Below are 57,671 nucleotides of genomic sequence, written 5' to 3'. Positions count from 1 at the left end.
TCGGGAAGTGCCTGCACTTGGTGCACGGTCTCAGTCCCTGCCTCCAACCCCGGTTCCCGGCGCCACTCGCTTATCGCGCGGCCCAGGCCATCGACTTCGGTACGCATGCGTACGCCCTTGACATCGACCAGCGTCTGTTCGGCAGCGCCGTTCAGTTGGGGGGCGAGCCGATATTCATAATGGGTGGTGGCTTCATGCTCGGTGCCCGGGGCGATGATCTCAGTCACCACACGCTGTAGAGCGTCGTAATGACGGCGGATGTTTACATCATGCCCCTGGCTTTCTTTGTGCTGCTCCAAAAGCATCAGCCCGGTCAGGGTCGACTGTTCCGATATCTGCACGCGGCGCGAGCCGTCGAAGCCGGTGGCAGTGGTAGTGGTGCTAAGCACGTCGCCCTGCCCCGTCAGCGCGTAAGCCATTGTCAGGGTGGTAGCGGTATCAACGTCTGCATGCAACGTGGTGACCTGGGTGCAGACCCGGCCGAAGGTTAGCGGGTCGAGTGGGTCCTGAAAGTAGCTGAAACGCGTTTCACTGACGGTGTTGGCCAATGCCATCGAACGCCGCGACTGGGCGTTGTAAACGCGCGGGCCGCTGCCTGCCTGTTCGACGGTTTCCGTCTCTGGGACGATCTGCCCAAGTCGGCCGCTGCCTAAGCGGTCTGGCAATTGAACGTAGCGGGTGGTAGTCGTCAGCTGAGGCGCACCTGACTCCCCGAGGGCACTGGGGTATACCGTCCTGCTCTCTTCATGGCAGGTAAACCCGTAGGGCTGCCTCGGGCAACCGTCGTTATCGCGATCACCCTCGTAGAAGGTCCAGTGTGTGGTTATGCCATTGGGCTTAACCTCGCACTCAAGGTTGCCGTGCACGTCGTATTTGGTCGTATGTTGCTCGGCACGATAATACGGGGTATCGGCAATGGCCCAGCTGCGGGTGACGATGTGCGGCAACTGGCACTGCTCGGGCTGATCGTCGAAACTCTTATCCGGCTCGAAATAGTATTCGGTATGGGTTGCCCGCACATGGGCACGGCGCTCGGTTTCCCCGGAAGGCACCGCCCACTGCGTTGTGACCTCTTCGGCGAGCAGATGCAGCTTGTTGTAGGTGCGTGTGATGAGCCGCGCAGTGACCCCGCCCACGATGTAGCTGGCATCGCTGGAGTAGGTGAACCCACCATTGGCGTTGTACAGGTTATCTACGTCTGGCAACCATTGGCTGACGTCGGGATAGCCCAGGAAGTTGCTGTCGGAATACCGATACTGCACCAGGGTATCGGGCTGTCCGCGCCCTGGGCTGAGCCGGTGAGAAATGACCCTGGGGGCAGCCGGCTGGGTATTGCCTGGCAGCTTCAGGCCCGTGAAGTCATAGCTTATGGTTTCTACTGCACCCAGCGGCGTGACGACTTGGGTGAGGCAGGGGTACGCCGGGTTGGTCTCAGCGTAGGTGAACGCCCATCGGGCCTTTTCCTCAGTGGGGAGTACCACTGACTCCAGCCGCCAGGTACCCGCGATGCCCCTCCGGGCCAGGCCCAGCTCGAATACCGTTGCCGGCTCCCCTTGATGGTTGCTGTAAGTGATCGACAGGGTATTGCCCACCGGCCCGGTGATGATCAGCAAGCTGTCGCCTTCAAGGTTGGCAATACGTGACAGGCGTGCTTGGTCGGCGTAGGGCACATACTCGAGCACGACAGCGTGGCCGGTGGGTACATCGATCCTCACCGGAAGGGCGAGCTGCCCGCCAGCGGGTATACGAAGGTGCTCACGGGTGCCGTCCGGGAATACCAGCAGGTACCGCCCCTGAGCGTCGCCTTGGAACAGCTTGCAGGTAGGGAGCTTGCGTTCGCTCATTAGGTATTCGCCGGTAGCGGGATCGAAGCTGTCGATGACATAGCTTTCCCCCGTGCGCAGCTTGAGCGTACCTTTGCCTTGGGTGTCGACGTAGCTCAGGTTCAATGACCAACCCTGCCCAAAGCCGCTGTCCAACCGGTTCATCGGGTCGAAGCCGAGCTGCAGAGGCAACATCGGGCCTGCCAATTGGTTGGCTTTGACCTCCGGAAGCGCAATCTGCGCGGTGTACTGCCCCGTTCGAGGGTCTACCCCGCCCTGCATGAAACTCAGAAAATTGAATGCATTGGAATGAAGGGAAGCTGCCGGCGCCAGGCTTGAGGTAGCCACTGCCGGCGCTGTTAGCGTCAGGTCATTGCGGCCCGACGATTGATTGCTGGAAAGCCCGAAGCTCACGCTGACGTCATGCAGCGACCCGACTCGGTCACGCAAGCGCAGCCGCACCGGGGTTTCGAGGGCGGCCCGCCACGCCTGGAAGTCTGCAGGCTGGGTGTCAGGCAGGCGCATGCCTCCGCGGCGCTCCAAAGCGATCTGCAGCGTACCCGATGCCGGCCGTTGAGATGCCACCAAGTGGGTGAACACTGGCACGGAGGCTGGCACATAGGGCGAAGGGCCTGCCACTGGTCGCGTAGGAGCTACATCACGCAACAGGCCATCGACATTGAGCAGCGGCGCGCCAAGGCCAAGTGCATCGGGGTCGAGCGAGCCATGGTTGCCGTCGCCATCGTCGAATGCGAGTGCGGTGTAACTGAACATCTCCTCGCCGAGGTAATCACTTTCCCAACGGCCCATGTTCAACGCAGGCGAGCCGATGCCAGGGGCATCATTGACCACGCTATAACTGTAGAAACGCTCACCATTGGTCAGCGCCAGGTTGTACACCGTGGTGGTATCTTCAGCCATCGAGTAGTAGTCGGGGTTACCTTGATCGTCATTGAAGACAGTCCCGGTCCAGAGCCTGGGTATCGGCAATCGGGTCTCATTGGGATCGTAGCGGTCGGCGAACAGGTAGTCCCTGCGTGACCAAGGGCCCACCCTCAACCCTTGTAGCTGAATTTCAGTATTGCCCGTATAGGATGCTTCATTGGAGTCCCACTCGCGGCCTTCAGCGGTGAAGCGTGCACACAGTGTGAGCACCCTGGCACTGCCCGGATGTACCCAGAGGCGCTTGACGCGAGTACGCTGCGCATCGCCTACCGCCTTGGGCTCTGCCGATTGCGCGGTGGCACGGCTGCTGACCATCGGTGCGAATTGGTTGGCCTGGCCCGAAACACGCCAGGTTCCAGGTTCACCACCTTCCTCCCAAGGCTCGAGAAAAGGCAGCTCTTGGCCAGTCGTCTTGTCGAACAGGGTGAGGGTTGCGATCTCATGCAACCCGATGGGCTCATGCACGTCCTCCCCGGTGATTGGGTCGGTGTAGGCAGCGGTCATGATGCTGACCGCGACCTCGATCTGCTGCCCCCCATTGGCGTATGCACGGGGGAGCATGCCCTGCATAATGTCCAGTGAGAACGCTGACAGTACGAGTGGGGTGTTCCGGCGAGTTGCTTGCAACCCCATGGGCAGGGTCCGCACCACCGCATACCCACTGACGATACCCATCACATCCAAGTGGATGATGCTGGTACCGTAGATAGGGTTCTCGGGCGCCGTGTAGACGCCGTCTGCATCGATGCTGCCCTCGCCGATCACCGACCACGTCAGGCTGGAGGTGCGTGCAACCGGCGTTTGCCCATCGCTGCGTAAAAAGGCCCCGTCGCGGCTCATCTGGGCGCGGAACGCAATCTTCGCACCAGGCGCTAGATAATCTACAAATGCCGGCTCCACCATCAGCGGCTGCTCATGCTCGACCACGATCAACCCTGCTCGGCTTGTACCACCGGCGTTGGTTGCCTGGGCCCAACGCAAGGCAACGCCGGCTTTGCCCACTTCTGTAGGTGGTTGATACCGGGCCTGGCGATCATTGCCGGTAATACGGTCGTTAAACATCTCGGGCGCTTCCAACGCCCACTGCAGCGGACCGGTGCTTGCACTGAAGGCGCTCAACGTGCGCTCCAGGTGGTCGGACCACAGCTTGACAACCCTTAGCGGCTCGGCCTGGCTAACACTTGAACGCGTCAGCGTCAGTGTCGTAGAGCCCACCAACTGCCTGCCATCGTCGGAGGCATGAGCGGTGATCAGAACCTGCACGAGCTCGTTGATCAACTGGCCCGGGGGCGTGTAAACGCCGGCCTGCGTGATCTCGCCAGGGTCCTGGCCTGCCACGCGCGAAGATACCGACCAACTGACCCCGACCAACGAACGCTCGTCAGGCAGTATTGCCTGGAATGCCAGGCTCGCTCCGTTTGCCGCAATCAGAGACGGATCGTTGGGATACACGCCAAGCAAAGCTGTTGGAGTGCCCAGGGCAAGCCAGTAGGCGGCATCGGCGGGTGTATCACGGGCAATTAGGGTCCAAGGGGGGGCTTCGGCAAATGAGGTTTGCCTGACACAGGCCGGCAAAGTCTGGTCCTGGTCCAGGTAGGGCACCCACGGCTGGGCCACCAGGAAGGTACAGGGGTACATCAAAAACCCGTTGCTGTCGCGGTCATCGGCCAAGGGCAGTAGGAATGAGTGCTGATCACCTATCTCAGGTAGCGAGCCTTCAGGATCATCTGCGTTCAATCGCATTACCGCGATCACCGCGCCCTTCTCTTCGTTGTCAGGGTCGTCAGGATCCGGGCACGCAAAGGCAGTCACGCTACTGGGGCTGAGAAAATGGCGACGATCAAGGCTGACGCTAAACAACGGCAACTGGGTATTGGACAACGGGCTCGCCTGGATGTGAACGGCCAGCGCATCGGCGATGCGCTGAGCGCCATCTGCATATTCCCAAAGGTCGCAACGGGCCGCCGACATGACTGAAAAGTCGAGAAAGACGTGAAGTTTATTGGCGAAGGCATCCCCCTCGGTTCGGAGGCCAACCAGTGCTTCAAATCGATACGGGCTGAGCTGGTTTAACGTCTGAGTGGCCAACAGTTGGCCTGAAGAGGTGCCTGGGGCGTGCTTGAACACCAGCGAGCCCGCCTCGAAGGCCAGGCTGACTTTGACCTGTGGGCGGCCCAGGCTCACACCCGACAGGCTGATACGCGGTGCGCCGAGCGTTAGCTCGGAGGCCTCGACGAACTCCGTGCCGCTTTGTAGCAAGTTGATCCGGCCGGTGAAAGGCACCAGTTGCAGGCCGTAACTCAACGCATGCGACCACCTCGCCCGAACCTGCTCATTAAGCGCCTCGACGCTCGCGGCCATCATCGCCCCCCAACCCCAGGTGGCGTTACCTTTCTTCAACTCAAGTAGCAACTGATCTCTGGTCATGGCACGTCAATCCTTCGATTAAGGTTTAAGGTCCAAATGGGCGATACGCGTGAGCATGAAATTGCGCATATCGAAGGCCACTGAGGCCCTGATATCCACGCCAGCGCTTAGGGTTAATGTCTCCAGGAAGCTAACCGGCAGGGCCTCAACAATCTCGGAGCTACCAACCGGGCCGTCAAAAAGCACATGCTCAGCGGCTTGGCCGCCACGTACTCCTGTGGCTAGCAACCTCAGGCGTTGGCCGGGTTGGTAATAGGGCCAAGCGCTCACCTGGATGTCTGCCTTACCGTCGAAGCGGCTACTCAACTCACTGAGCGAGAGGGTCACCCCGCCTTGGGCTTGTGGGCACTGCGGCACTGGCATGTATGTCTGGGGCAGCGTCGCGACCCGCAGTTGCAGCATCGGCGACTGGACGCGACCGGCGCCTGGAGAGGTAACGGTGTAATAAATCGGGAAACGCTTGATTTCACCGCCCATGTTTGGCGCCACATAGGGGGGTGGGATGATGTAGTCACGCGTGCCAGCTTCAGGTACCGAGGTCGAATAGCGACCGCCGGCGCTATCACCCTCCATGTGTACTTCGATGACGTCGCCAGGCCCGACGTTAAACGCGGGCACTCGTACACGTAGCCCTGTGAAGCGTACGGCTTCGGCACCGATCGAACCCAGGATATCCCCAGGTTGGCTACCCTGGCCTTCACCCGTCATGCCTACCACCGTAGGCGCGGTCAGCACCCACTTGGAACGAACTGCCAAGAGCAGCCGCTGGCCCGCAAGGTTGCTGGTAACGCCATCGAGCTGCCAGTCGATCACGATATCGCGACGGTCGTGGGCAAGCAGTGTGGCGTAAGGGACGACAAACCTGACATAGCCGGTATGCAAAGTGCTCCAGTCGGCGACCTGCTTGAAAACAACCGGCTCTTCACCCGAAGCGGTCCACACCAGAGACAGCAGGTCGCCAGCTTGGGTCGGCAACCCCTCGGGCAGCAGCAGTTCCAGGCCATCAGGGTAAGCACCGGGGTCAAGCGCAGCGCCCGCCCCTGCTGGCAGGCGGGCCGCACCTGCACGCGGCCCACTGCTCGGTTCGAGCTCGAAGCGTTGCCGCGCATAGGCAAACGCAGTGCCGTCTACAGCCTGTACGTTGAGCTGCATCACGATAACTTTGCGCTGCAGTTGCCAGGCCAGAAGCCGCGAGCGCGGCACCCTCCATTTCACTGGCTCGCCCAGTTGGGCCGGGCTGCCTATCTGTTGCGGCAGGCTTAAACCGGCACTGCCATCTTCGGGCAACACCGTCAGCGTGGCGCGGTCCCCGACCCGCATGGCAGGCCAGGGCCAACCCAGCACTGGCAAGTCGCCCGTGAACTCACTCATGCCAATCTGCAGGTTACTGCTGTACGACACCTGGACCGTAGGGAGCGGCAAACCGACCGTGAACGCCTGGCGTGGTGCCACGGTGATCAAGCCCGCGCTCGTCAATTGCCAGCTGCACAGTACACGCCCGCCTCGCCCGGCCGCTTTCACATGCGCGATCGGCACCCTGATGTACAGGGTCTGAGTATTGGCGTCGTAATCAGGTGTGCCGGAACTTAGATAAATTTGAAAGAGGAAGTTATCGGGCTTTTGATTGACATCAACCCCCCGCCAGAAAAACTCGACGTGATCGCCTAATATGAAATCAGGGTTGTGAATAGTGACAGGTACATACCCTGCTTGCACATGAAGTTCTTCATCCAACCTGCCATGTACTAAACCATTGATCGCCGGCGGCAATAGATCGGCTCGCTTGATTGACATGCCCGCTCTCCCTTCTAGGCCAGTGATGCGGGGCATCGATGGCCGCCGGCAAACACATTCGATAGGGCTATCGTGGGTGAGCGCCTGTGTTCTGGGAGCTAGCAGAAGTATGAGTTTTCACGAAAATAAATGTGCCGCCTGGGCCCGCCCGAAAAACTAAGCAACCTGCAAAGTCTGCCAGCTGCCGAGGCCTGAGGGGTGTGCTTGACTGCTGCCGTATCCGCCAATGACAGGCATGCGAGGAGCGCTCAACCATGGCTCAGCCAGACGTCCATACCAATGCTCAAAACTTTCCATCTTTCGCCGGAGGCGGTGTAGATACCCGCACCGGGCTGTACACCTTCTCGCTTGAGCTCTCCGAGATCCTCAGCGGTTACCTGCAGGGCCCAAAGCTTCTGCTTGCACTGACCTACAACCCCTTGGCCGGGGATAATTGGGGGCTGGGAGAGGGATGGTCGTTCAACCTGAGCCATCTGAGCCTGGAGGGCAATCCAGTCCTGGCCTTGGCCAGTGGTGAGCGCTATCGCGTTTCAAGCGATTTGGGTGAGCCGAACATCCGTGAGCGCAAACTCAGGCATTTCAGGCTAATGCGCGACAGTGCCTCCACCGCTCGGCTGGTGCATACCTCCGGGCTTATCGAACACCTCGCCCGGCCCGGCGCAACGCGCTATCTGATGCCAGTCAAGCTCGAAAGCGCCAATGGCCGATACCTGAGCCTGAACTACGGCGAGGACGCTCAGCGCCCGCGCCTGGCCAGCGTGCAAGATGAGCAGGGGGTAGTACACCTGCGTGTTGAAAAAACCGGTGATACCACACTGCGGTTGCATACTCACACCGGGGAGTTCGTAGTTTCCCTGGCATCGGGGCGGGTTGAGCGGATCACCTTGCCCCCTGATATCGGGGGCGCCTGGTCGTTTCGCTATAACTTCCTCAATGACTACGCCAGCTTGTCACAGATCGCTCATCCACAAGGGGCGCTGGAATACATCGAATACGACGGTACGCATGCCTTTCCCGGCAATCGCCGTTTACCAATGCCCAGGGTCACCCGCCACGAGCTCAGCCCGGGGGCAGGCCAACCCTCGTTGGTCAGCCGCTATAGCTATGGCAGTGACAACCACAACTTTCTGGGCTTCGGTGGCCTTCAAGACTGGTACGCCGACGGGGACGACAACCTGTATCGAGCCAACCCGCAGTATCGATATTCAGTCACGCAGACCCAGGAAAACGGCCTGGCTGAGGTGCGCACCACCCAACGGACCTACAACAGCTTCCACCTATTGATCGAGGAGCTCATTGGCCAGGGCCCTAATCACATCAGGCGCACGTACGACTATCACTACGATCAAGGCACTGCGTACGATGATCTGCCGGCCAACTTCCAGCAGACCCGCCAGGTCACTAGCTTATGGTCTCGTGACGACGATGCTCGAACCCGAACGGAAGTGGAGGTTACCGAATATGACCTGGATGGCCTGCTCAGGCGCCACTTGGCCGTGGACGGGCGCGAAACCACCTATGTTTATTACCCTGCCGAAGGTGAACAGGACGATGCGGGTGAAGCCTGCCCTGAAGACCCCTGGGGCTTTCGCCTTCGTTTGCGCAGCCAGACCGAAAAGCCAGCGAGCGAGGAGGCTGGCGGGAGTGTGAAAGTCACCACTTGGCGCTACGGCTCACTGGCCCGGGATTCGGCAGGGCGGGCCCGCACGCCAGGCGAGCTTATGGGCCAGGCGGCCAACTATCTGATAGTCAATACCCAACAGGTGATCGAGGTAAGCCAAGGCACCGAGCAGTCGAAAATGGTGATGAACCACAGCTACCACCAGGACCCCAATGACCGGGTGAGCTTCAGCCGATTGAAACAGCGCAGGATTACTTATCAGGCGTCCACCGGCGCTGCACCCGTCGACACTTCGCTGGAAACCTTCACTTATACGATCGTGCAGGGCCGGCTGCTCAAGACCGCCGTGGACCACAAGGCCTACGCGCCCGGTGCCAGTGAGGCGATTGAGCATATCGAACGTACCCAATCACTGCTCACTGGGTTGATCGCCAGTGCAACCGATGCCAGCGATGTGACCGTCGACATGACATGGGATGCTGCCGGCCGCCCACTCACTACGCAGGTGGTCGATGCCCAGTATCCCGCTGTGCGTTCGGCGCGATACTCGCTCAAAGGGGAATCGGGCTGGCCCGAAACCTTTACCATCGCCCCGAATGGCGCCGCTCAACGCACCGTATTCGACGGCCTGGGCCGGGAACGCGAGCGGTACCAGGTGAACGGCCAAGCACAGAGCAAGCGCTGGGAATGTCACTATGACGGTTTCGGCAGGCTGATCGAGGAGACCGAATTCGACATCGTTTCAGGGCAGCCGCTGGCACTGACGACACGCTACACCTTCGATGATTGGGGCAACCCTTGCGCGACGACGATGCCTGACGGCACCCGAGAAGTCGCCATGACAGACCCTCTCGGCGCACGCCCCGATGACGATATCTATCCGCGAGGCAATCAGGGTAAAAGGATAGAAAGCTGGAGGGAAAGCGCGCCTGATCAAAATGGCAACCGGCAGGCCTCGGGCAGGCAATGCCAATGGACCAACCGCTTCGGCAAGCCTGAGCGTGTCGAAACCTGGCTTGACGAAAACACCCTCGAGCAACGTATTCAGTACGCCTATGACAGATGGGGCAATTGTATCGAGCAGGCCGACACGTTCCGGGTCGAGGGCAGAATGAGCCAGCCGGCACCCACCACGTTTGAATATGATGGCTGGCACCGCCTCATCCAGACGCGCCTGCCGAACAACGACATCGTTGAGCACCAATACGCCGCCTTCACCCACGAACCGTGGATGATCGAAGTCAAGGCCGGCGCCGACGCCTGGAGCCTTGCCACTATCGTTAGCCGCCAGTTCGATGGGCTAGGGCGAGAGCTGTCGCTGACGCAAGGTGGCCGCACGCATTGGTGGTCCTATGACAAAGGCCTGCGCTCCCCCATCTCCCACCAACGACCGGACGGCACGCTGCGGCAATACACTTACCGACCATCGCTCACTGACGCCCCGCAGGAGGTAGTGGTGCACAGCCGCGCAGATGCGGATGGGCAACGTACGCTCGGAGCACAGATAGCACTGGGATACGACCCAGTCACCGCCAGGCTGCTCAGCGCCCGCTCGAGCAGCGCCCTGGCGCAGGAGGCGAGCATTGGTTGCCGTTACGAATACGGCCTCACCGGCGAGGTCATTTGCGAAACCCGTAGCCATGCCACGGGCGATGCCAGTACCCGGTTCGACTACAGCCCCGGCCAGCGCCGGATCAAACGAACCGATAGCCAGGCGGGCACCCGTACGCTGGGTTATGACCCCGTAGGCCGGGTGATCCATGAGACCCTGGATGACGGCGCGGAGCAGGCGGTGCTGTCGTACGACCGTTGGGGCCGGGTAGCCACTTGCACGGCCGCTGGCGTCAGGACATGTATTGAATACGACAACCTTGGCAGAGAATCGACGCGCAAGATGATCGCCGCCGATACTCTCGAGCTGCTCGAGCATCTGGCCTTTGGCTGGAACGGCAATGGCAACCTGGCGTGGCGCAAGCGCCTGAATGCAGATGGCGAGGCACAGATAACAGAGCGCTACAGCTACGATATGCGTGACCGCGTAGAAGCGTATAGCTGCGAAGGGCCGCAGGGCTCACCACCCGATCCGGATCAGTGCCCATTCGACCGGTTCGGCAAACCGGTGGTGAACCAGATCTATATGCTCGACACATTGGACAACATAACTGGCGAATTCGTGGTCTACGCCGACGGCAGTACCCGCGAAACCCAGGCCGAGTTTGCGCCCCAGGATCCTTGCCAGCTGAGCAAACTTACGCATTTGCGCAACGGTCTTCCCGCAGGAGAAGAAACGTTTGAATACGATGGCAACGGTAACCTGACCAAGCAGACAGGAGGACAGGCCAGAACCATCAACTACGACATTATGGGCCGGCCAGAAGCCATGACCCCGTCAGGTTGCGCCCCGCATCGCTATGGTTACGACACCCTGGGCACCTTGTGCGTGAGCGGCGACAAGGAACGCTTCTACGAAAACTACGCCATGACACATCACGTCCAGGGCAATCGGGTGCAGCGCTATCTTTGCACCGCGGGTATGCCGTTGGCAGTGTTGTCGGACAGCGGCTCCAGTGCCTTGCTCTGCGATTTCGATGGGAGTGTAGTAGGGCAATGGGATACCCAGGAGCGGCGCCTGTGCAGCGCTATTTACGATGCCTACGGCAATGCGAGATTCGACACTGAATTTTCCAGCGAGATGGCCTTCAAAAGCGAAACCAAAGACCTGGAACTGTACCCGCTAGGCCGCGGCGAGAGGTTCTTCGATCCAGCACTGGGGCGCTTCATCGCTCCCGATGCCTCCACCTACTTCGACGGTGCCGGCCTGAACCCCTATGCTTATTGCCAAGGTAACCCGGTGATGCTGCGCGACCCAACCGGGCGCACGCCGCAATGGAACGCGACCAACCTCCCGTTCTACGTGCCACCGTTGGAGCAGCCCGAACAAAGCCAGGGGGGGGGTGGCATACTGGGGGGGGTGTTCAAGATGATTGGGATCGGGTTTGCAGCCTTGGATTTGATGATGGTGCTCAAAGGCATCGGCTTGGTAGCCACTGCCGTTGCACTGCCAGGTGCCGGGACAGCCGCCGTGATCGCGGCACTCACCTCGCTCGCCGTGTCGACGGCTGCTCTGGGCACGGCGGTCTGGAGCATCGCTGATGAGGACAACGAGGTAGCCACGTACCTCGCCATCGGCACGGGGATATTTGCTCGGGCGGCGCGCAGCTTGGCGAAGTCGGTAATTGCTGGGGCGGCAAGCAAGTTGGCGCAGTCGGTACCTGCCGCCAGCAACTTGGCGCAGTCGGCAACGGCTAGCGCCGCGGCGGAGCCTACATTGATCGCATCGGCACTATCGGGTACCGATTCTGGCATTCGAGGTCCGGGTATCCTGACCAGGTCTAACAGCCTCGTGGATGAGTCGAATATAGGCTTGTTTACCCCCAAGCAAAGTGTAAAGAGTGTAAGGCATGCCGCAACCTCCACTTCGTCGATACCCAGCCCACTCGCTACAGCAGTCCCCAGTCCCAACAGTAGCGTCCGTGAACCGATAGCCAGCTCATCCAGAGCATCGACAGCACCGGCCTCGAACGCACCGGCAGCAAAGGTCGAACTCTTCTCCTATGATCGCCACAACAACACAAAGTCTAAGTATTTTAAGGATTTAACTCTGCTATGACTTGAGAACTCATCAAGGAAACGGTATCGCCAGCCGGGCACAATCTCCGGTGCCGATTGATCGCCAATGAGGTGATCCAATCTAACGCCCCTTTGGCTGATGCTCAAAGGGGCGCAACTCGTGCTGCCATCCAACCCACTGGCCACCCTGATTTAGGACTTGCACCAATACCCAGAAATGCCCCTCCCCACTAACCTCCCGCCCCACGCCAGCGCGGTCTTCCCTACGACCGCGCTGGCGTATTTCCCAGGCCCCCACGGCCAGTATTCCTACAGGAGGTTCCATGAAAAAAACCCTGCTCGCCCTGCCCCTGCTTGCCTTCGGCCTGCCGGCATTTGCCAACACCGGCCTTATCCAATTCACCGGCCAGGTCGTGGCCGGCAGCTGCCCGATCGAGATCCGCGACCCGGCGGGTGCCACCGGTGGTGCCGTGGACATGGGTCAAGCACTGGTCGGTGACTTCAACGCAGCCGGCATCAAGAAAAACCACACGCCATTCACCATCAGCGTCACCGACGCAAGCCAGTGCCCAGGCTGGGACGGCAACGGTGGCGCCAGCAACGTCGGTGTGATCACCCTCACCGGCACCAGCGGCTCAGCCAGCAATGGTGACCTCTTTGCTCTCAAGCCCGGCGCCGGCACCGCAAGCAACCTGGCGCTGGGCATCACCGACTACACGGGCGCAGTAGTCAAACACGGTGATGATTCCGCGCCTTACCCACTCAACGACGGTATGCCGACCGATATGGCCTTTACCGCTTATTACGAGTCCCTCGCCGCCAACGTTACGGCGGGCGACGCCAATGTCGATGTGGCACTGAAACTAACCATCAACTGAGTGGGCAGCGGGCCGCGCAATGCGGCCCGCTTTCGTTCGAGGCACTTTTCATGGCTTTAACTCTATCCCGCCGCAATTGGCTGGCGGGCACAATCGCCTGTGCCTGCGTGGCAAGTACCGGCACCACCCAAGCGGCCCTTACACTCAATGCCACCCGCCTGGTGATCAGTACCGACCAGCGCAGCAGCGCACTCATGGTGCGCAACCCCAGCAAACAGACCTGGGCGGCCCAAGCTTGGGTGAACACCGAAGCGGACGACACCACCACCGCGGTACCGCTGATGGCCTCACCGGCGTTGTTCCGGCTCGAGCCTGGGCAAGAACAGCGTGTCACCCTGAACCGCTTGCCGGCTGAATTGCCGGAAGATCGAGAGTCAGTGTTCTATTTCAACGTTCAAGAGATCCCGCAAAAAACCGACTCGGCGGCCAACCAGCTACGCGTCGCCCTGCGCACGCGTATCAAGGTGTTCCTGCGGCCCGCCCGCTTTACCGGTGACCCTGCGCACCGGCTCGCTGAGCTGCGCTGGTCACGTGGCCAGGCCGAGGGCAAGCACTACATCGAAGTGGATAACCCGCTGCCGTTTCACTACTCCTTCGTAACGCTCAACGTCAAAAGCGGCAGCCAACAGCAGGCACTCACCAGCGCCCCGATGGTGGCGCCTTTCTCGCGCCAGCGCTACCCGGTGAACATCCCGCTGGCCGAAGGCGCCCGGCTCAAGGTCGCGGCCATCAACGACTACGGCGGCTTCACGGCAGTGCTGGACGTTCCCTTGGCCACTGCCCGCTAACGCTCAGACGACGCTCGGAGCTTTCATATGACATGGACATTTCTACGCAGGCGCGTACCTGCGTTGCGTGTCGCATTGCTGCTGCCCGCCAGTGGGTTGGCATTAGCCGAAACAACCGGCGAATTCGACTCAGGCTTTTTGCATGGCGTTGGTGGCGTCAGCACGCAGATGCTTGACCAGCTGCAGCCACAAGCCAACTTGCCTGCGGGCACTTACGACTTTGCATTGGCAATCAATGGCGAGAAGCTTGGCAATCGCCCGCTTCCTATATGGCGAGATACCCAGCAACGCTGGAGAGCCTGCCTGCCCACGGCCACGCTCGAAGAAGCGGGGATCAACCTGCAGGCGCTGCAGGGCGAACCAGAGGCATCCTGCCTTGACCCACATCAGGCCATCCCCGACAGCCGCCTGGCCATCGACACCCAAACCTTCAAAGCCGACCTGTCGGTACCCCAGGCCCTGTTGCAACGCAGGCGCCTCGGCGCCACACGCCCGGAACAATGGGACCACGGGATCTCGGCAGCCTTCGTGACCTACAATGCGTCCACCCGGCAAGCCCAAGGTGCGCGAGGTGCTGGCAGCCAGCACGACCTGTACCTGAACACCGGCCTGAACCTGGGGGCGTGGCGCCTGCGCAGCACCCAGTCGTACAGCGACGGTGCCAATGGGCGGGCCTGGCAGCACCTTAATACCTACGCACAACGGCCACTGCCCGCGATAAAAGGCAGCCTTACCTTGGGCGAGTTCTTCAGCCAGGGCGAGCTGTTTCGCAGCGTGCCCATTCAAGGGGTGCAGGTCAGCAGCGACGTCGACATGCTGCCCGACGTGTTGCAAAGCTATTCGCCGGTCATCCGAGGCGTTGCGCAAAATCGCGCCAAAGTCGACATTCGCCGGGATGGCTACCTGCTGTACACCACCTGGGTCGCTCCTGGGCCCTTCGAGCTCGATGACCTGTCAGTCGCCGGCAGCGGCGAGCTTGAAGTCACCGTTACCGAAGAGGATGGCCAGGTCACTCGATTCACCCAGCCCTACTCCACCTTGGGTAACCTGCTGCGTGAGGGCGTATGGCGCTATAACGGCGCAATAGGCCGCTACAACCCCAGCAGCAAGGCTACCGAGCAACCCTTGCTCGCCCAAGCCACACTCGCTCGCGGCCTGCCTGGCAACTGGACAGCCTATGGCGGCCTGCTCGGCACCGGCTTCTATCGCGCAGGCCAGGTGGGCGCGTCACGCGACTTGGGCCACTGGGGCGCACTGTCAGTGGACACCACGCGCTCCGAGACCGATTCGGGCAACACTGGGATGAGCTATGCGTTGCGCTACGGCAAAGCCTTCGGCACAGGCACCCAACTGCGCTTTGCCGGCTATCGCTACTCCACACAAGGGTACCGAGACCTGGATGAGGCGGTGGCCGAACGAGGCGCTCAGGGCTTACGCCACGGCTCCCGACGCAGCCGGCTGGAGGCAACGGCCTACCAGCAGCTGGCTGCGCGGACCAGCGTGAATTTGAGCTGGTCCCAAGAGGATTATTGGGGCAGCAACTACCAGCGCCAGCAGTTTCAGGCCTCGCTGAACCACCTGTGGCGCGACCTGAGCATCAACTTCTATGTGGCACAGACCCTCAGCGCAGACGAGAACCGGGAGCAGCAACTGGGCTTGAGCCTGAGCCTGCCTCTGGGCGGCTCCCATCGCAACAGTGCGACCTATGACGTGCAACGCAGCGGCGAGCAACTCAGCCAGCGTACCTCGCTCAGCGGCCGTGTGGCCGACCATGCGGTGAGCTACCGAGCTTCGGTGGCCCAGAACCCTGGCCGAGGTAATACAACTGCATTCTCTGGCAGCTGGCAAGGCCAGTCGATGAGCCTGGGTGCAGGGCTTAGCCATTCGCCCCACACCCGCAGCCTGTCGCTGAACGCCAGTGGCTCGATGCTGATGCATTCCGGCGGCGTGACGTTCACCCCCTGGCTAGGGGAAACCACGGCATTGGTCGACCTCAATGGCATACCTGACGTAGGCCTGCAACAGACCGCCAACCGAACCGACCACGCCGGTTACGCCGTGCTACCGAGCATCCGTGCCTACCGCAACAATGGCATCACTCTGGATACTCGCCACTTGGGCCCTGAATTTGAAATCGACAATGGCATTCGCAACGTGATCCCGAGCCGAGGCGCAGTGGTACTGGCGAGATTCGACGCCCGCCAGGTAGTGAGGCTGCTGCTGGATGTGCGTGACCCGCAGGGTAATGGGCTGCCCTTTGGCACCGAGCTGCTCGATCAGGAAGGCAACACCGTAGCGGTGGTTGGGCAAGGGGGCCGCGCCCTGCTGGAGAGCGCTGGCGAGCCCCAACGTTTGCTGGCGCGCTGGGGTAGCACCGCCGACACGCGCTGCTGGTTATGGCTCGACCCCGAGACCGCCACCGAGGCAGAAGGCTATCAACTGCAAACAGTGAGCTGCACATCATGATCGATAAAGTTCACCGCCATTCACTGTCGCCAGCCATAGTGCTGGTGGCGCTGTTAGGCGGCCTCCCCCACACGGCCCTGGCCGTTGAAGAATACCCCACAGGCAATTACTGCATCTGGCGCCCAGGGTATGAAGGCCCCGCAATAAGGGAAATGGATATAGGGCCCGCAGCCTACGTTGCGCAGGATGCACGCCCGGGAACGTTGATCGCCGAACGTCTGGGGGTCTATCTAGACGGACCTTACGTAGCGTTCAGGTGCAAAAACCACGCTACCACACCGCTGGCCAAGTTTGATTACGTTACCGAACCCTTGGTACAGATGGCGCCCGCCGTTCCGGTGGTCGGCCCAGGTTTTTTGGGCGACCCTAATCGTATCCTGCAAACCAATGTACCTGGTGTGGGTGCGGTGATCATCATGCGCGACGAGTTCGACGGCACCACCAACCAGGCCCGTTTTGTACCCGACACCGATACCCAGGTGCCGTTCATGTCTCGCTGGTACCACTCGCACGAAGCCATTAGCGAATTCGGGGGCTCGCGCTTTGATGTGCAGTTGGTCAAAACCGGCCGCATTCCAGCAGGCGCTCACCAGCTCGACCCCAGTTACACCTTGTTCAGGGGCCGGCTGAGCACCCCGGCACTCAGCGGCGAGACCCTTCGTTTCGGCCTTGCAGGCACCATTATTTCCACAGGCTGCGAGCTTCCCAACGACCCGGTCACGCCCCACCCGGTAGACCTGGGCGAGTTCGAAGCCGCGGACCTGGCCGGGCCTGGGGCCAGCACTACTCCAGTGCCCTTCAAAATCAACATCAGCCAGTGCGACGCGCCACCAGGCGGGGCTATACCTCAAGTGCACCTGCGGCTGTCGACCACCAATGGCTCGCTTCCGATAGCACCGGACCAAGGCACCTTCACCGCGGGCGCAGGCAGTACTGCTTCCGGCGTGGGCTTTCAAGTGCTGCGCCAGGATGGGGTGACACCCATACCGCTGGGCATGGACGTGCCGATGATGGCACTGCCCTCGGGTGACAGTTTCCTTGCGCTTAATGCCCGGCTGATTAACAACGGCCCGACGGTGACACCCGGCGAGTTGAAGGGAGCGTTGAATTTCGTGCTGTCATACCAGTGACCCCTCTGTGCCGGGCAAAGGACGGCCTGGCACGTTATGTACCCTAAGTATTCATGAGGAGAAGATCGGGGGATTTGGGTGGCAACCCTACCAGCCACACCCCGGCACACGATGTTCCCGCTGTGGCTGCTCCCTTCCGGGCCTGACCAGGTTAACGGGTAATCATTGCGAGGGGACCGGCAGGGTCACCATGACTAGGCTCACCGCGTTGCGCGGTGACGGTCGATATTCTACAGATATTTTTCAATCAAGCAAGTTTTCGGTGATCTTCTTGTCCAGCCAGCGAGGTACGCTTCCCATCCCTGACCAACATCACGGCGCCCTAGAAACTCTGCCAGCTTTAAAATCGTGGTGTTCGATATAGCATGAAGCTCCACTTCTCACACTGCGAACTCGCCATGAAACGGATATATCAAACCCTTATCATGCTCATCGCTGCGTCACTAAGTGCATATGCACTTGCCATTGAACCGGGAGCGCCACTTGAAACGACGAAGATCACTTCGCCAATACCTTCCGGCCAGATCATGTTAACTAATGGTGAACAAAATGAAAAATCCTGCCCGATCTCCGTCACTGACGATGGTAACATCGCGATTCAGCCTCAGTGTAATAATAGTAGAATACTGCTTCGCGTCTTAAACCTACCCGCCAACTCGCTTATCACACTATCCTCCGGCGGTTGTCAAAAAACAACGGACCAAACGACCGACTGGACAATCACGTTGCGAACCACCGCCTTGGTCACTAGTAGCGATAACATAGGCATACGGAACGCAGTAGTACTGGCTGAGCAATGGATACAAAATCCCAGCTCCGCCTATATAGCCCCCAACATCAAGGTTGTAGCTGCAAATATAAAAAAGATGCCAGGAGACGATCCGCACCTCTCCTGCGCAATGCTTCAACTTCCTAGGCGCGTCGATAGCACTGCTTTACGCATGGAGCTTAAGCCTAGACACAGAGCCAACTGGGCTGACCAACCTCCAAGCTTCGGTTCCCAGACAGCCTGTTACAACGGGCCCCTGGCCGTAGTATGGAACATTACACAACGTGAGTTCTGGGGGCAGTGTGCAGAAATAAGGAACGCTTCTGGACGGCTATACCAAGTCGTGGACGTGGATTCCTATTCATTTAATACAAAAGATTCGCCTGTTCAGTGCGCTTCTGATAAGGTCGTTGTCGGCATCGGCTCGAACGCCTATGCGAGAGGATACTATCAGCTGTATTGCGCAAGGCTGAAAGATCCTGATTCTCCGAGCTTTCTAAAAGTAATACATGACGACTGGCAACAGCCTTCACACTCCAGTGAGAATAGTTTCTTCCTGTGCGAGGACCGACAAACCGCATCTACAAATCAGCGCAGAGGCGTATTGCCTCACGTCATGGTAGGATTTGATTCGTTCGACGATCAAGACCGGGTTTTTCAACATCGATATAAATGCGGCACCCTATCTGAGTGATCCGAACACCGCTTAGAAGGCATTTATGCTCGTGGCGGCTTATCCTTCCGACCCCACGTAAGGTGCATGACGTATTCGCGAAAATAACGGATTCTCCTGCGACCTGCGAGGGTCGCCGTCAGGTCCTTGAGCTCAATATTTCTACCAAGTCTCTCTCTGTTTTCACTACCACCCCCAACTGCTGCGCCTTGGCCAGCTTCGACCCCGCGCCGGGGCCGGCCACGACGCAGTGGGTTTTTGAAGACACCGAGCCTGATACCTTGGCCCCCAGCGCCTCGAGCTTCTCCTTGGCCTCATCGCGCGTCATGGTCTCCAAGGTGCCAGTGAGCACCCAGGTTTGCCCGGCCAACGGCAGGGCGTTGTCAGTGTTGCGCCGCGCGCTGGTCCAGTGCATGCCGAAGTCGCGCAGTTGCTGCTCGACGGCCAGCGCCTCGTCGCGCCGGCCAGCCTCATTGAAGTAATCCTGCACAGCCTTCGCGGCACGCTCGGGCAGCACTTGGCGCAGGTCCAGCCAATCACCCTGGGCGAGCGCTTCCAGGCTGCCGAACTTCTCCGCCAGTTTCTGCGCCGCGCCTGGCCCCACGTAAGGGATCTCGAGCTTGGCGACCAAGCCATCGAACGTAGCACTGGCGGCGAACTCAGGGTGCAGCTCACCCTCCCCCTGCAGCGTTACGCCCCGTTCGAGCAATTGGGCGATCACGTTGCGGTTATGCTCTTCCTCGAAGAAGTGGCCTATCTCATAAGCCACCTCGTTGCCGATGTCGGGCAGGTAGGTCAGCACCAGCGGCCGCGCGGCCTGAATGCGCTCCAGGCTACCCAGCGAGCGGGCGAGCACCTTGGCGGTTTCCTCCCCCACATCCGGGATGCCCAACGCGAAGACGAAGCGCGCCAGGGTCGGCTGGCGGCTGGCGTCGATGGCGCCGATGAGGTTGCGGCTGGATACCTCGGCAAAGCCTTCCAACCCCAGCACCTGCTCTTGCGTGAGGGTGTAAAGGTCGGCCGGCGATTTCACCAGGCCGGTGTCTACCAATTGCTCGACGATCTTGTCGCCCAGCCCATCCACGTCCATGGCCCTGCGGGAAACGAAATGGATGATCGCCTGTTTGAGCTGCGCCGCGCAGGCCAGGCGGCCGACGCAGCGGTACACCGCCCCTTCACTGACCGTTTGCTTGCCTTTGCTGCGTTTGACCAGTTGCGTACGCTCGACCTCCGAGCCGCACACCGGGCAGTGGCTAGGCACCTGCACGGGCGTTGCGCCCTCGGGCCTGCGCTCGGTGACCACCTGCATCACCTGCGGGATCACGTCACCGGCACGGCGGATGATCACGGTGTCGCCGATCATCACGCCCAGGCGGGCAACTTCGTCCATGTTGTGCAGCGTGGCATTGGCGACCGTTACCCCGGCGACCTTCACCGGCTGCAGGCGCGCCACCGGAGTCACGGCACCGGTGCGGCCCACCTGAAAGTCCACACCCAGCACCTGGGTCAGCTCCTCGGAGGCCGGAAACTTGTGGGCAATGGCCCAACGCGGCTCACGGGCGCGGAACCCCAGCTCGCGCTGGCCGGCGATGCGGTTGACCTTGAACACCACGCCGTCGATTTCATAAGCCAAGGCCTGGCGCCGCTCGCCGATGTCACGGTAGTAATCCAGGCACGCCTGCACATCCGCCGCCACCTTCAGCTCACGGCTGATGGGCAGGCCCCAGGTGCGCAGTTGCTGAAGGTTACCGATGTGCGTGTCGCTGATGTCTTCGCTTACCTGGCCGATGCCATAGCAGCAAAACTCCAGCGGGCGGCTTGCAGTGATTTTCGAATCGAGCTGGCGCAGGCTACCCGCCGCTGCGTTTCGGGGGTTGGCGAAGGTCTTGCCGCCGGCTTCGGCCTGAGCGGCGTTGAGCCGTTCGAAGCCTGCCTTGCTCATGTACACCTCGCCGCGGACCTCCAGCGTGGCGGGCCAGCCCTGCCCCTTGAGCTTGAGCGGCACATTACGAATGGTGCGCACGTTCACCGAGATGTCTTCGCCGGTGCTGCCGTCGCCCCGGGTCGCACCGCGTACCAATTGCCCGTCCTGATACAGCAGGCTCACCGCCAGGCCATCGAGCTTGGGCTCGCAACTGTACTGCACAGCCTCGTCTTCGAGCCCCTCGCGCACCCGCCGGTCGAAATCGAGCAGGTCCTGTTCCTCGAAGGCATTGCCCAGGCTGAGCATCGGCACCTCGTGCCGCACCGTGGCGAAGGCCGACAACGCTGTACCACCGACCCGCTGGGTGGGTGAATCCGGGGTGATCAGGTTGGGGTTGGCGTCTTCCAGCGCCTGGAGCTCGCGAAACAAGCGGTCGTACTCAGCGTCAGGGATGCTGGGTTCGTCGAGCACGTAATAGCGGTAGTTGTGCTCGTCCAGTTGCTGGCGCAGTTCGAGGATGCGGGTTTGTTCGGCGTTCATGGCGATGGTTTCACAGGTTCTCAATGAAAATCGCCCGGCACCTCCGGGCCTCGTGGGAGGCTGGCTGTGCCGGGCGACGGGCGCTAGGAGAGCTTAGCGCTTCTGAGTCAATGCCCGGCGCTCGAACTCGACGATACGCTGGCGGTAATGTTCGATGGTCTGGGCGGTCAGCACACTGCGTTGGTCGTCCTTGAGCTCGCCATCGAGTTCATGGGCGAGCTTGCGGGCGGCGGCCACCATCACGTCGAAGGCCTGCTTGGGATGACGCGGGCCAGGCAAGCCCAGGAAGAAAGTCACTGCACGGGTGCTGAAGTGGTCGATATCATCCAGGTCAAACACGCCCGGGTGCAGCGCGTTGGCCATGGAGAACAGCACTTCGCCGTTGCCGGCCATGCTCTCGTGGCGGTGGAAGATGTCCATTTCGCCAAAGCGTAGGCCGCTTTCCAGAATGTTCTGCAGAAGCGCCGGGCCTTTGAAGCCTGCTTCGCTGCGCGACACCACCAGGATCACCAGCACTTCTTCCGGTTCGCCAACCAGGCCAGGGCCACTACCATGCGAAGGCGCCGGCGCGTCTTCGTCGGGGAAATCGTTCAGACGCTCACGCGACTTCACACGTGGCTCGTCCACCGCCAGCGCGACATCCAGCTCCGGCTCTACAGGGCGCGGCGCCTCTGCCGCCACCGCCTTCTTGCGCTTGGGCTCGCGTGGCTCCCGGGCGGGTGCGCTCATCGACGGCAGGTCGGCCTCATCGAGCTCGGGCTCTTTCTGGGTTTCCAGAACCCGCGGCGGGCCCAATACCTCAGCGCCGCCTTCTTCATCGGGCAGGTTGCTGTAGTTGCGGTCCAGGCGAAACTTGAGCTTGCCCTTGCCACCGCGCATGCGACGCCAACCATCGAAGAGAATACCGGCGATCACTATGATGCCGATGACGATCAGCCATTCACGCAGACCGATTTCCATGTAAACCTGTGCCTCGAATAGAAAGTGATCACAAAAATAAGGGTGCAAACCCCTTTAAATCGTGGCGCCAAGCCGCTGTTCTGGCAGGCGTTTTACCCACGCATAGAAAAATCTCGACACTAAACTAGCACGACCCACGGCAAACATACACCGCCAGTCGCATTCACCTTGCATTTACCCCCATTCAGCTCTCCACCATGGCCATCGCCTCTTCCACGTCCACTGCAACCAGGCGTGAACAGCCTGGTTCGTGCATGGTCACCCCCATCAACTGATCGGCCATTTCCATGGCGATCTTGTTATGAGTGATGTAGATGAACTGCACCGTTTCGGACATCTCCTTCACCAAGCGCGCATAGCGGCCGACGTTGGCGTCATCCAACGGCGCATCCACCTCATCGAGCATGCAGAACGGCGCGGGGTTGAGCTGAAAGATCGAAAACACCAGTGCCAACGCGGTCAGGGCTTTTTCGCCGCCAGACAGCAAATGGATGGTGCTGTTCTTCTTGCCTGGCGGGCGAGCCATGATCGTCACCCCTGTATCGAGTAGATCTTCGCCTGTCAGTTCCAGCCAGGCGCTGCCACCACCGAAAACTTTCGGAAAAAGTGCCTGCAAACCGCCGTTTACCCGATCGAAGGTTTCCTTGAAGCGGTTGCGTGTTTCCTTGTCGATCTTGCGGATCACGTTTTCCAGGGTTTCCAACGCCTCGGCCAGGTCGTCGTTCTGGGCGTCCAGGTAGCGTTTACGTTCGGACTGCTGCTGGTATTCCTCAATGGCCGCCAGGTTGATCGCCCCCAGCCGCTGGATGCGTGCGTCGATCAGCTCCAGATGCTGCTCGGCACCTTGCTCGGTGGCCTCGTCGGTCAGGGTGGCGAGCACCCCGTGCAGATCGTAGCCGTCGGCACGCAGTTGATCCTGCAGGCCCGTGCGGCGCACGCTCAATGCCTGCCATTCCAGGCGCTGGGTTTCGAGCTGGCCGCGTAGCATCTGCGATTGCTGCTCGGCCTGGGTGCGGCGTTTCTCCGCCTCGCGCAGTTCGCGGTCGGCGTCATCGAGGCCGGCGCGGGCCGTGCGCATTTCGTCATCCACGCCCATGCGCTGTTCGAGCAGGGCTTCAAGTTTGATGCGCAATTCTTCGAGCGGTGCGTCGCCTTCTTCCAGGTTCAGCGCCAGCTGCTCCTGGCGCTCGACCAGCCGCGCCGACTGCATCTGGAGCCGCTCCAGCGCCTGCTGTGTAGAGCGATGCTGAGCGCGCAACGAGCCCAGGCGCAGGGCGAGCTGGTGTGCGTTGTCTTTATGTTGCCGGGCTTGCTGGCGCAGCTGCTCGAGGCCTTCGCGCAGCTGTTCGCGCTGTGCCATCAGGCGCTCGCGCTGGTCGGTGTCCTCGGCCATGGCATCGAGGGCTTCCTGCAATTGCAGGCGGGCTTGGCCTACGCTTTCGGTTTCGACGGCGCGCTGTTCGGCAAGCTCGGCCAGCTCTTCTTCGAGCCGGCGCCGGCGCAGGGCCAATTGCTCGGCCTTGGCCTGGCTGGCCGAAAGCTGGGCACGGTATTCGCCCAATTGGCGCGTGTGCTCCTGCACGTTGCGGCGCAGCTGTTCACGGGCCTGTTCCTGATCGGCCTGAGCCTGGCGCAGCTCGGCCTGCTGCTCGGCAAACGCGGCCAACACCTGCTCACCGGCATCACGCTGTGCCTGCAACTGGTCGATTTCCTGAGCACGTGCCAGCACCCCGCCCTGGGCATCGTTGCCGCGGCTGACGCGCAAAAAGTGCCGCCCTACCCAATAGCCCTCACGGGTGGCCAGGCTCTGGCCCGGCGCCAGGGTGGCACGCAGTGCCAGCGCAGCTTCCAGGCTCTGGGCCGGCAATACCTGGCCAAGCCAGGGGCTGAGGTCGACCGGGCTATGCACCTTGCTCAACAGGCTACCCTCTGCAACCTGCGCGGGGCAGGCGCTGGCCAGGCGCAGCTCGCCCTGATCGAACCCCTCGAAGCTCAGGGCCTGCGGGTCGTCGACCAACACGGCCTGCAGATCGGCGCCAAGCACCGCCTCCACCGCCGCTTCCCAGCCGGCGTCCACCCGAAGCCCATCGGCCAACCGGGGCCGCTGCTCGAGCCCTTGGCTCGACAGCCATTGGCTGGCGCCAGCGCCCGGCTCCAGCGCGGCCTGCTGCAGCGCTTCGAGCGACGACAGCCGCCCTTCCAGGCGTTGCTGCTCCCCTTGGGCCTGCTGCTGCTCGGCCGTCACTGCCTGCAACCGGCCTCGTAACTGCTCAAGGTCGAGAGCGCTCTGTTCGTCCTCGCCCTGTAGCGCTTCCAGCGCCATCTCGCACTCGGCCAGCTGTTCGCTGAGCTCGAGGATCGCTGCGCTCTCGGGGTCTGCCGCCAGTTGCCCGCGCTCCTCACCCAGGCGGCGCTGCCGCTCGCCCAGCCGTTCGATCGACTGCTCCAGCTGGGCGATGCGTGACTGTTGCACCTCTGCCTGGCGGCGCGGCTCTGCGGAGCGGGTGTTGAAGGCATCCCACTGCTCCTGCCAGCCGTGCAGGCCTGCCTCGGCTTCTTCGAGTGCCGCGGCGCTGTGCTCGGCCGCTTCGGCCAGGCCTTCGTGTTCGGGCTCGAGCATTTGCAGCTCTTCATCCAGCGTGGCCAGCAAGGTGCGGTCGTGGCCTAGATGCGACTCGGTTTCCAGCCGTGCTCGCTCGGCTTCTTTCAGGTCGTCCTGCAATTGGCGCAAGCGTTGCTGGCCGTGCTGGATGCTCTGCTCGACCCGAGCGATATCGCCCCCCACCGAATAGAAACGCGCCTGCACCTGGTTGAAGCGCTCCGACAGCTCATGGTGCCCATCGCGCAGCCGTTCGATACTGGCGTCGGCATTGCGCTGCTCGGCCACCAGGGCTTCGAAGCTGACTTCCTGGTCGCCGATCACCCGCTCGCGCTGGGCCACCTGCTCGTTCAGCGCGCGCCAGCGCAGCGCCGCCAGTTGCGCCTTGAGCTGGCGCTCCTCGGCTTTGTATTCCTGGTATTTCTCTGCAGCCTGAGCCTGGCGGTGCAGCCGCTCGAGCTGGCGGTCAAGCTCTTCGCGCAGGTCGGTCAGGCGCTCGAGGTTTTCGTGGGTGCGGCGAATGCGGTTCTCGGTTTCGCGGCGGCGCTCCTTGTATTTGGAGATACCGGCCGCCTCCTCGATAAAGTTGCGCAGCTCCTCGGGGCGAGCCTCGATCAGGCGGCTGATCATGCCCTGCTCGATGATCGAATAACTGCGCGCACCCAGGCCGGTGCCCAGGAAGATATCGGTGATATCCCGGCGGCGGCACTTGGTGCCGTTCAGGTAATAGGTGTTCTGGCCATCCCGGGTAACCTTGCGGCGAATGGAGATCTCGGCATAACTGGCGTATTCGCCGACCAGCGTGGTCTCGCTGTTATCGAAGATCAGCTCGATGCTGGCCTGGCTCACCGGCTTGCGGCTGGTGGAGCCGTTGAAGATGACGTCGGTCATCGACTCGCCGCGCAGGTTCTTGGCCGAGCTTTCGCCCATCACCCAGCGCACCGCATCGATGATGTTGGACTTGCCGCAGCCGTTGGGGCCGACCACCGCCGCCATGTTGCTGGGAAAATTGACCGTGGTGGGGTCGACGAACGACTTGAACCCGGCCAGGCGAACGCATTTGAGCCGCATGGGTCAGCGCTGCCCCAGGCTTGCGAGGATCTGCTCGCAGCTGCGCTGGCCGTAGGCGCTGAGCACTGCCCGCACGCCGGCCATGTGGCGCGCACGCACTGCCTCGAGCAAGCGCGCGAACAGCTCCAGATACTCGTGCATCGAGGCCTTGCGTGCGTCCAGCGCCAGGAAGTAATGCCGGCTCATCGCTGGCTGAAGGTTTTCCACGGTGTCCTGCAGGTACGGGTTGTCGGCGAACGGGTAGGCAGCACGCATCACCTGGAAGCTGTGGTCGACGAAGGCATTGATATCGCCACGCTCGCAGGCATCGGTCAGGCGCTGCTGCAAGGTCAGAAACGGCAAGAAGTCGGCATCGGCTTGCCAGCGCTCGGCCACCGCCAGCCCAAGCAGGATGTACAGCTCGCTCATCAGCGTGCTCAGGCTGCGCACCTGGCGCTCGGTGATCGGCATGACCTGCGCGCCTCGGCGCGGCAAAATGGTGATCAGGTGGCGGCGCTCGAGAATCAACAAGGCCTCACGCACCGAGCCACGGCTCACGCCCAACGCCTGGGTGACCTTCTGTTCCTGGATGCGCTCGCCAGGTGCCAGCTCGCCGCGGATGATCCGCTCGGCCAGGTATTGGGCAATCTGTTCGCAGAGGCTGTCCGAGGCCTTGAAGATCATGGCGGGTCCTGGCAAGGGGCGTGGGGCAAGAAAAGCGGCGATTGTAGCCTAATTGCCGATTGAAATTGGAACCGCTGCGAACACCGGCACATGCAGGGCGTGCAGCCGACGTTCTACACTGGCCTCTTTTGCTGATCGCGTTTCGAGGCCACCCCATGCCCGCTCACCGCCAAGCTTTTCGCTGCGCCCTGCTGCACAGCCTGGGCGACCCGGCCGTCACTGGCCTGGAAGGCGCTTACCAATACTGGCCCGACGGCCTTGTGCAAGTAGAGGGCGGGCGCATCGTCGCCGCTGGCGATGCCCGCCAGGCCCTGCCCGACGTGCCGGCCGGCACCGCCATTGAGGCGTTGCCCGGCCGGCTGATCATGCCGGGCTTCGTCGACACCCATATCCATTTGCCGCAACTGGGCATGATCGGCGCCTTTGGCGAACAATTGCTGGACTGGCTGAACCACTACACCTTTCCATGCGAAGCCCGCTTCGCCGACCCCGCCCACGGCCGCGACGTGGCCAGGCGCTTCATCGCCGAATTGCTGCGCAACGGCACCACCACCGCCCTTGTCTTCGCCAGCGTCCACCCCGCTTCGGTCGACGCATTTTTTGAAGAGGCATTGCGCCTGGACCTGCGCATGCTCTGCGGCAAAGTACTAATGGACCGCAACGCCCCAGCCGAGCTGCTCGACGGCGCAGACCACGGCTACGCCCAAAGCCGCGCGCTGATCGAGCGCTGGCACGAGCGAGGCCGTTTGCACTACGCCGTCACGCCGCGCTTTGCGCCCACCAGCAGCAGCGCCCAATTGCAGGTGGCAGCACGCTTGCTGCACGAGCATCCCGGCGTCTACCTGCACACACACCTGAGCGAAAACCCTCAGGAAATCGAGTGGGTGCGGCAATTGTTTCCTGAGCGCGCGGGGTATCTGGACGTGTACGCCCACCACGGCCTGCTGGGCCCGCGCTCGGTGCTGGCGCACGGCGTGCACCTGGATGACCACGAGTGCGCTCAGCTATCGGCCGCCGGAGCTGCGGTCGCCTTTTGCCCCACCTCGAACCTGTTTCTAGGCAGCGGCCTGTTCAACCTGCCCCAGGCCGAACGGCACAACGTAAAGGTGGGGCTGGGCACCGACGTGGGGGCCGGCACCAGCTTTTCGATCCTGCAGACGCTTAATGAGGCCTACAAGGTCATGCAGCTGCAAGGCGCCTCGCTGCACCCGCTAAAATCGTTGTACCTGGCGACGCTCGGCGGCGCTCGGGCGCTAAGCCTGGGCGACCGCATCGGGCAGCTGCGGCCCGGGTATGAGGCCGACTTCGTGGTGCTGGACCTGGCCGCCACACCGCTGCTGGAATATCGCCTGCGCCAATGCCGCGACCTCACCGAAACGCTGTTCGTGCTGATGACGCTGGGCGATGACCGCGTGATCGAACGCACCTACGCCCACGGGAACCTGGTACACCGGCGAGGCTGACAGGCGCGCCACGCAACAGGCAGCGCTGCGCCGAGCTGATATGCTGGCACCTTTGAACCGCCGTGGCTGCACTGTCGCGCCACGGCCTCTCACCGCCCACGATGCCATATGCCCATGCTCCACACCCTCGGCCCCCTCAGCAGCGCCTGGCCACTGCCCAACCCTGCGAGCGGCGCGGTGCTCACTTGCTGCAGCTTCTCTGCCCAGGCGCTGCGCCCTGACGACTTCCAGCGCCATGCCGTGCAGCCTCCGGAGAATATCCAGCGCTCGGTTGCCAAGCGCCAGGCTGAGTTTCTCGCCGGGCGCGTGTGCGCACGGGAGGCTGTGAGGGCGGTCAGCGGCCTTGGCTGGGTAGCGCCCGTCGGGAAGGATCGCGCGCCGCTATGGCCGGCTGGGGTGCGCGCCTCGATCACCCACAGCGACCAATGGGCCGCGTGCGTGGCTGCGCGCAGTGCAGATTGGCAGGCGCTGGGGCTGGACGCCGAAACCTTGCTTGCCCCTGAACGCGCCCAGCGGCTAAAAAGCGAAATCCTCACGCCCACCGAGCTTGAGCGCTTGCCGGCTGATGAAACACTCGCCGCGCTGGCCGTGACCCTGACCTTCTCGCTCAAAGAGAGCCTATTCAAAGCGCTCTACCCTTTGGTGCTTCAACGTTTCTGGTTCGAACATGCCGAGCTGCTGGGGTGGTCCAGCGACGGCCAGGCGCGCCTGCGGCTGCTGACCGACCTGAGCGAACGGTGGCGCCACGGGGTTGAAATCGACGCCCAGTTCTGCATCGAAAATCGCCGCTTGCTGAGCTTGGTGGCAATCGCGCCCAGTTGAAAAAATCCGCTGTTCGGCTGCAGCCCAGCAACCATGCTGCCGGGCGGTTTTTTCTACACTTTGCCCACACCTTATCCACACCTCGCTGCTGTTGCAGAAGCCCCCATACCGCATTATCTTGTATCGCGAATTTGCCGAGCCACTACATGTTGGGGTTTCGGTGGAACCAGAACCACAATCGAAAGTCAGAGCGCAAGCGTGTAAAAACGTTATTTTTGCCAAATGCTTCGCTTTTCAGACGCCGCCCGCGCACTGAAAGAATCGACCGCCAGGAAGGGCTGCTGCCGTACCTTCCCCGCCATTGTCATGATGCCGCGAGCAGCGCCCAGCGCGCCGCCGGCCAACACAGAGCTATCATGGAGAGCCCCATGCACACCGAACCGACTCGCGAGACCCCGCAGGCCAAAGCGCCCCAGGGCGCGGACCAGTCCCTTGAACTGACCGCCACCGCCCCGGGCCAACTGCGCGTGATCAAGCGTAACGGTACTGTCGTTCCCTACACCGACGACAAGATCACCGTCGCCATCACCAAGGCGTTCCTCGCGGTCGAGGGCGGCACTGCAGCGGCCTCCTCGCGCATCCACGACACCGTGGCGCGCTTGACCGAGCAAGTCAGCACCACTTTCAAGCGCCGCATGCCCTCGGGCGGCACCATTCACATCGAAGAGATCCAGGATCAGGTCGAGTTGGCCCTGATGCGCGCCGGCGAGCACAAAGTCGCCCGCGACTACGTGATCTACCGCGAAGCCCAGGCCGTCAAGCGCAAGCAGCAGGGCGAGAACACCATTGCCGAGCCGCACCCGAGCATCCGCATCAAGCGTGATGACGGCAGCCTCGAGCCGCTGGACATGGGCCGCCTGAACACCATCATCAACGAAGCCTGCGAAGGCCTCAAAGAGGTCGACGGCGCGCTGATCCAGCGTGAAACCCTGAAAAACCTCTACGACGGCGTGGCCATCAAAGACGTCAACACCGCCCTGGTGATGACCGCCCGTACCCTGGTCGAGCGCGAGCCGAACTACTCGTTCGTGACCGCTCGCCTGCTGATGGACACCCTGCGCGCCGAAGGCCTGGGCTTTCTGGGCGTGGCCGAGAGCGCCACGCACCACGAAATGGCCGAGCTGTACGCCGCCGCCCTGCCCGCCTACGTTGCCAAGGGCGTGGAATTCGAGCTGCTCAACCCTGAGCTTGCCAACTTCGACCTGGAAAAACTCGGCAAGGCGATCGATCACGAGCGCGACCAGCAGTTCACCTACCTGGGCCTGCAGACCCTCTACGATCGCTACTTCATTCATAAAGACGGCATCCGTTTCGAACTGCCGCAGGTGTTCTTCATGCGCGTGGCCATGGGCCTTGCCATCGAAGAGAAGAACCGCGACGAGCGCGCCATCGAGTTCTACCGCCTGCTGTCGTCGTTCGACTACATGGCCTCCACGCCAACCCTGTTCAATGCCGGCACCCTGCGCCCGCAACTGAGCTCGTGCTACCTGACCACCGTGCCGGACGACCTCTCCGGCATCTACGGCGCCATCCACGACAACGCCATGCTGTCGAAATTTGCCGGCGGCCTGGGCAACGACTGGACCCCCGTGCGCGCGCTGGGCTCCTACATCAAAGGCACCAATGGCAAATCCCAGGGCGTGGTGCCCTTCCTGAAAGTGGTCAACGACACCGCCGTGGCCGTAAACCAGGGTGGCAAGCGCAAGGGCGCGGTGTGCGCGTACCTGGAAACCTGGCACCTGGACATCGAGGAATTCCTCGAGCTGCGCAAGAACACCGGTGACGACCGCCGCCGCACCCACGACATGAACACCGCGAACTGGATCCCCGACCTGTTCATGAAGCGTGTGTTCGAAGGCGGCAAATGGACCCTGTTCTCGCCCTCGGAAACCCCTGACCTGCACGACCTGACCGGCAAGGCCTTCGAGGAGCGCTACGAGTACTACGAAGCGCTGATCGAGTACGGCAAGATCAAGGTCTACAAAACCGTCGAGGCCAAAGACCTGTGGCGCAAGATGCTCTCGATGCTGTTCGAGACCGGCCACCCATGGCTGACCTTCAAGGACCCGTGCAACCTGCGCAGCCCTCAGCAGCACGTGGGCGTAGTGCACAGCTCCAACCTGTGCACCGAGATCACCTTGAACACCAACAAGGACGAGATCGCGGTGTGCAACCTGGGCTCGATCAACCTGCCCAACCACATCGTCGACGGCAAGCTCGATACCGCCAAGCTGCAACGCACTATCAACACCGCTGTGCGCATGCTCGACAACGTGATCGACATCAACTACTACTCCGTGCCCCAGGCGAAGAACTCCAACTTCAAGCATCGCCCGGTCGGCCTGGGCATCATGGGCTTCCAGGACGCACTGTACCTACAGCACATTCCTTATGGTTCTGACGCAGCCGTCGAGTTCGCCGACCGTTCCATGGAAGCGGTGAGCTACTTCGCCATTCAGGCTTCCTGTGACCTGGCCGACGAGCGCGGCGCCTACGAGACCTTCCAGGGCTCGCTGTGGTCGCAAGGCGTGCTGCCGCTGGACTCGCTGGCTACCTTGATCGAGCAGCGTGGCGCCAAGTACATCGAAGTTGACCGTGCCGAAACCCTGGACTGGGCCCCGGTACGCGCCCGTGTGCAGAAAGGCATCCGCAACTCGAACATCATGGCCATCGCCCCGACCGCCACCATCGCCAACATCACCGGCGTTTCGCAGTCGATCGAGCCGACCTACCAGAACCTGTACGTGAAATCGAACCTCTCCGGCGAGTTCACCGTGATCAACCCCTACCTGGTCCGCGACCTCAAAGACCGCGGCCTGTGGGACTCGGTCATGATCAACGACCTGAAGTACTACGACGGCTCCGTGCAGCAGATCGAGCGCATTCCGCAGGAGCTCAAAGACCTGTACGCCACCGCGTTCGAGGTCGACACCCGCTGGATCGTCGAAGCCGCCAGCCGCCGCCAGAAGTGGATCGACCAGGCGCAATCGCTGAACCTGTACATCGCCGGCGCCTCGGGCAAAAAACTCGACGTGACCTACCGCATGGCATGGTTCCGTGGCCTGAAAACCACCTACTACCTCCGTGCCCTGGCCGCTACCAGCACCGAGAAGTCGACCATCAGCACCGGTAAGCTCAACGCCGTCTCCAGCGGCGGCGACAGCGCCCCGGTCCAGGCTGCCGGCCCGGCCCCGGTGCCGAAGGCCTGCGCAATCGACGAGCCGGATTGCGAAGCTTGCCAATAAGCTGAGCTGCACCGCCCAACCCCTCGCCCCGCTTGCCGGGCCGAGGGGTTTTTCATGCCCGAACGAACCTGGCGCGGCGGCCCGGGTCTGTTGCACTGACAACCTATCAGGAGATGCCCCCATGCTTTGGAAAAAAGGCCGCCGCAGCGACAACGTGGTCGATGCCCGCGGCAGCGGCGGCGGTGGGGGCGGCATTCCCCTGGGCAAGGGCGGGTTGAGCCTGGGGGCGGTGGTACTGATCGTCGGCTTCGGGCTGCTCACTGGCCAAGACCCGCTGCAATTGCTCAGCGAGCTGACCGGTGCCGGCACCTCCAGCGCCCCGGCGCAGCGCCAGGCGCCGCCGGCCAACGACCAGCAGGCCGACTTCGTGCGCGCGATCCTCGGCGACACCGAAGACACCTGGGGGCAGTTGTTCGAAGCCCAGGGCAAGCAGTACCAAGACCCGAAACTGGTGTTGTTCCACGGTCAGGTCAGCTCGGCCTGCGGCCGTGCGACCTCGGCGGTAGGCCCGTTCTATTGCCCCGGCGACCGCCAGGTGTACCTGGACATGGACTTCTTCCGAGAAATGCGCGAACGCTTCGGCGCCGCTGGCGATTTTGCCCAGGCTTATGTGATCGCCCACGAAGTGGGCCACCACGTGCAGAACCTGCTGGGCATCTCCGGCCGGGTAGACGCTGCGCGCCGGCAAGGCCAGCCGATGGAGGGGGCCAATGGCCTGTCGGTTCGCCAGGAGCTTCAGGCCGACTGCTTCGCAGGTGTGTGGGCCAACCATGCCCAGGCGCGTTTGAACTGGCTGGAGCCGGGTGATATCGACGACGCGCTCAACGCCGCCAATGCCATTGGCGACGACCACCTGCAGGAGCAGAGCCAGGGCCGGGTGATGCCCGATGCCTTCACCCACGGCACTTCGGCGCAGCGCCAGCACTGGTTCAAGGCAGGCTTTGCGCAAGGGCGCGTGGGCGATTGCGATACGTTTGCGGCCAAGGCGCTTTAAGGCCGGGAAAGTACAACACAGCCGCTACAGCAGGAGCCCGGTTCGCCGGGCAATGAGCAGCTTGGCTGGCTCAAAAATCAGCGCGTCGCGCGGCTAGCCGCCCTCGTGTATCGAAATCGCTTGGGTATGAAGACCTGCAAAGCATAGAATCTCCTAAATCGTAATGAGAATCAGGCGTTTGCAGTAGGGCGATTGCGCGTATACTTACGTCATTCCCTAATCAGGTAACCCTTATGCCCACTTCCCTGGAAACCAAGCGCGCATACTTTGCCAAGGTGCGCCGCATCAATTACGCGGCTAGCCTACGGCTCGAAGGGTTCAATGTGCCTCAGGGCGAGGAAGAAAAACCTGTCCCCACACGTGAGCAGGTACTGCGGCGGTATCGCACCGATAGCGCTCGGTGACAGTGGACAAGTATGGGGTTGGGCAAGACCCCTACTGTTACCCCGGTACTTCAGTGTTGCGCAATCATCTGGGCCTTCGGGTTCAGTCAACGCTGGACGACGCTGAGCGAGAGCTGAGCAGCATTGCCGCCAGCGAGGTGGTTTTTCACCCCCCTCCCTACGACCTCAGTAGTTTACAGGCCCTCCATCGGCACCTGTTCAAGGATATCTATCCATTCGCCGGCGAGGTGCGCGAAGTCGACATCTTCAAGGGGGGCAACACGATTTTGCAACGTCTCCCGTATCGAGCCTGAAGCTAAAAAGCTCTTTGCCTGGGCAGGTGCCAAGCAGTGGTTTCAGGGGCTCGAACGGCCAGCGCTCACGCCACTGCTGGCAGAGTTTTTCGGCGAGCTGAACATGCTTCACCCCTTCCGAGAAGGCAATGGCCGAGCTCAGCGGCTGCTATTCGAGCAACTGGTCATTGCTGCCGAGTATCCTATCGACTGGCGCCCCATTTCACCCGACGAGTGGGTTCACGCCAATATCAGCGCTGTAGCCTGCAACTATGCACCGCTTGCCGACATATTCGATCGCTGCATCGGCCAAGCGCCCTTTTCAGCTTGATCAGCAGGGTGGACATCCGCGCCCAAGCCTATATCCTGTGCTACCGATCAATAAAACCCACTATATGTAGATTTCAGGCTGCAAAAAGCTGGCTGCACACCCAACAAGCTCGTTAAGCTAAAAGGGCGCGTCGAGGCACGCTTTCCAGTACAATCGTGTCCCCCAAGTCGGCCGATACGCCCCAGTGCATCGGCCCTCTCGAACTCTCGTCGCCCGAGCCGGCATCCAGCTAAAGGCGCGGGCAACGTACAGATTTCCAACATCCACATGGCTGCCCCCTATGCAGCCCTCTCGCAGGAGCCACCCACCATGCTGAGCTGGGACGAATTCGACAAAGAAGATACCGAAGCCCCCGCCGCCAAAGGCGCTGCACAGCCGCAGCAGCCTATGGGCGCGGAGCTGGAGCGCCTCGACAGCGCCGGTGACGCCGCCGCGCATCAGGCCCGTGCCATCGCTGCCGACGACAGCGCCGCGGTCGCCCGTGCCAAGGCCGCACTCAATGACCTGGACATCGCCGAAGGCCTGGCCGAGCTCGAAGGCTCTGCCGCGCGCGTTACCGTCGACTCCAAGCGCATGATCAACTGCCGTGCCGACCTCAACCAGCTGGTGCCGTTCAAGTACGACTGGGCCTGGCAGAAGTACCTCGACGGCTGCGCCAACCACTGGATGCCGCAGGAGGTCAACATGACCACCGACATCGCCCTGTGGAAGAGCGCCGATGGCCTGACCGACGACGAACGCCGCATCGTGCTGCGCAACCTGGGCTTCTTCTCCACCGCCGACTCCCTGGTGGCCAACAACCTGGCGCTGGCGGTGTACCGCCTGATCACCAACCCCGAATGCCGCCAGTACATCCTGCGCCAGGCGTTCGAGGAAGCGATACACACCCACGCCTACCAGTACTGCATCGAGTCGCTGGGCATGGATGAAGGCGAGATCTTCAACATGTACCACGAGATCCCGTCGGTGGCCAAAAAGGCTGCCTGGGGCCTGAAGTACACCCGCGCCATCTCCGACCCCGAGTTCAAGACCGGTACCCCGGAAACCGACAAAGAACTGCTGCGTAACCTGATCGCCTACTACTGCGTGCTCGAAGGCATCTTCTTCTACTGCGGCTTCACCCAGATCCTGTCCATGGGCCGGCGCAACAAGATGACCGGCGTCGCCGAGCAGTTCCAGTACATCCTGCGCGACGAATCCATGCACCTGAACTTCGGCATCGACGTGATCAACCAGATCAAGATCGAAAACCCGCACCTGTGGGACGCCGAAATGAAGGAAGAGGCTACCCAGATGATTCTCCAGGGCACGCAGTTGGAGATCGAATACGCACGCGACACCATGCCGCGCGGCGTGCTGGGCATGAACGCGGCGATGATGGAGGACTACCTCAAGTTCATCGCCAACCGCCGCCTGACCCAGATCGGCCTGAAAGAAGAATACCCGGGCACCACCAACCCCTTCCCGTGGATGAGCGAGATCATGGACTTGAAGAAAGAGAAGAACTTCTTCGAAACCCGCGTGATCGAGTATCAGACCGGTGGGGCGTTGAGCTGGGATTGAGGCTGAACGTGCAGTAGATGCCACTGGCCAGCCGCAACAGCCGATTGGCTGGCCCTGCCACACAAAAACCGAGCCACCTCCGGCGTAAGCCGAGGTGGCTCAGTTGCAAAGGCAGGCGCAACATTCCAGCAGCGTTCGCCTTTGAGCTTTCCCTCCCTCCGCCAACCTCGATCAAACCGGCCAACCGAAAAAGCGTATACATTTAAACATTCGAATGTTTAAATGCGTCACCTTCATTTTCGGAGCCGCGCGCCCATGCCTACCCTGTTCGATTCCGTCTCACTCGGCGGCCTCACCCTGAAAAACCGGATCGTTCTGCCGCCGCTCACGCGGTCACGCAGCGCCCAGCCCGGCGACATACCCAATGCAATGATGGTTGACTACTACCGGCAGCGTGCCAGCGCAGGCCTGATGATCACCGAAGGCACGCAGATCGAACCGCGCGGCCAGGGCTATGCCTGGACGCCGGGGATTTACAGCCCCGCACAGATTGCCGGTTGGCGGGCAGTCACCGACGCGGTGCATGAGCAAGGAGGTGTGATTTTCTGCCAGCTCTGGCACGTGGGGCGGGTGTCGCATACCAGCCTGCAACCTGGCCAGCAGCCCCCGGTTGCGCCTTCGGCGCTGCCCGCCACGGCTGTGAAAGTATTCATCGAAACCGGCCCGCAAGCTGGGGCCCTGGTGGCGCCCAGCACGCCAAGGGCGCTGGCTACCGCTGAGGTGAAAGCGCTCGTGCAGCTTTATCGCACCGCCGCGGTCAATGCCAAGGCAGCGGGGTTCGACGGTGTGGAACTGCACTGCGCCAATGGTTACCTCATCAACCAGTTCATCTCGGAACACACCAACCAACGTACCGACGAATATGGCGGCTCGCTGGCCAATCGCTTGCGCTTCCTGCGAGAAGTCACCGAAGCGGTGATCGAGGTGTTCGGCGGTGCGCGGGTAGGCGTTCGCTTCTCCCCGCTGTTCGAAACGACCGATGAAGAGCGGGTGTACCTGGGGCTGGTCGAGCAAGACCCTCACCACACCTACACCCAGGCCGCAGCGCTGCTCGAAGCGCTGGGGGTGGGTTATCTCTCCATCGCAGAAGCAGATTGGGACAACAGCCCGGATCTGCCGCCCCCCTTCCGTGCAGCACTGCGGGAAGTGTTCTCCCGGCCGATCCTGTATGCCGGCCGCTATACCCAAGCCAAAGCCGAAGCGGTACTGGCCAGCGGCTATGGCGATTTGTTCGGCTTTGGCCGCACCTTCATCGCCAACCCGGACCTGCCCCACCGGTTCAGGCACGGCCTGCCCTTGAACCCGGTCGACCCTGCCACGCTGTATGGCGGGGGCGAACACGGCTACATCGACTATCCGGCAAGCCCAACCTAGAATGCCTGCTTTGATCGCCGGCTCAAGCCCGCCGGCCCAGGAGCAGGAAACCGATGGCAGATGTGAGCGAAGCCCTCAAAGTATTGGCCAACCCTGTCAGGCGCACGGTGCTGGCGTGGCTGAAAGACCCGCACGCCTCGTTCGCCGGTTACAGCCAGTTGTATGACTTCGGTGTCTATGGTGTTTGCGCAAGCTTGATACAAGACAAAGCCGGCCTTGCCCAGCCGGCAACGTCGTTGTGCCTCAAAGCCCTGCACGATGTGGGCTTTGTCAAAGCGACCAAGGTGGGCAAGTGGACCTACTACACCCGTGACGAAGCCGCAGTCACCGCCGCGCTGGCAACCCTGCTGGGCGAGCTTGAAGTGGAAGTCGCCAACGGCCGGGCGGGCTTGCCAGGCTCTGCCGGCTGACCGGCCGTTTGCCATTGGCTGCCCTGCTCGACCACCCGCCCGATCACCATCACTGACGGCGCCTTGAGTTCAAAGGCCTGTGCTGCCTCATGCATGCCGGCCAAATCGCTGTAGCACGCCCGTTGCTGCGGCAGCGAAGCGTTTTCAATCATCGCCACCGGCGTGTCGGCGGCCAGCCCGCCTGCGAGCAACTCGTCGCGCACCTCCTTGAGCTTCGCCACCCCCATGTAGACCACCAGGGTAGTGCCCGCCTGCGCCAGCGCTCGCCAGTTCAAAGGGCTGTCGTCCTGCGTATGGGCCGTCACCAGCGTCACCCCCCTGGCGACGCCACGCAGCGTCAGCGGGATATCGCACTGGGTCGCCCCGGCCAGGCCAGCGGTGATGCCGTTGACCAACTCGACCTCGATACCGTGCTCGCCCAGCCATTGGGCCTCTTCGCTGCCGCGCCCGAAGATGCTGGGGTCGCCCCCCTTCAGGCGTACGACGCACTTGCCCTGCCGTGCATAGCGCAACATCAGGCGATGAATGAACGCCTGGGGGGTGGACCGGCAGCCACCGCGCTTGCCCACGCCGATCACCTTAGCCCCCGGGCAATGTTCCAGCACCGCCGGGTTGACCAGGCTGTCGATCATCACCACATCGGCGCTGCGCAGTGCACGCACTGCCTTGAGGGTCAACAGCTCCGGATCCCCTGGGCCGGCACCGACCAGCCAGACTTTTGCGTTCATGGGGTTTACCTCATCAGCGTTGAGAACCGCGCGGCGCGGCTCTGGGGGGTTGGGTTTCATCCGTGCAGCATCCAGATCAACAACAGCCCATTGAGCAGCAGCGAACCCAGTGCCAGGGTGCGCCATACCTTCAAAGGCTCGCGCTCCAGAAGAGGGCGAAAACGCGTAGCAGGCTGCTGCTCGCCGTTGTGCAGCGCCAGTACCCACTGCTCGGCGGTTTCGAAACGTTCGGCCGGGTCGCTGGCCAGCGCCTGGTCGAGGTTGTGCACCAGCCATTCGGGCAGGTCCGGGCGATAGCGGCTGGCGGGCACGGGGGCGCCGAAGCGAGGCCGTTGAAAGGCCTCGACCTCGCCATGGGGGTAATGGCCCGTCAGCAGGAAATACAGGGTAACGCCGGCGCTGTATAAATCCTGCGCCACGCTGGGCGCGGCACCCGCGTAGGCCTCCGGCGCGATGTAGTTGGGCGTGCCGGGCAACTCACCGGGCGCCTGGGTGGACAACCCCGGGCAAAACGCCAGGCCGAAATCCAGCAGCCGCAGGTCCCCTTCCCCATTGAGTAGCAGGTTCTCTGGCTTGACGTCGCGATGCAGGATGTTGCGCCGGTGCAGCATGCCCAGCGCCCGCAGCAGATGCAGGGCGATGTCCAGCCCCTGGGCCAGGCTGAGTGTGCCGTGCTGGCGATAATGCTCGGCCAGGGTAATGCCTGGGTGCTCGCGCATCAGGTAATACAGATGCTGGCGCTCGGCGCCGGCGTGCACCTCTGGGAAAAAACGCCCAGCCACCCGCCGCAGGAACCACTCTTCCCGAAGCAAGCGCTGCCCAGCTTCGTTGTCACCGTCGCAGTGGGCGGGCAGGGTTTTGAGTAACCAGGGTTGCTGCTGGGCGTCGCGCACCCGATACAGTACCGATTGCCGTGTCTCGCTCAGCCGCGCCTCGACGAGCCAGCCCTCGAAGCGTTGCCCCGGTTTCAGAGTGGGGGGCAACGGCCACTGCTCGACCTGCTCCAGGGCATCGCCCAAACAGCCCTGGCCGAGCGCCTCGACCCTCACCAGCACCGCGCTGGCGTTGTCCTGGCTGCCCGCCAGGTGAGCGGCCCGCACGAGCGCCTGGGCGGCGCGCTGAAGATCGGGCTCATCGCGCAGCATGCCGGCGATCGACGCTTCGCCGAGGGTCGCCCAAACCCCATCGCTGGCCAGCAGGAAACACTCGCCCAGGCGCAACTCGCCCTCGCGGTAGTCAACCACCAGGTGCTGCTCCAGCCCCATGGCGCGCTTGAGCACATGCTGCATGCCCGGCTGGCTCCATACGTGGTCTTCGCTGATGCGCTGCAACTGGCCTTGGTGCCAGCGATAGACCCGGCAATCACCGATGTGCGCCAAGGTGAAACGCTGGCCACGCAGCACGATGGCGCTCAGGGTGGTCAGCAACGGCTGCCCGCCGCCATTGGCGTGCAGCCAGCGGTTCTGGGCAAGCAACAAACGGTCAAGGGCCTGCGCGACGCCCCAGGTCTGGGGGGTCGCGTAATAATCGTGCGCCAGGGCCTGCAAGGTCGAGCGCGCGGCCAGCCCGCCATCGCTGCAATGGCTGACGCCATCGGCCAGTGCGAACAGGTAGCCCTTGCTGGCCGCCAGCGAGGGCGCGGGGCTGACCATTCGCGTGGCGTCCTGATTCTCGGCACGGGGCCCGCTGGCGCTGCTTTGGGCGTAGCTCAACTGCAAAGGCATGGCGGCAGGCTCAGACCCGCGCAGCGGTAAAGGCAGCCGAGCCCCAGGTGGTTCTCCAGCGGCGCTTGACGCTCAACAGCCCGAACCAGGCCACCACGCCAAGGCTTGCGAACAGCCACAAGCCCAGTTGATAGTCGCCGGTGCTCTGCTTGATGGCGCCCAAGCCTGCAGCCAGCAGGAAGCCACCGATGCCACCGGCCATGCCGATCAGGCCGGTCATCACGCCGATTTCGCGATTGAAACGCTGTGGCACCAGTTGAAACACCGCCCCGTTGCCCGCCCCCAGCCCCAGCATGGCACTGACGAACAACGCCAGTGCCGCCACCGAACTGGGCAGGTTCATGCCCACCACGGCGATACACACCGCCGCCGCAGCGTACATGCCGAGCAATGTCCGAATGCCGCCAAGCCGGTCGGCCAGGGCGCCCCCCAGCGGCCGCATCAGGCTGCCACCAAACACGCAGGCAGCGGTGTAGTAGCCGGCAGTCACCGGGCTCAGGCCGTACTGGTCATGGAAGTAGCCCGGCAGCGCGCTGGCCAGGCCAATGAAGCCGCCGAAGGTGACGCTGTAGAAGAACATGAACCACCAGCTGTCGCGATCGGCCAAGGCCTTGAAATAGTCGGCCGTGGATTTCGGCTTGCTGCGGTGCGGGGCATTCCGCGCCAGCAGGCAGAACACCACCAGCGTCACCACCAGGGGGATCAACGCCAGGCCGAAAACTTCAGTCCAGCCAAAGGCCGCTGCCAGAACCGGCGCAGCCAGTGCGGCCAGCACCGTGCCGGAGTTACCGGCCCCGGCGATGCCCATGGCCTTGCCCTGGTGCTCGGCCGGGTACCATTGCGAGGCCAGCGGCAGCGCCACCGCGAACGAGGCGCCGGCCATGCCCAGGCACACGCCGAGCAGCAGTGCCTGCTCGTAGCTGTGGATGCCGAGTTGCCAGGCCGCCAGCAGCGAGACGATCACGATGACCTGGCCAACGATGCCCGCGGTCTTGGGCGATGACTGGTCCGCCAGCATCCCCATGACGAAACGCAGGATTGCCCCGGCCAGAATCGGCGTGGCCACCATGAAACCCCGCTGCTGGGTGGTCAGCTGCAAGTCGGTTGCGATCTGCACCGCCATAGGGCCGAGCAGGTACCACACCATAAAGCTCAGGTCGAAATACAGGAACGCGGCAAACAATGTCGGGGTATGCCCGGCTTTCCAGAAACTGTTGTTCATTCCAGCACCTCATCTGCAAATGGAGTCAACGAAAGTCACGTGCTTGCAGGTGGGCGAGCCCTGGGGCTGCTCCACCGCCTCGTGTTTGCAAGGCCATAAACGCAAAAGACGTCGCCATCCCCTACCCGCTTGCGCGAAGGGACGTGCGACGTCTTTGTCGTGGTGGGCAACCGCCGTTGGCTACCTGAGCACAGGCCAAAGCAGGTTGTGTGCCAAGAACCTTGCGCCGCTCTGCAGCGGCGCTTTTCGGGCTAGGGCACAGGGGTGGGCCCGGGTGTGGATGAACCACCATGGCCCCTTTGGTGCAAGGGTTGCCGCATTGCGGTGCACGCCCTGGCAGGCGTTGCCGGCCGAGGGGCCGGTCAGGTCAGCAGCTCATTCATGGCGATGATCTGTTCGGCCACCTGGATCAGCTTCTGTTGCTTGCTCATGGCCTGGCGGCGCATGAGGGTGTAGGCCTGTTCCTCGTCGCACTGCTTCATCTTCATCAGCATGCCCTTGGCCAGCTCGATGCGCTTGCGTTCGGCCAATTGCTGGTCGCGCGCGTGCAGCTGCGAGCGCAATACCTGATCGCTTTCGAAGCGCGCCATGGCGACCTCCATGATCGGCTGAAGGCGCTGGGCATGGATGCCCTCGACGATATAAGCACTGACGCCTGATTTGATCGCCTGGCGCATCACCACCGGGTCGTGCTCGTCGGTGAACATGACGATAGGCCGGGGCTGGTCACGGGTGACCATCACCACCTGCTCCATCACATCGCGGCTGGGAGAGTCGGTGTCGATCAGCACCACATCCGGGCGCACGGCCTCTACGCGCGCCGGCAGGTCGATGGTCAGCCCTGACTCGTCGATCACGTCGAAGCCCGCCTCGCTCAGTGCAGTGCGCAGGCGTCCGCCGGTGCGGGAGGTGTCGTTGATCAGCAAAATGCGCAACACATGGACCTCCTATGACGGGTCATGACGGGCATGCAGGGCAAAGCTGCGCGCATAGGCAACAGGGTCGTGGCCATCCCAAACGCTGCCATCGAGCAGCTGCGAGCAACGCATAGGGCTTGAAGGCGTGGCGACCCCCAGCGCGCCAGCGGCCTCGCTGTAAAGGTCGAGCTGCTGCACGCGCCGGGCCACAGCCAGGTAGTCAGGGTCGTCGCGCAGCAAGCCCCAGCGCCGGAACTGGGTCATGAACCACATGCCGTCGGAGAGGTAGGGGAAGTTCGCGATGCCGTGATTATGAAAGCTCAGCGGGTGGGGGTCTTGCCACTGCTTGCCCAGGCCATCGTCGTAAAAGCCCATGAACCGCGGCTCGATACTGGCCAGCGGCACGTCGAGGTACTCGCCACTGCTCATCAGTTGCGCCGTGCTGCGGCGGTTCTCCTGGCTGGCCTCGATGAAGCGGCTGGCCTCCAATACCGCCATCACCAATGCCCGGGCCGTGTTGGGATACTGCTCGGCGAACGCCCGCGTGCAGGCCAGCACCTTTTCGGGGTGGTCCGGCCAAATGGCCTGGCTGGTCGCTACCGTGCAGCCCTGGCCGAGCAGCACCGCGTTGGCGCACCAGGGTTCACCCGCGCAGAAGCCGTCGATGCGTGCTGCCTGCAAGTGCGCAAGCATCTGCGGCGGCGGCACCACCACGCTGTTGACGTCCTGCAACGGGTGGATGCCCTGGCTGGCCAGCCAGTAATACAGCCACATGGCATGGCTTCCGGTTGGAAAGGTGTGCGCGAAATTGAGCTTTTCGCCCACTTGGCCGGCGCGCTTCCTAAGGGCAGCAGGGGTTGTAGTGCCGGCGTCTTTGAGCGGTTGCGAAAGGTTGATGCTCTGGCCGTTCTGGTTCAGCCCCATCAACACGGCCATGTCGGTCGCCGGCGCGCCGCTGATGCCGAGCTCGAGGGCGTAGACCATGCCATACAACGCATGCGCAGCGTCCAGCTCACCGCTCGCCAGCTTGTCATTGACCCCTGCCCACGAGGCCTGCCGGTGCAGGTTGAGGGTGAGGCCGTAGGGTTGGGCAAAGCCCTGGGTGGCTGCGACCACCACGGAGGCAGCGTCGCTCAAGGGCATGAAACCGATGTTCAGGGCGTGTTTTTCAGGGCCGTCGCTGCCTGCCACCCACGCCAGTGCGTGAGGTACCGTGAGGTCGTTGCTGTTGTCGCTCACACCGTAGTTTCCTGATTCTTAGTGCGTGGAAAAATATCGCCCCAGAGGCGAGGCGCGCGAGCCTGCCTTCAATAGACGTCCCGCAGGTATCGACGCGCCTTGCTCATGTCGCTGACGTACAACGCTGCCGCAGCACTGCTCATCTTGCCATGGGTTTGCACGATCTTCTTGAGCGCGGTGTCGACATCCTTGGCCATGCGGCTGGCATCGCCACACACACACACATGAGCGCCCTGCTCCAGCCATTGCCACAGCTCGGCGCCCTGTTCGAGCATGCGGTGTTGCACATAGATCTTCTGTTGCTGGTCACGGGAAAACGCGGTGTCCAGCCGCTGCAACACACCGCTGCGCTGCCAGGCCTGCAGCTCGTCACGGTAATAGAAGTCGGTGCGGGCGCGCTGCTCACCGAAGAACAGCCAGTTCTTGCTGCCGGGCTGGCCTTGACGCTCCTGCAGAAAGGCACGAAATGGCGCGATGCCGGTGCCCGGCCCGATCATGATCAGCGGCGTATCGGCGCTCGATGGCGGGCGGAAATGCGCAGACGGCTGCAGGTAGATGCGCACCCCTTGCTCACCGGCCCGGTCAGCCAGAAAGGTCGAACACACGCCGCCACGTGCCATGCCCTGATGGTGGTAGCGCACCGTGGCGACGGTCAGGTGCACCTGATCGGGCGTCACGGCGGGGCTGGAGCTGATTGAGTAAAGCCGGGGTTGCAGCGGCTTGAGCAGCCGCACCCATTGCTGCGCATCGAGGGTGATCGGGAACTCACTGAGCAGGGCCGGCAGCTGGCGCCCCCATAGCCAATCCTGCAACGCCGCTTGCTGGTCGTCTTCGAGCAAGGCCTGCAGCTTCCCATCGCCGTGCTGGGCAGCCACCCGCCGCAGCAGGTCAGGGCTGATGCGGGCGATCTCCAGGTGCTCGCTCAAGGCGCAACGCAATGCCATCGGGGGCTGGTTGTCCAGCTGCACCTGCGTGCTGCCGTCCAGGCCGGTCGTGCTCAGCCACTGCTCCACCAACTCGGGCGCGTTGACCGGCCAAACGCCCAAGGCATCGCCGGCACGGTAAGGAAAGTGGTGGCCGGCAAGGTCGAACGACACGTGGCGGGTTTCCTTCTCGGCCCCCACGCCATTGAGCACGCGATTGCTCAGCAAGCGGGTGCGTAGCGGCTGGGAGCGGGTGTAGGGGTTGCGATCGGCGGCCATCGCCAGGGTGGCCGCGGTAGCGGGCGCTGCCTGAGCGGGTTGGGGCGCGGTGGCTGCCGGGTGCGCCAGCTTGCTGCACAACTCGACCAGCCAGTGTTCGGCCGGTGCCTGATAGTCTGGCTCGCACTCCAGGCGCGGCTGGAGACGCTCACCGCCCAGGGCGGCCAGGCGTTCATCGAGTTTACGGCCAAAGCCACAGAACTGCCGGTAGCTGGAGTCGCCCAACGCCAATACACCGAAGCGGCTGTTCTTCAGGCTCTGTGGGCCGGCGCCCGACAGTGTTTGCCAGAAATCGACAGCGTTGTCTGGTGGGTCGCCGTCGCCAAAGGTACTGGTCACCAGCAGCACGCCAGCGGCGCTGCACAGTTGGTCGAGCTCGACGCTGTCCATGGCCTGTACCCGGGTGCGCTGGCCGGCGCCGGCCAGGCGCTCGGCGCACAGGGCTGCAAGGTTTTCTCCATTGCCGGTTTGCGATGCCCAGAGCACCAGCCATTCAGCGCCTGGCGCCGAGGTGGGCACGCCCACCGCCGCGCCAGGCTCGCCGGCGCGGGAGAACATGCCGGCCAGCAAACCATTGAGCAGCACGCGCTGCTCTGCACTCAGCGGCGCGTGTTCGGGGATCGTCGGCACGCCGCTGTGCACCGCGCTGCGCAGGCCCAGCAGATAGCCGCGCATGTACAACTGCGCTTGCTCGCTCAAGGTGGGCGGGGCCAGGCCATCAAGGCTCAACAGCCGGGCAACGCTGTCGACCTGCTGGGGGGCGAACGCCGCCGTTGCGGCCGAGCAAACCGCCGGCTGTTCGCGCTCGCTGCGGGGCAAAGCTTGCAGCGCCACGGCGCAGTACTTGAAGGCTGGCTGCAAGGATATCGGGTCGACCGCATCGTGGGTCACTGCATTGATGGCCAGCGACTCACCGAACACGTCGTTCCAGTGAAAGGGTGCAAAGCAATTGCCTGGCCGAACGCGGTCGGTGACGACCGCCGGGAGCACCGCCTCGCCACGGCGTGAGCGAACGCTCACCCGGTCGCCCGGGCCGATACCCAAGCGCTGAGCGTCGGCGGGGTGAACCTCGACGAAAGGCCCGGGGTTGAGCCGGTTCAGCGCAGGCACCTTGCCGGTCTTGGTCAGCGTGTGCCATTGGTGCTGCACGCGGCCGGTGTTGAGCACCAGCGGGAACTGCTCATCGGGCAGCTCGGCAGGGGGCAGATACGGGCGGGCAAAGAACTGCGCCTTGCCACTGGCGGTGGCGAACACCGGCGCCGGCCGCTCGCCGGCAGTGGCTGGCTGCACATAGCGGATGGGGTTGCGGGCCGGCGCCTGCGGTGAGGTGCAGGGCCACTGCAGTGGTTGCTCGCGCAGGCGCGCGTAGCTGGCGCCGCGCAAGTCATAGCCGGTGGTGGCGTTCGCCGTGCGCTTGATCTCTTCGAACACCTCAGCCGCGCTGGCATAGCTGAACGCCTCGGCATACCCCATGGCGCAAGCGACGCGGGCGATGATCTGCCAGTCTGGCAAGGCCTCGCCCGGGGGTTGCACCGCCTGCTGAGTCAGGGTCAGGTTGCGCTCGGAGTTGATCATCACCCCTTCGGCTTCGGCCCACAATGCACCGGGCAGCAAAATGTCGGCGTAGCGATTGGTCTCGGTGTCGAGAAACGCCTCTTGCGTAATCACCAGCTCGGCCTTGCGCAGCCCGTCGATCACCTGCTGGCGATTGGGCACGCTGGCCACCGGGTTGGTGCAGATGATCCAGCACGCCTTGATGCTGCCTGCGGCCATGGCCTGAAACATATCAACGGTGCCACCACCCCCTTCGGCACGCAGGCTGCCGGGCTCGATACCCCACACCTGTTCGATGAACGCCCTGTCGTGTGCCTCGAGCGCCGAGCGTTGGCCGGGCAGGCCCGGGCCCATGTAGCCCATCTCCCGGCCGCCCATGGCGTTAGGCTGGCCCGTGAGCGAAAACGGCCCGCTGCCCGTGCGGCAGATGGCACCGGTGGCCAAGTGCAGGTTGCACAGCGCATTGGTGTGCCAGGTGCCCTGCACGCTCTGGTTCAGGCCCATGGTCCAGCAACTCATCCAGTTCGCCGCTTCGCCGATCCACCGCGCGGCCTGGCGGATGTCCGCCTCGGCAAGGCCTGTGAGCTGGGCGACATGCTCAGGCGTATAGGCCTGCAGAAAATCGTCCATCACCTCCCAACCTTCGGTGAAACGGGCAATGAAGGCACGGTCGGTGTGGCCGCTTTTGACCAACAGATGCAACAGCCCATTGAGCAATGCCAGGTCGGTGCCGGGGGCGATCTGCAGGTACAGGTCGGCTTTCTCGGCGGTGCTGGTACGCCGCGGGTCGACAACGATCAGCTTCGCCCCGGCCTTGACCCGATCCAGCAGGCGCAGAAACAACACCGGGTGGCAGTCGGCCATGTTCGCGCCCGTTACCAGAAACACATCACTGTGCTCGAAATCGTCGTAGGCACCCGGTGGGCCGTCGGCCCCGAGGGAGAGCTTGTAACCGCTGCCCGCGCTGGCCATGCACAGCCGGGAGTTGGATTCGATATGCTGGCTGCGGATGAAGCCTTTGGTCAGTTTGTTGGCCAGGTACTGAGCTTCCAGCGACATCTGCCCGCTGACGTACAGGGCGAATGCATCGGCACCGTGCTCATCGATGATGCCGCGCAAGCGGCTGGCCGTTGCTTCGATGGCTTGGTCGAGGCCAACGCGAACCGGGTCGCGGGTGCGCTCTTCGCGAACGAAGGCATGGTGCATTCTTCCGGGGTCGGCCACGGGAGCCGCGCAGGTGCTGCCTTTGGTACACAGGCGCCCGGCGTTGCTGGGGTGCTGTTTGTCACCCGAGACCTTGACGATCAGGTTGTCTTCCACGTGCAGGACGATGCCACAGCCTACCCCGCAGTAGGGGCATACGCTGCGTACGGTCTTGCCGGGTTCGAGGGTGTTCGCCATCGCTGTGCTCTCTGTGCGCAAACGACAAAGGCGCCATGCTGCTGGACCGTTTTTCAACGGAAGCTGCACGGCGCCTTTGTCGTGGGGTAATGCCTGGATGGGCGGCCATCGTCGTTGACGGCCTTTGCCTGTGCGTAGCAATGGCTGGGCCAACATTCAGCACGGTGGCCGCAACGCCCGGCTGCCGCTGCCCTGCACCCTCGGTGCGCAGGCAAACGGTGCAGAAGCTACACACCAAGGGCGCCTCTCCCTGGGGCGGCGCGGCGCCGTTTTGCACCGTCCTGGCGCGCGCAGGTCGTCATACTGCAGGGGCCAGCATTGCGTGCACGCCTTGAGCGCCGGGCCTTTCAAGCAGCCCCGCACGGTTGTGGCACAACCGCTGCATAGGCTTGGTCTGCCCGCTGCACCGTGCCAGCGGGCTACCTTGTCGATCAACGGCGATCGTTTGGCCCCTGATGGCCCAGGTGACAACGACTGCGTCAGGCCCATGGGCCGGCAGCAAGAACAGGCAAAGGCGCCTGGGACCTTCTGGTTCCAGGCGCTTTTTTTTGCTTCGAAACAACCGGATCGGCTCTGAGAGGTACTCCCATGAACAGCGAACTGGCAAGTGATCTGCAAACCCTCGTGATCATCGGCAACGGCATGGTCGGCCACCATTGCGTGGAGCAATTGGTGGAAAACGGGGCATTGAGCCGCTACCACATTCATGTGTTCAGCGAAGAACCGCTGCGCGCCTACGATCGTGTGCACCTGTCCGAATACTTCACAGGCCGTGATGCCGAATCCCTGGCCCTAGGTGAGGCGGCGCTCTACCAGCAGCCAGGGGTGACCTTGCACCTGGGCACCGCAGTGCTGGAGATCGACCGGGCCGGCAAGCAGGTGATCACCGCAAACGGTTCGCTCGCCTATACCCATCTGGTCATGGCCACCGGCTCCTATCCCTTCGTGCCGCCCATCGAAGGTGCGGCTGGGGATTCGCGGCTGGTCTACCGTACCTTGGCCGATCTGGACACGATCCGCGCTGCCGCCGCGAACGCCCGGCGCGGTGTGGTGGTGGGCGGCGGGCTGTTAGGGCTTGAAGCGGCCAATGCGCTGCGCAGCCTGGGCCTGGAAGCCCATGTGGTGGAGTTCGCGCCCCGGCTGATGCCGGTGCAATTGGATGAAGCCGGCGGCGTGGCGCTCAAGGCGCGTATCGAAGCCTTGGGCGTTCAGGTACACCTGGGCCGAAGCACCGAATCGATCACCCCCGGTGAGCATTACCGTTTCCGCATGAATTTCGCAGGCGATCAATGCCTGGAAACCGACCTGGTGGTGTTCTCGGCCGGTATTCGCCCCCACGACGGCCTGGCCCGAGCCTGCGGGCTGGAACTCGGGGCCCGGGGCGGTATCGCCATCGACAGCGACTGCCGCAGCAGCGACCCGCATATCCATGCCATCGGTGAGTGTGCCGCCTGGAACGGCAGCGTCTTCGGGCTGGTAGCGCCGGGTTATCAGATGGCGCGCAACGTCGCCGCGCAGCTGTGCCAACGCGACGGCATACCCTTTCTGGGTGCCGATATGTCCACCAAGCTCAAGCTGCTGGGTGTCGACGTCGGCTCCATCGGCGATGCCCAGGGCGTCACGGCTGGCGCTCGCAGCTACCGTTTCATCGACGAAGCCACCGCCAGCTACCGCCGCCTGGTGGTATCGGCCGACGGCAAACGGGCCCTCGGTGCAGTGCTGGTGGGCGACAACAGCTATTACGACACGCTGCTGCAGTACATCCAGAACGGCATCGCGCTGCCTGCCGATCCTTCGTCGTTGATCCTGCCCCAGGGCGAAGCGGCGCCAAGCCTGGGCGTGGATGCACTGCCAGCCACCGCCACCGTCTGCTCCTGCCACAACGTCAGCAAGGGTGCGATCTGCTGCGCGATCGACGCCGGGTGCAGCGACCTGGCCGGGATCAAGCAGCAGACCAAGGCCGGCACCGGTTGTGGCGGGTGCGCGGGGCTGCTCAAGCAAGTGTTCGAGCATGAATTGATCGCGCGCGGTGTGACGGTCGACAAAAGCCTGTGCGAGCACTTCGCCTTTACTCGCCAGGAGCTGTACTCGCTGGTGCGCGTGGAAGGCATTGAAACCTTCGACGAACTGCTGGCGCGCCATGGCAAGGGCCACCTGGGCTGCGACATTTGCAAGCCGGCGGTGGGCTCGATTCTCGCCTCGTGCTGGAACCGGCCGATCATGGAGCCGTGGCTGGTGCCGCTGCAGGACACCAACGATACCTTCATGGCCAACATGCAGAAGAACGGCACCTACTCGGTAGTGCCGCGCATTCCCGCAGGCGAAATCACTCCGGAGGGGTTGATCGCTATCGGCGCGGTGGCCAAGAAGTATGACCTATACACCAAGATCACCGGCGGCCAGCGTATCGACCTGTTCGGCGCCCAGCTGCATGAGCTGCCGGACATCTGGGCCGAGCTGATCGCGGCCGGCTTTGAAACCGGGCATGCCTACGGCAAGTCCACCCGCACCGTGAAAAGCTGCGTCGGCAACACCTGGTGCCGCTATGGCGTGCAGGACAGCGTGCAAATGGCCCTGCACATCGAGAACCGCTACAAAGGGCTGCGCTCGCCGCACAAACTCAAATTCGCCGTGTCCGGCTGTACCCGCGAGTGCGCCGAGGCGCAGAGCAAGGACGTGGGCGTGATCGCCACGGAAAAGGGCTGGAACCTCTACATCAGCGGCAACGGCGGCATGCGCCCGCGCCACGCCGAGCTGCTGGCCACCGACCTGGACGACGAAACCCTTATTCGCTACATCGACCGTTTCCTGATGCTGTACATCCGCACCGCCGACAAGCTGCAGCGCACCTCGGTGTGGCGCGAAAGCCTCGAAGGGGGCCTGGACTACCTCAAAGCCGTCATCATCGACGACAGCCTGGGCCTTGCAGCCGAACTCGAGGCGCAGATGCAACTGGTGGTCGATCGCTATGAATGCGAGTGGGCCAACGCCTTGGGCGACCCGGAAAAGCTCAAGCGCTTCCGCACCTTCGTCAACGCCAGCGGCGCGGACCCGGACGTTCGCTTCATCAAGGAGCGCGGCCAGCGGCGGCCGGCGCGTGCCGAAGAACTGGACCTGATCAACATAACGGAGGTGGTGTGATGAATGGCACCAATGCACAGGCGGCCGATAGCGATACCCGTTGGAACAAAGTGTGCGGCCGCGATGACCTGGTCGCCCACTCAGGCGTTGTCGCCCTGCTCGACGGCGCTCAGATTGCCTTGTTCTACCTGCCGGGCGAACAGGGCGATGGCCAGGTTTTCGCGCTGGAAAACCGTGATCCCCGGTCAGGGGCCAACGTTATCGGCCGCGGGCTGATCGGCAACCTGGCGGGGAAACTGGTCGTGGCCGCGCCGTTGTACAAACAGCATTTCGGTCTGGAGGATGGCGTGTGTGTGGAAGCACCAACTGAACGGCTGAAGGTATGGCGGGCGCGGCTGAGAGAAGGTGACGTCGAGGTAAGGGTGGGTTAGCCACTGGCCGGTGCTCGCCCTTTAGGCCCCGGCTGTGCCAGCCTTGCTTGATCGATTGAAGATATGAGAGCAAGACTCGGATTGGTAAGGCTGCCCTGCAGCGTTAGCCTTGCATCATTCACAGAACGAGGCGCAGCCATGGACAGTATCGAACGGGCCCCGGCCGGGCAGCGGTGCGAAACCGAAGACGACCCTCGCTGGCAGATGCTCATCAGCCGCACGGCGCCGGCCGAGGCCGAGTTCGTCTACGGCGTCGTCACCACTGGCGTGTATGGCAGCGCTCACAGCCCGACCAAGTTGCCCCGGCCGGAAAACGTGGTGTTCTTCGACAATGCAGCGCAAGCCGAGGCGGCGGGCTACCGGCGCTCTCGGCGCGCCGGCGCCGCGCCCCAGGTCGTCGCAGCCAGGCACACGCAGGTGGTGGCAGAGGCCTGCCGGCTGATCCAGGCCGCTGAGCAAATGCCCAGCCTGAACGGGCTGGCCGAGCAGGCGGGCATGAGCCCCTTTCATTTTCATCGCATCTTCAAGAAGGTTGCCGGCCTTACGCCAAAAGCCTACGCCAGCGCCTCGCTGCACGCCCGGGTAAGAGAGCAGTTGGCGCAATCGCGAACCGTCACCGAGGCCGTTTATGATGCCGGCTACAACTCCCACAGCCGGTTTTACGAAGCGTCGCAGAAAATCCTCGGTATGAAGCCAACGCAATTTCGGGCCGGCGGTACCGACACCGATATCCGCTTCGCCGTGGGCGCCAGCGCACTGGGTGCAATCCTGGTGGCGGAAAGCGCCAAGGGGATATGCGCCATCTCGCTGGGTGACGACCCCAACGCGCTGGTCGAACAGTTCCAGGACCAGTTTCCCAACGCCAACCTCATAGGCAACGACGCTGATTTCGAAAGGCGGGTAGCCGAGGTGGTGGGCTTCGTGGAGTCTCCCGGCACGGCCCTGGCCTTGCCGCTGGATATCCGCGGGACGGTGTTTCAGCAGCAGGTGTGGCAAGCGCTGCGGGAGGTGCCCTTTGGCTCGACCGTAACCTACACCGACATCGCCGAGCGCATCGGCATGGCCGGTGCAGTGCGCGCCGTGGCCAACGCCTGCGGGGCGAACAGGCTAGCAGTGGCCATCCCCTGCCACCGGGTGGTGCGCAGCGATGGCTCGCTGTCGGGTTACCGCTGGGGTGTGGAGCGTAAGCGCACGCTACTGCAACGAGAGCAGGCCCCGCGCCGATGAGCATCGGGCGGGGCCAGTGCAGCAGGTTTACGACAGGGCCGGCTCGGCCATCGCCGGGGTGGCCAGGGCGTCCATCCCTGCGGTGTGCTCGGTCTTGCGCATCGGTGTGCCACGCACCGGAGCGCCGTTGGCCTTGTAGTACTTGGCCGTGCTGCGCGGCAGCGGCTGGCGCCCGCGGATGCGGTCGGCGATCTTCTCGGCCAGCATGATGGTGGTTGCGTTGAGGTTGCCGGTGATGATCTCCGGCATGATCGAGGCATCCACCACACGCAGCCCCTGGAGGCCGTGAACACGGCCTTGGCCATCGACCACTGCCATCGGGTCGGTGCCCATCTTGCAGGAGCAGGACGGGTGGAACGCGGTTTCGGCGTGCTCGCGCACGAAGGCATCGAGCTGCTCGTCGGTGCTCACCTCAGGGCCTGGGCTGATTTCGCGACCCCGAAATGCATCCAGCGCAGGCTGGGCGATGATCTCGCGGGTAATGCGGATCGCGTCGCGGAACTCCTGCCAGTCCTGCTCGCTGGACATGTAGTTGAACAGAATGCTCGGATGCTCATGCGGGTCGGTGGACTTGATCTGCACCCGGCCGCGGCTGGGCGAGCGCATGGAGCCCACATGGGCCTGGAAACCATGCTCGCGCACACCGTTACTGCCGTTGTAATTGATCGCCACCGGCAGGAAGTGATACTGGATGTTCGGCCACTCGAACTCCGGGCGGCTGCGAATGAAACCACCGGCCTCGAACTGGTTGCTGGCGCCAATGCCGGTGCCGTTGAACAGCCATTGGGCTCCAATGGCCGGCTGGTTGTGCAACAGCAGCGAGGGGTACAGTGAAACCGGCTGGGTGCAGGCGTACTGAATGTACATCTCCAGGTGATCCTGCAAATTTTCGCCCACCCCCGGCAGGTCGTGCACCACTGGCACGCCATGCTGCTGCAGCAAGTCGGCCGGGCCCACCCCCGAACGCTGGAGGATCTGCGGCGAAGCGATGGCCCCCCCGCACAGCAATACTTCCTTGCGCGCACGGGCCTCGTGGGCCTGGCCGCCGACCAGGTAGCGCACGCCGCTGGCGCGCTTGCCCTCGAACAGAATGCGGTCGGTCATGGCGTGGGTGACGATGGTCAGCGTGTCGCGCTGCTTGGCAACGTCCAGGTAACCCCGCGCGGTGCTCGCGCGCCGCCCGTTGGGCGTCACGGTACGGTCCATTGGGCCGAAGCCTTCCTGCTGGTAGCCGTTCAGGTCTTCGGTGCGGGGGTAACCGGCCTGCACGCCGGCTTCCACCATGGCCTCGAACAACGGGTTCACCCCGGGCTTGGCGGTGGTGACACTCACCGGGCCGTCGCCGCCGTGCCAGTCGTTCGGGCCGGCATCGCGGGTCTCGGCCTTGCGGTAATACGGCAGGCAGTCCAGGTATGTCCAGTCTTCCAGGCCCGGCTGGGCGGCCCAGTTGTCGAGGTCCATGGCGTTGCCGCGGATGTAGCACATGCCGTTGATCAGCGAGGAGCCACCCAGGCCCTTGCCACGCCCGCATTCCATGCGGCGGTTGTTCATGTGTGGCTCGGGGTCGGTCTCGTAGGCCCAATTGTAGCGCCGCCCCTGCAGCGGGAAGGCCAACGCCGCCGGCATCTGGGTACGGAAGTCCAGGCGGTGGTCAGGGCCGCCGGCTTCGAGCAGCAGCACGCTGACGCCGGCGTCTTCGGTCAGGCGAGCGGCCAGCACGTTGCCTGCCGAACCCGCCCCGATAATGATGTAGTCGTAGTCTTTCATGATGATCCTCTCCTGCGGCCCGCCACTGCGGTGCCGTCACCCATACCGTTCAGAACACCGAGGCGTAGGCACCCAGTTCCACCTGGATCGACTTGACCCGGGTGTACTGTGCCAGCGACAAAATGCCGTTCTCGCGCCCTACGCCAGACTGCTTGTAGCCACCGACCGGCATCTGCGCGGCGGACTCGCCCCACGCGTTGATCCAGCAGATGCCCGCTTCGAGCTGATGGATCACGCGGTGCGCGCGGGTCAGGTCCTGGGTGACGATGCCGGCAGCCAGGCCAAACTCGGTGTCGTTGGCACGGCGGATCACTTCTTCTTCGGTGTCGTAGGCGAGGATGCTCATGACCGGACCGAAGATTTCTTCGCGCACGATGGTCATTTCGTCGTTGCAGTCGGTGAACACCGTGGGGGCGACGTACGCGCCTTGGGCCAGGGCGCCCTCGGTCAGGCGCTCGCCGCCAATCAGCAACCGGGCGCCCTCTTCTTTACCCTTGGCGATGTAGCTCAGCACGCTTTCCATGTGAGGGAAGCTCACCAGCGGGCCGAAGTTGGTGGTTTCCACGGTCGGGTCGCCCACGCGGATGCGTTTGACGCGCTCGACGATCTTGGCTTCGAAGTCAGCCTTCAGGGCGCTGGGCACGAACACCCGAGTACCGTTGGTGCACACCTGGCCGGAGCTGTAGAAGTTGGCCATCATCGCGATGTCGGCGGCCTTGTCCAGGTCGGCGTCGCTGAAGATGATCAGCGGCGACTTGCCGCCCAGCTCCATGGTCACTTCCTTGAGGGTGGACGCCGAGGCACTGGCCATGACTTTCTTGCCGGTGTCGGTGCCGCCGGTGAAAGAGATCTTCTCGATCAGCGGGTGCTCGGTGAGTGCGGTACCCAGCTCACGGCCGCTGCCGGTCAACACGTTGAACACACCGGCCGGCAAGCCCGCTTCGGTGTAGATCTCGGCCAGTTTCAAGGTGGTCAGCGAGGTGACTTCGCTGGGTTTGAAGATCATCGCGTTGCCGGCGGCAAGCGCCGGGGCCGACTTCCACAGGGCGATCTGGATCGGGTAGTTCCACGCGCCGATGCCGGCAGTGACGCCCAGCGGCTCGCGGCGGGTGTAGACGAACGAGGTGTCGCGCAGCGGGATCTGCTCGCCTTCAATGGCCACGGCCAGGCCCGCGTAGTACTCCAGCACGTCGGCACCGGTGACGATGTCGACGTAACGGGTTTCGGAATAGGACTTGCCGGTGTCGAGGGTTTCGAGCATGGCCAGTTCATCGTTGCGCTCGCGCAGCAGGTCGACCGCCTTGCGCAGCACTCGCGAACGCTCCATGGCCGTCATCGCGGCCCAGATTTTCTGACCTTTCTCGGCGCTTTCGATGGCGCGGTCGACGTCTTCGCGATTGGCCCGCTGCACCTTGGCCAATACCTCGCCGGTGGCCGGGTTGATGGCGTCGAAGGTCTCGCCGCTGCTGGCGTCGACATAACCACCGCCGATGTAGAGTTTTTGCAGATCGAAACGGGCCATAAATCCCTCGCGAAGGTGTGAATGTGATGACGGGCTGGCCGGCAGGGCGCCGTGCCCGGATTGCCTACAGAGTATTTGTTTTATATTGAACGATCAATCAACAATCGCTAAGCTCTGCGACAAAGCGCCACACCTGACGGCTGAAATGTCTGCAAAGTGGGCGCACTAGAGGCCTTTAAAGGCCCTGCGGCGAAAAACGGCGCTTCAAAGACCGTGACAACAACCTGCGCCCACTACCCCTTGCTCTGCCTGGAGCCTTCGTGCAATGAGTTCTGTCTCCCTCAAACCGCCGGCACCGGTTCGGCTCAACCGCTCGGTGTTCTACACCACAGCCACACTGATCCTGGTACTCACCGCTGTGCTGATCGCCACCCCTGACCGCGCAGGTCGCTGGCTAGGCGCTGCCCAGACCTGGCTGTCGCTGACCTTCGGCTGGTACTACATGCTGATGATCGGTGCCTATCTGGTCTTCGTGATCGCGCTGGCCTTCTCTTCGTTCGGCAAGCTCAAGCTGGGGGGCCCCAATGACCGGCCCGATTTCAGCTACGGCGCCTGGGCCGGCATGCTGTTCTCTTCCGGTATCGGCATCTCGCTTCTGTATTTCGGTGCATCCGAGCCGCTCGACCATTTCTACAACCCGCCCCAAGGCACGCCGCAGAGCCTCGAGGCCGCGCGCCAGGCGTTGCAACTGAGCTTTTTGCATTGGGGCCTGCATGGGTGGGCGATCTATGCGCTGGTGGGCCTGGCAGTGGGTTATTTTGCCTACCGCAACGGCCAGCCACTGGCACTGCGCTCGGCGCTGTACCCCTTGATGAAGCAGCGCTGGGTGCAGGGTTGGGCGGGCAACGCGGTGGACGTGTTCGGCATGTTCGTCACCCTTCTCGGCCTGGTTACCAACCTGGGCATCGGCGCACTGCAGGTGTCGTCGGGGCTGGAGTATCTGTTTGGTTGGCAACACAGCCAGGCCAACCTGCTGCTGGTAATCCTGGTCATGAGCACCGTGGCCACGATCGCTGCGGTCTCCGGGGTCGAGAACGGCATCCGCCGGCTGTCGAACCTGAACATCGTGCTGTTCAGCGGCCTGCTGCTATTCGTGCTGTTCTTCGGCCCGACCCTGCATCTGATCAACGGCTTGGTGCAAAACCTGGGCGATTACCTCAACGGCATCGTGCTCAAGACCTTCGACCTCTACGCCTACCAGCCGGCCCCGGCCAAGGCTGAGCGCTGGTTAGGGCTGTGGACCGTGTTCTACTGGGCCTGGTGGATTTCCTGGGGCCCGTTCGTGGGCATGTTCATTGCGCGCATTTCCCGTGGCCGCACGGTGCGCGAAGTGGTCTGGGGCGTGCTGTTGATCCCCTTGGGCTTTACCTTGGCGTGGTTGTCGATATTCGGCAACACCGCCCTGGACCTGGTGATGAACCACGGCGCCGCGCAGTTGGGGCAAACGGCACTGGCGGAGCCTTCGATGTCGATCTACCAACTGCTGGAGTATTTCCCCGCCGCCAAGCTGGTGGTGGGCGTGGCGGTGTTCGTGGGGTTCGTGCTGTTCCTCACCCCGGCTGACTCCGGCGCTGTGATGATGGCCAACCTCTCGTGCGTCGGCGGCGAAGTCGACGAAGACGCGCCCCACTGGCTGAGAATCTTCTGGTCTGCACTGATCACCCTGGTGACGGTGGGGTTGTTATTCGCGGGCAACTTCGAGGCGATGCAGACCATGGTGGTGCTCGCCGGGCTGCCGTTTTCCGTGGTGCTCGCCGTGTTCATGTGGGGCTTGTACACAGCCATGCGCGATGACACCGCCCACGAGCAGGAGCAGTTCGAGCGGTTCAGGGCTGAGCGCGATGCGCACGCCACGGCCCACCCGGCGCTGCCACAACGCCGCAGCGCCTGAAGCGGGCCTGGGCGGCAGCCAACCCGCCCAAGCTGGCCGTATCAGGTGCCGAACAACCGGTTCAGGCAGGCAAGCCGCTTCTTGTAGGCCTGGCGAGCCTCCAGCGCCTGCTCCAGCGTCACCGGCACAAAGCGCGCCTTCTGGTTGGGTTGCATCTGGCCGATCAGGTCGAGGTCGGCGCTGATG

33 protein-coding genes, 1 other RNA gene and 1 pseudogene (2 of these 35 running past the window's edge) are annotated in these 57,671 nt (G+C 62.9%); 19 read left to right on the top strand and 16 right to left on the bottom strand.

Annotated features, from left to right (window positions below):
- Both F474_RS09595 and F474_RS22640 read right to left on the bottom strand, forming a co-directional pair.
- A protein-coding gene (locus F474_RS09595; protein WP_116562235.1) for an RHS repeat protein crosses the window boundary here: on the bottom strand, nucleotides 1-5,195 show its 5' portion. The gene continues 1,921 nt to the left of window position 1, outside the view; the window shows 5,195 of its 7,116 coding nt (coding positions 1-5,195); it begins with the start codon at nucleotides 5,193-5,195; the stop codon falls past the left edge of the window.
- 18 nt (nucleotides 5,196-5,213) lie between these two features.
- Nucleotides 5,214-6,656 carry a hypothetical protein gene (locus tag F474_RS22640; RefSeq protein ID WP_165830290.1) on the bottom strand — a complete coding sequence of 481 codons (1,443 nt, stop codon included), beginning with the start codon at nucleotides 6,654-6,656 and terminating at the stop codon, nucleotides 5,214-5,216.
- Nucleotides 6,657-7,243: 587 nt separating this feature from the next.
- On the opposite strand from F474_RS22640, the gene F474_RS09585 reads away from it, so the two are divergent.
- The 5 genes from F474_RS09585 (at nucleotide 7,244) to F474_RS09565 (ending at nucleotide 17,502) form a co-directional block, all read left to right on the top strand.
- Nucleotides 7,244-12,280 carry an RHS repeat domain-containing protein gene (locus F474_RS09585; protein WP_097085377.1) on the top strand — a complete coding sequence of 1,679 codons (5,037 nt, stop codon included), beginning with the start codon at nucleotides 7,244-7,246 and terminating at the stop codon, nucleotides 12,278-12,280.
- A 283-nt stretch (nucleotides 12,281-12,563) separates the two neighbouring features.
- Entirely contained in the window at nucleotides 12,564-13,118 is a 555-nt protein-coding gene (locus tag F474_RS09580) for a fimbrial protein (RefSeq protein ID WP_097085378.1), read from the top strand.
- A 50-nt stretch (nucleotides 13,119-13,168) separates the two neighbouring features.
- Entirely contained in the window at nucleotides 13,169-13,906 is a 738-nt protein-coding gene (locus F474_RS09575) for a molecular chaperone (RefSeq protein ID WP_097085379.1), read from the top strand.
- 27 nt (nucleotides 13,907-13,933) lie between these two features.
- A complete protein-coding gene (locus F474_RS09570) occupies nucleotides 13,934-16,372 on the top strand; it encodes a fimbria/pilus outer membrane usher protein (protein ID WP_097085380.1) in 2,439 nt (812 codons plus the stop codon).
- Nucleotides 16,369-17,502: a fimbrial protein gene (locus F474_RS09565; RefSeq protein ID WP_165830289.1), complete on the top strand. Its 1,134-nt coding sequence runs from the start codon at nucleotides 16,369-16,371 to the stop codon at nucleotides 17,500-17,502. Before F474_RS09570 ends, F474_RS09565 begins: the two co-directional genes overlap by 4 nt.
- A gap of 85 nt (nucleotides 17,503-17,587) precedes the next feature.
- Here the strand turns inward: F474_RS09565 and ffs are convergent.
- Nucleotides 17,588-17,684, bottom strand: an RNA gene (gene ffs, locus F474_RS09560) — signal recognition particle sRNA small type.
- 183 nt (nucleotides 17,685-17,867) lie between these two features.
- Here ffs and F474_RS22540 point away from each other — a divergent pair.
- Nucleotides 17,868-18,965, top strand: a complete 1,098-nt coding sequence (locus F474_RS22540; RefSeq protein WP_125483374.1) for a hypothetical protein — start codon at nucleotides 17,868-17,870, stop codon at nucleotides 18,963-18,965.
- Between the two features lie 118 nt (nucleotides 18,966-19,083).
- Here the strand turns inward: F474_RS22540 and ligA are convergent, their stop codons facing one another.
- From ligA to F474_RS09540, 4 genes are all read right to left on the bottom strand, one after another.
- Entirely contained in the window at nucleotides 19,084-21,408 is a 2,325-nt protein-coding gene (gene ligA / locus F474_RS09555; protein WP_097085381.1) for an NAD-dependent DNA ligase LigA, read from the bottom strand.
- 93 nt (nucleotides 21,409-21,501) lie between these two features.
- A complete protein-coding gene (zipA, locus tag F474_RS09550; RefSeq protein ID WP_097085382.1) occupies nucleotides 21,502-22,368 on the bottom strand; it encodes a cell division protein ZipA in 867 nt (288 codons plus the stop codon).
- A 184-nt stretch (nucleotides 22,369-22,552) separates the two neighbouring features.
- Nucleotides 22,553-26,038 carry a chromosome segregation protein SMC gene (smc, locus tag F474_RS09545; protein WP_097085383.1) on the bottom strand — a complete coding sequence of 1,162 codons (3,486 nt, stop codon included), beginning with the start codon at nucleotides 26,036-26,038 and terminating at the stop codon, nucleotides 22,553-22,555.
- Nucleotides 26,039-26,041: 3 nt separating this feature from the next.
- Nucleotides 26,042-26,701 carry a GntR family transcriptional regulator gene (locus tag F474_RS09540; RefSeq protein WP_097085384.1) on the bottom strand — a complete coding sequence of 220 codons (660 nt, stop codon included), beginning with the start codon at nucleotides 26,699-26,701 and terminating at the stop codon, nucleotides 26,042-26,044.
- A 155-nt stretch (nucleotides 26,702-26,856) separates the two neighbouring features.
- On the opposite strand from F474_RS09540, the gene guaD reads away from it, so the two are divergent.
- The 9 genes and pseudogenes from guaD to F474_RS09495 all read left to right on the top strand — a co-directional run bounded on the left by guaD (nucleotide 26,857) and on the right by F474_RS09495 (nucleotide 37,579).
- A complete protein-coding gene (gene guaD / locus F474_RS09535) occupies nucleotides 26,857-28,164 on the top strand; it encodes a guanine deaminase (RefSeq protein ID WP_097085385.1) in 1,308 nt (435 codons plus the stop codon).
- Nucleotides 28,165-28,278: 114 nt separating this feature from the next.
- Nucleotides 28,279-28,986, top strand: a complete 708-nt coding sequence (locus tag F474_RS09530; protein WP_256577751.1) for a 4'-phosphopantetheinyl transferase — start codon at nucleotides 28,279-28,281, stop codon at nucleotides 28,984-28,986.
- A gap of 368 nt (nucleotides 28,987-29,354) precedes the next feature.
- Nucleotides 29,355-32,231, top strand: a complete 2,877-nt coding sequence (locus F474_RS09525) for a ribonucleoside-diphosphate reductase subunit alpha (RefSeq protein ID WP_097085387.1) — start codon at nucleotides 29,355-29,357, stop codon at nucleotides 32,229-32,231.
- A gap of 121 nt (nucleotides 32,232-32,352) precedes the next feature.
- Nucleotides 32,353-33,225 carry a neutral zinc metallopeptidase gene (locus F474_RS09520; protein ID WP_097085388.1) on the top strand — a complete coding sequence of 291 codons (873 nt, stop codon included), beginning with the start codon at nucleotides 32,353-32,355 and terminating at the stop codon, nucleotides 33,223-33,225.
- Nucleotides 33,226-33,458: 233 nt separating this feature from the next.
- Nucleotides 33,459-33,629, top strand: coding sequence for a YhfG family protein (locus tag F474_RS09515; RefSeq protein WP_097085389.1), 171 nt, complete (start codon nucleotides 33,459-33,461; stop codon nucleotides 33,627-33,629).
- Nucleotides 33,630-33,631: 2 nt separating this feature from the next.
- Nucleotides 33,632-34,232: pseudogene (locus F474_RS09510) on the top strand (putative adenosine monophosphate-protein transferase Fic).
- Between the two features lie 309 nt (nucleotides 34,233-34,541).
- Nucleotides 34,542-35,795: a ribonucleotide-diphosphate reductase subunit beta gene (locus F474_RS09505; RefSeq protein ID WP_097085390.1), complete on the top strand. Its 1,254-nt coding sequence runs from the start codon at nucleotides 34,542-34,544 to the stop codon at nucleotides 35,793-35,795.
- A gap of 255 nt (nucleotides 35,796-36,050) precedes the next feature.
- Entirely contained in the window at nucleotides 36,051-37,169 is a 1,119-nt protein-coding gene (locus tag F474_RS09500) for an alkene reductase (RefSeq protein ID WP_097085391.1), read from the top strand.
- 53 nt (nucleotides 37,170-37,222) lie between these two features.
- Nucleotides 37,223-37,579, top strand: a complete 357-nt coding sequence (locus F474_RS09495) for a helix-turn-helix transcriptional regulator (protein ID WP_097085392.1) — start codon at nucleotides 37,223-37,225, stop codon at nucleotides 37,577-37,579.
- On the opposite strand, the gene cobA is transcribed toward F474_RS09495, so the two are convergent.
- The 6 genes from cobA to F474_RS09465 all read right to left on the bottom strand — a co-directional run bounded on the left by cobA (nucleotide 37,471) and on the right by F474_RS09465 (nucleotide 47,566).
- The gene (cobA, locus tag F474_RS09490; RefSeq protein ID WP_097085604.1) at nucleotides 37,471-38,307 is read right to left on the bottom strand and encodes a uroporphyrinogen-III C-methyltransferase; all 837 of its coding nucleotides are present in this window, start codon (nucleotides 38,305-38,307) and stop codon (nucleotides 37,471-37,473) included. The genes F474_RS09495 and cobA overlap by 109 nt on opposite strands.
- 56 nt (nucleotides 38,308-38,363) lie before the next feature.
- Complete coding sequence (locus F474_RS09485; RefSeq protein ID WP_097085393.1) at nucleotides 38,364-40,031, bottom strand: bifunctional protein-serine/threonine kinase/phosphatase; 1,668 nt, start codon at nucleotides 40,029-40,031, stop codon at nucleotides 38,364-38,366.
- A 10-nt stretch (nucleotides 40,032-40,041) separates the two neighbouring features.
- Nucleotides 40,042-41,253, bottom strand: coding sequence for a NarK/NasA family nitrate transporter (locus tag F474_RS09480; RefSeq protein ID WP_097085394.1), 1,212 nt, complete (start codon nucleotides 41,251-41,253; stop codon nucleotides 40,042-40,044).
- Between the two features lie 362 nt (nucleotides 41,254-41,615).
- Entirely contained in the window at nucleotides 41,616-42,191 is a 576-nt protein-coding gene (locus tag F474_RS09475) for an ANTAR domain-containing response regulator (protein WP_097085395.1), read from the bottom strand.
- Between the two features lie 9 nt (nucleotides 42,192-42,200).
- On the bottom strand, nucleotides 42,201-43,409 hold the full coding sequence (locus F474_RS09470) for a CmpA/NrtA family ABC transporter substrate-binding protein (protein ID WP_256577752.1): 1,209 nt from the start codon (nucleotides 43,407-43,409) through the stop codon (nucleotides 42,201-42,203).
- A 68-nt stretch (nucleotides 43,410-43,477) separates the two neighbouring features.
- Nucleotides 43,478-47,566: a bifunctional nitrate reductase/sulfite reductase flavoprotein subunit alpha gene (locus tag F474_RS09465; protein ID WP_097085396.1), complete on the bottom strand. Its 4,089-nt coding sequence runs from the start codon at nucleotides 47,564-47,566 to the stop codon at nucleotides 43,478-43,480.
- A 588-nt stretch (nucleotides 47,567-48,154) separates the two neighbouring features.
- Here F474_RS09465 and nirB point away from each other — a divergent pair.
- The 3 genes from nirB to ada all read left to right on the top strand — a co-directional run bounded on the left by nirB (nucleotide 48,155) and on the right by ada (nucleotide 52,305).
- The gene (gene nirB, locus F474_RS09460) at nucleotides 48,155-50,707 is read left to right on the top strand and encodes a nitrite reductase large subunit NirB (RefSeq protein WP_097085397.1); all 2,553 of its coding nucleotides are present in this window, start codon (nucleotides 48,155-48,157) and stop codon (nucleotides 50,705-50,707) included.
- Complete coding sequence (gene nirD, locus F474_RS09455; RefSeq protein ID WP_097085398.1) at nucleotides 50,707-51,078, top strand: nitrite reductase small subunit NirD; 372 nt, start codon at nucleotides 50,707-50,709, stop codon at nucleotides 51,076-51,078. The genes nirB and nirD overlap by 1 nt, the downstream gene beginning before the upstream one ends.
- 138 nt (nucleotides 51,079-51,216) lie before the next feature.
- Complete coding sequence (ada, locus tag F474_RS09450) at nucleotides 51,217-52,305, top strand: bifunctional DNA-binding transcriptional regulator/O6-methylguanine-DNA methyltransferase Ada (protein ID WP_097085399.1); 1,089 nt, start codon at nucleotides 51,217-51,219, stop codon at nucleotides 52,303-52,305.
- 27 nt (nucleotides 52,306-52,332) lie between these two features.
- On the opposite strand, the gene betA is transcribed toward ada, so the two are convergent.
- Both betA and betB read right to left on the bottom strand, forming a co-directional pair.
- Nucleotides 52,333-54,072 carry a choline dehydrogenase gene (gene betA, locus F474_RS09445; protein WP_371916146.1) on the bottom strand — a complete coding sequence of 580 codons (1,740 nt, stop codon included), beginning with the start codon at nucleotides 54,070-54,072 and terminating at the stop codon, nucleotides 52,333-52,335.
- Nucleotides 54,073-54,121: 49 nt separating this feature from the next.
- On the bottom strand, nucleotides 54,122-55,594 hold the full coding sequence (betB, locus tag F474_RS09440) for a betaine-aldehyde dehydrogenase (protein ID WP_097085401.1): 1,473 nt from the start codon (nucleotides 55,592-55,594) through the stop codon (nucleotides 54,122-54,124).
- 265 nt (nucleotides 55,595-55,859) lie between these two features.
- Between betB and F474_RS09435 the strand changes: the two genes are divergently transcribed.
- The gene (locus F474_RS09435; protein WP_097085402.1) at nucleotides 55,860-57,485 is read left to right on the top strand and encodes a BCCT family transporter; all 1,626 of its coding nucleotides are present in this window, start codon (nucleotides 55,860-55,862) and stop codon (nucleotides 57,483-57,485) included.
- A gap of 41 nt (nucleotides 57,486-57,526) precedes the next feature.
- On the opposite strand, the gene F474_RS09430 is transcribed toward F474_RS09435, so the two are convergent.
- Nucleotides 57,527-57,671 carry the 3' end of a biotin-dependent carboxyltransferase family protein gene (locus F474_RS09430; RefSeq protein ID WP_097085403.1) on the bottom strand. It continues 830 nt past the right edge of the window, so the window shows 145 of its 975 coding nt (coding positions 831-975); the start codon falls outside the window, past its right edge; it ends in the stop codon at nucleotides 57,527-57,529.

The organism is Pseudomonas sp. URIL14HWK12:I12, assembly GCF_003097135.1.
Lineage (GTDB): Bacteria > Pseudomonadota > Gammaproteobacteria > Pseudomonadales > Pseudomonadaceae > Aquipseudomonas.
Note: the sequence above shows the minus strand (reverse complement) of the source record. Positions and strands in the feature narration are given on the sequence as shown.

Coding starts and splice junctions, on each gene's coding strand:
- F474_RS09585 (WP_097085377.1), top strand. CDS start 7,244: ATGGCTCAGCCAGACGTCCATACCAATGCTCAAAACTTTCCATCTTTC.
- F474_RS09580 (WP_097085378.1), top strand. CDS start 12,564: ATGAAAAAAACCCTGCTCGCCCTGCCCCTGCTTGCCTTCGGCCTGCCG.
- F474_RS09575 (WP_097085379.1), top strand. CDS start 13,169: ATGGCTTTAACTCTATCCCGCCGCAATTGGCTGGCGGGCACAATCGCC.
- F474_RS09570 (WP_097085380.1), top strand. CDS start 13,934: ATGACATGGACATTTCTACGCAGGCGCGTACCTGCGTTGCGTGTCGCA.
- F474_RS09565 (WP_165830289.1), top strand. CDS start 16,369: ATGATCGATAAAGTTCACCGCCATTCACTGTCGCCAGCCATAGTGCTG.
- F474_RS22540 (WP_125483374.1), top strand. CDS start 17,868: ATGAAGCTCCACTTCTCACACTGCGAACTCGCCATGAAACGGATATAT.
- ligA (WP_097085381.1), bottom strand. CDS start 21,408: ATGAACGCCGAACAAACCCGCATCCTCGAACTGCGCCAGCAACTGGAC.
- zipA (WP_097085382.1), bottom strand. CDS start 22,368: ATGGAAATCGGTCTGCGTGAATGGCTGATCGTCATCGGCATCATAGTG.
- smc (WP_097085383.1), bottom strand. CDS start 26,038: ATGCGGCTCAAATGCGTTCGCCTGGCCGGGTTCAAGTCGTTCGTCGAC.
- F474_RS09540 (WP_097085384.1), bottom strand. CDS start 26,701: ATGATCTTCAAGGCCTCGGACAGCCTCTGCGAACAGATTGCCCAATAC.
- guaD (WP_097085385.1), top strand. CDS start 26,857: ATGCCCGCTCACCGCCAAGCTTTTCGCTGCGCCCTGCTGCACAGCCTG.
- F474_RS09530 (WP_256577751.1), top strand. CDS start 28,279: ATGCTCCACACCCTCGGCCCCCTCAGCAGCGCCTGGCCACTGCCCAAC.
- F474_RS09525 (WP_097085387.1), top strand. CDS start 29,355: ATGCACACCGAACCGACTCGCGAGACCCCGCAGGCCAAAGCGCCCCAG.
- F474_RS09520 (WP_097085388.1), top strand. CDS start 32,353: ATGCTTTGGAAAAAAGGCCGCCGCAGCGACAACGTGGTCGATGCCCGC.
- F474_RS09515 (WP_097085389.1), top strand. CDS start 33,459: ATGCCCACTTCCCTGGAAACCAAGCGCGCATACTTTGCCAAGGTGCGC.
- F474_RS09505 (WP_097085390.1), top strand. CDS start 34,542: ATGCTGAGCTGGGACGAATTCGACAAAGAAGATACCGAAGCCCCCGCC.
- F474_RS09500 (WP_097085391.1), top strand. CDS start 36,051: ATGCCTACCCTGTTCGATTCCGTCTCACTCGGCGGCCTCACCCTGAAA.
- F474_RS09495 (WP_097085392.1), top strand. CDS start 37,223: ATGGCAGATGTGAGCGAAGCCCTCAAAGTATTGGCCAACCCTGTCAGG.
- cobA (WP_097085604.1), bottom strand. CDS start 38,307: ATGAACGCAAAAGTCTGGCTGGTCGGTGCCGGCCCAGGGGATCCGGAG.
- F474_RS09485 (WP_097085393.1), bottom strand. CDS start 40,031: ATGCCTTTGCAGTTGAGCTACGCCCAAAGCAGCGCCAGCGGGCCCCGT.
- F474_RS09480 (WP_097085394.1), bottom strand. CDS start 41,253: ATGAACAACAGTTTCTGGAAAGCCGGGCATACCCCGACATTGTTTGCC.
- F474_RS09465 (WP_097085396.1), bottom strand. CDS start 47,566: ATGGCGAACACCCTCGAACCCGGCAAGACCGTACGCAGCGTATGCCCC.
- nirB (WP_097085397.1), top strand. CDS start 48,155: ATGAACAGCGAACTGGCAAGTGATCTGCAAACCCTCGTGATCATCGGC.
- nirD (WP_097085398.1), top strand. CDS start 50,707: ATGAATGGCACCAATGCACAGGCGGCCGATAGCGATACCCGTTGGAAC.
- ada (WP_097085399.1), top strand. CDS start 51,217: ATGGACAGTATCGAACGGGCCCCGGCCGGGCAGCGGTGCGAAACCGAA.
- betA (WP_371916146.1), bottom strand. CDS start 54,072: ATGAAAGACTACGACTACATCATTATCGGGGCGGGTTCGGCAGGCAAC.
- betB (WP_097085401.1), bottom strand. CDS start 55,594: ATGGCCCGTTTCGATCTGCAAAAACTCTACATCGGCGGTGGTTATGTC.
- F474_RS09435 (WP_097085402.1), top strand. CDS start 55,860: ATGAGTTCTGTCTCCCTCAAACCGCCGGCACCGGTTCGGCTCAACCGC.